Raw genomic sequence first — 57,671 nt, 5'->3', positions numbered from 1 at the left:
CATATGTGTATATCGTTTAGAAATGAATACTTTGTCGTTAAGTAATGCAAAGATACAAGATTATTTTTTTAAATTTGCAGCAATGCCCTTGAAACTGACTACATACCATCGGGGAAGCCGGATACCCGAACTGCCGGGAACCGATACATTCCACTCTACGGAGCTGTTTCACGTTTATGAAGCAACTCCGGGATATGCACCTTTGCTTATTGTGGCGTCGGAAAACGGAATACCCGTAGCCAAGTTGCTTGCCGCCATACGGAAGAGCGTACGACTGTTTCCACCCGCCATCATCAAGCGGTGTGAGGTGTATGGCACCGGAGAGTATTTCGATGAAACGCTCGACCGCGAAGCTGTCTTTAGCGATATGCTGCAACGCCTCACGGACGAAGCCCTGCGGGAAGCCTTCCTTATCGAGTTCCGCAATCTGGACAATTCGTTGTCCGGTTATAAAGTATTCCGCGAGAACCGTTACTTTGCCGTCAACTGGCTGCGCGTACGCAACTCGTTGCATAATGTGGAGCAGGTAGAATCCCGTTTCAGTTCCTCCCGCATCCGCCAAATCAAAAAAGGGCTGAACAACGGAGCAGAAGTAAAAGAAGCGCATACCCCGGAAGAAATCCATGCTTTTGCCAAGATGCTGCATTACAACTACTCTGCCAAGATACGGCGGCATTTCCCAAGCATAGACTTTTTCCAGCTTCTGGAAAAGCAAATGCCCCGGAAAAGCCGTATTTTCATTGTAACCTATAAAGACAAAGTTATCGGCGGAAGCGTCTGTATCTATTCCAATGACAGTGCATACCTATGGTTCTCCGGTGGCATGCGTAAAACATACGCTTTGCAATATCCCGGCATTCTTGCCGTGTGGCAGGCATTGCGCGATGCCAAAGAACGCGGCTACCGCCACCTGGAATTTATGGACGTAGGCCTGCCTTTCCACAAACATGGCTACCGCGAATTCGTACTCCGCTTCGGCGGAAAACAAATCAGCACCCGTCGCTGGTTCCGTTTTCGGTGGGAATGGCTGAACAGGGTGCTGATAAAGATGTATGAGTAAACGGGCTATTGGGCTATTTTATAGACCACTGACGAATATCCTCCCAACCGTATGGAAGTATTATCCCCTTCTTTCACCTGAACAGTTCCCGATACACCGACAGCCTTCTCGATATTATCTGTCAATGACAGTTCAACAGATGCGCTTCCAAAGTTGTGAAGAACAAGCATCTTTTCATTATCTTTTGTCATATACCATGCAGCAATGCTCTTGTATTTTTCATTCGATTCGTTATATACCGCATGTTTTGTCATTGTACCTTGAGCCAAAGCCGGATAGGTATTACGCAAACGGGTAAAAGAGAGATAGGTATTCAGCAACGAATTTGCATTTTCCTTCTGTTCTGCTACAGATTTTATACTCGAAGCCACGGTGGCATCAATCTTGTCCGTATAGGCAGTAGTATAATTATCTCCCCACAGCATCGGACTACGTACATATTCATCCGCCTTTTCCTTCGTTCCGTAGATACCCAATTCTTCCCCATAATAAATATAGGGTTCGCCCGGTGCGGTAAGCAATACGGCAGCCGCAAGTTTACACTTTGCCTCTGATTTTCCCAGTTTGGATGCTGTACGGTCTTCATCATGGTTGGATAGTTTGGTAGCTTCTATGTAATCGGCACGGTATCTCGCATATTTCTGTTGGAAAGAAAGTATGTCTTTCGCAAAGTAACAACCAGTGGAGTTGGCAATCGACCAGTCCAGTTTATACCAGAAGTCAAACTCAAACAATGCGGGAAGTCCTTGATAATAAGGCGCCACCTCGTCACTGCCCGAAAGGACTTCACCTACAATATAAATATCATCTGTATGCCCTTTCGATTTATAATATTCGTTCATATCATCATAGAACATTTTCAGAAAACGGGGATTCTCATCCGAAGTGGCACTGTGATAAATATGTTTCACCGCATCCAAACGGAATCCGTCAATTCCCCTGTCTATCCATTCTTTTGCTGCAGCGGATATTGCTTTATATGCCGGAGAGTTGGCAGCATCATCAATAGCACCGTAATTAAGGTCGGCAAACCAGTCTGTTTGGAAATGGGAATGGAAATACCATGCTTCGACCGATGCAAACAATATGTCCTCAGGATTTGCATTACTCAAAGTAAAAGGCTTGCCTAACTGCACTTTACTTGCTTTAGACGGAGCACCATACTTCGTTCCGTTGTCCCATGAAGTATTACTTGTACGGATTAAAAAACCCCAATCCGTATCAAGATCAACCGTTAACTCGTACTTATTATTGCCTCTCGCATAGAATTTCTTGCAAATGCCCTCACCATAATATAAGTACTTGGCATCTTGCGTGGTTACGTCCGGAGTATCCGCGTTCGGAGTATCTTCTTTTGTAACTGTTATGGTGGGACTTGCAGCATTAGACCAGTCGAGTACAAACTTATAATATCCTTTCATGGCATCACCTATACCAGCCGAAAACCATTCGCCTGCATTATATCCCGTAGAGCTTTCCCGCTTTATCATTGGAATTTTACCGGCAGTAATATCGGATTTCGGGTCTTGTGAGAAGATGTAATAGTTACGGTAAACACTTTCCTTGGACGATTTCGCATCTATAAACCAAGGATGATCCTTTCCGGTATGGTTCATCACATAATCCAAATAGACTTTTATACCCAATTCATGGGCTTTGGCAATCAACCGTTCAAAATCATCCATAGTTCCATACCGGGCATTCACTGTTGTATAATCCTTCACATCATATCCGTGATAAGACATTGCCGGATGAATTGGCGACAGCCATATTGCATTCACACCCATTTCATTAAGATAATCCAGCTTATCTGTGAGTCCTCTGAAATCGCCCCACTCGTCATTATTACTATCGGCAAATGAATACACCAATGTCTGATAAGTAATATCGGCACGTTTGGTTCCGTCCCACGTATCGGATGAGGGTTCTAAAGAGACATATCCTTCAGGAGTTTCATCCTGCCCCGGTGCAGGCTCAGAAAAAGCTCCGGGGTCATCACTACAAGCCATCAAAGAGCTTATCAGCAAACCCAATATTAAATATAAAACAGATTTTACGTTCTTCATTTTATCAGATTTTACATACAATTAAAAGAAATGTGTCTGAACTTGCCTTAAACAACGCAGACCGGTATGGAATCCCTTAATACAAAGAGAAGAAATAACACCAAATCCATGTAACTTGTAGCAAGTTCAGACACACTCGCCTGATTTAAAATAAATATTCTTTATATATCGCAGATATTATTCAGCCGTCTGAAATACAACTTCACCTGTAATATCATTAAAGAATACATTATATTTTCCATTGGGAACAACAACATTCTTACCATCTGCAGTAGTCAATGACAAATAGTTTTTATCCGCTATTGTTACGTTATCCGTTGCAGCACCCCAAGAAATGTCCCACTTATGGTCAGCACGCAACTTTAATACACCGTCTTTTCCCGGTTCAAAGCCAGCTATATACCAGTTATGCGGAGTAATCTGTTCCAAATCTTTCTCAGAACCCGCTGTATCCCAATCATTATAGTCACCAATCAAACTTATATGAGTATAAGATTTCGGAGCCTGATCAGTCAGTTCTGTCCAAGCATATTCGTTTGTAGAAAAGTCAACTTCCAGTTTATAAAATTTACCGACTTCCGGACAAGCTATCGCTCCGGCATTTACTGATACCAACTTACCGGAAACAGCATTATCGCCATCGCTCTCAGCACCATAACAATTATCCCAATTTCCAATATCTGCACCTAACCAAATTTTTAGATTACCGGCTGTTTGTACACCATTCTCAGTTTTAGTAAAATCGGTCGTATACGCATATTTCTTATCTCCTTGTGGATAAAGCATACATTTTGCCGACTTGTCTGCCCATGATGTAACGTCGCCTACCAGAAAATACTCCAATGGGGTATTCAGCTTGACTTTCAAAGTAAACGGAGAAGCTTTCTTCTTGGTTATGATGCTACCGTCTTCTGTTTTTACCGTTACATCGGCTGCCACTTCTACAGCAACAGTCCGTTCTTCGGGGCTTTTACCATAAATAGCCGCTACCGCGTTTGCCAAATCGGTTGAAGCAACCATCCCGGCTGCCGTTGCGCTCAGAGCGGCGGTTTTATCCTTACCTTCAGCAGAAAGAGTAAGCGCGTATTCACTTACCTGCCCATCTTGCAGACTGGTAGTAAATAACTGAATATTTTCCGCCGTTTCCACTACAAAATCAATGGCGCTGACTGCCGGTTCTACCGTAAATGCGATTTTATCGACCGGTTCTTTGGAATCATTGCTTTGAGGGCTTGCCCAATCCGTATAGTCATCATTGCAGGAAACAAGTCCTGCAATGATAGCCAAGCCATATACTAATTTCTTTATCATAGTATCTTTCTTTTAAAGTGTGTAATTTATTTCTTAGGAATAATACTGAATTCACCGGTTATATCATTGAACATGATAACCCATGTACCTGCCGCAACACCGATGTTCTTGCCTCCGGCTGCTGCCTTACCGCAAACAGATACCTCGCCGTCTTCCGAACCATATCCCCAATTTGTATCCCAAGAACCGGGAATCTTGAACTTAATCTGCTTCACGGCATCCTCTTCCACTGTCAACATATAACACCATACATGGTTTTCACCGCTCTTGTTCACCGGAGTCATGTTCTGGTCGGCCCAATCGCAGAAATCACCGGTGATACATATCTGACCGTAAACAGCCGGGGTTATTTCCTGATTGACAATAGTACAAGTATTCGCTCCGGTATTAATGGTAACAAGATAATATCCGGCCGGATTACATGTGATATTTCCGCCATCGGCTCCGCCGTTACGATAAACAGCCTCATTGGGAGCGCCTGTACCACAAAATCCATAATCCCAATTGAAATCCGCAGGCTGTATCTTCCACTCCTCAGTTGTAAAATAGTTGAGGTAGGTAATTTCACCGGCACCGGTCACCTTATCATAATTGTAATCGCTTTGCATGAACAGCGGGAAGCTACTTTCGCCCGGCTTATCACTCCAAGCACCGTCACCAAAATTATTTCCGACAAGATACCACATAATAGGAGCGGCATCCGACAATTCCACATAATAAGGAGCCACACTGATTTCTACCACATTCGATGTAATGGCATTCAATCTATTCATACCTTCAAGCACAAATGCATTGATACGAATAAAAGTCTTTTGTTCGGCAGGAACAGCGTCTGCTTTCCACTTCGCTACTTTAGCCAGAGCCTTGTTAAGTTCAGATGCCGCCAAATCAGCAAAACAGGTTGTAGAAGTCTTGTCGATAACTGCATAATCGGCAACAAGAGCATTTTCCTCATCCGCATCCGCTTCGTCCGTAGACACAGTGAATGAGTTTGTCGGAGAAACCTGTATTTCATATGTCGCATTAATCGGAGCATTGCCTGTTGTATATTCCGGTTGTGACCATGTCAACCGAAGAGCTTCCGTATTCTCCAAATCAACCGTTTCGTTCACGTAAGCCGGAGTGTTCAAGACGAACTCCGTGGGTTGTATCAGCGTAGGGTTCGAATCATTATCATCCGAACATGCTGCAAATATGCCGGCAGTACCGACAAGCACAGCACCAAGCAATAATTTATTCTTCATATTACTTTTCTAAATTTACTGTTTTAACTTTACTCTTCTGTCTCATTATAACCATCAATCTGGATAAGGCTTCTGTTTGCCTGTATTTCCGATGTCGGGAGAGGGAAAAGATTTCTTGTCTTATCGAATGTCACTCCATTGATATTGCCGCCTTTATACGACCAGTTATAGGTAGTTTGCGTACCACCGAACTGATTAAAACGTATAAGGTCGGTACGACGGAGACCCTCGAAATAGAATTCGCGCGAACGCTCGTCAAGAATATAGTTCAGGTTGTAAGAATCGCTTGTAGCCGTGTGAGCACGCTTACGCAAGATATCGATATAACCTTTTGCCTTTGTTGAACTCTCGCCATTGAGATGCATTTCTGCTTCCGCAGCATTGAGATAAGCTTCAGCCACACGGAAAAGGAAGAAATCCGTATCCACATCGAACACATCGTACGGGCTTCCGCCGTTGGAATAGTTGTTATTCCATTTCGTAGTTACCAAGCCTTGATAGAAACTGGAGTTATCTCCCAAGTCAAGCGTACGTTCATCGCCGTCCGAACCTTTTCCCCAGAAAAGCGCACGGTCATCGATTTGCAAAGCACGGATTTCCTTCGTCGACTTGCCTACAAAAGATTCAGGATTATTAGTAAACTTCTCAATCAGTTGAGGACGGCATCGCATACCGGACCACGTATTACCCGTAGTACCGGCAGTTAGGTCGGTTACGGTTTGCATCTTATCGTTCCACATAGCGGCAATAAAGAAAAGCGAACCTCCATAGCCTTTCGTCACCTTTCCATCCTGAAGAAGCGGAAGTATGGCTTCACAACTGGCACCATTCGATCCGTTATCACCCATAAAGAGCAAATCGTACGGACGATAGCCTCTCTGCGTAGCTTCTGTCGGAATCCTGGTATCATCAAAGATTGCGTAATTTGAATTGATAACCATTTCAGCATATTCCAACGCTTTATCCCAATGAGGATTGTTCTGCCCGTCATTATTAAGATAAGTACCGGCATTAAGATATAAACGGCTCAGCAAAATCCAGGCTGCCGCTTTGTCAGCGCGGCCATAGTTTGCATCACTGTCCGTTTCCGGTTCGGCAGGCAACATATCCGCTTCGGCATTTTCCAATTCCTTTTTCACCCAATTAAAGAGGAATTCACGTCCCAATTGCAGAAGTTCCGCACGGGTATATGTGGCACTCTCGTCAAATTTCTCATTATAGGCATGGGCTTGTTTAGGCACTTCCGAGGTAATTGTCTCTATAAAAGAGGGGTCTCCAAAGAAATCGAGCATTAAGAAATAGTTGTATGCACGGATAAAACGCACCTCTGCAAGCATCGTCTTATCGGCTTGTGCCGCTTCAAGGCTCAAATAATGGTTGCAGTACGTAATATTGGACATCAGACGATAATAAAGAAATCTGAGAGTCGCAGTACCCGGCATACATTGGTTATAACCGATATCGGTAATACCACCGTCGCTCCACCAGCAGATAGCCTCATCGGTAGAAAGTTCATTAAAATTAAACACGTTACGCAATAACGTCGATTTACCGGCATCGTCTATGGTAAAATCCGCATTACCGTCATTACCTTCCATGATGAGTCCGGCATAACATTTGCTATACAGCCCCAACAGATTCGGATTAGGCTCTACGGTAGGGTCTATATTCCCTTTCTCAAGATCATCCATACAGGAAGTCATGCTTGCTGTCAGAAAAAGAGCAATGGCAGGAAATATTGCTTTTATTTTATTTAGTTTCATAATTGTCCTCAGTTATTAAATTAGAAATTAAGATTCAATCCAAGAAGGAAAGTACGGCTGCGCGGATAGAGGCTGCTCTCCTTTCCGGAAGTCTGTTCCGGGTCAAGCCCTTTGTACTTCGTAATGGTAAAGACATTTGAGCATGAAGCATAGATACGTCCTGACACGCCTTTGTACTTGCCGGCTTTAAAAAGATTATCGAAATTATATCCAAGCGTAATATTGTCACACTTCAGGAAACTTGCATTCTGTACAAAATAATCAGTAAGCGCATAATTGTAAGAACTCCAGCCAAGGCTTACGATATCTGCCGTGCTATTCTCGTAATATCCTTTGGAATTATAAAGCATTGCAGAATTTGCCTTGCCCGATTCGATGCCATTGTATACATAATTACCGAAGCTGGCTCTGAAGTTGGTTCCGAGGTCCCAGTTCTTATAAGCTACTTTAAAATTAAATCCGCCTGTCCAAGGCGCTATAATGTTTTTATAATAATAGCGGTCGTTTTCGTCTATGCTGCCGTCAGCATTCCGGTCTACATAACATCCCATGATAGGACGTCCGCTTTCGTCATACACCTGCTGATACACCCAGAAGGAGTTGGCGGGAAGTCCCACTTTATGATAGGTGATTTGCTGGTCGGTACCCACTTTCATACCTGCTTCAATAACGTCACGTCCGCCATAAAGACCAGTTATCTCATTCTTATTGTATGCTATGTTCATTCCAAGTTCCACAAACCAGTCTTTTGTTTGAACAGGTTTGCCCGACAGAGCTATTTCAACACCGGTATTCTTCAAAGAACCGGCATTAAGCATAAGGGCATTATCAAAGTTCTGTCCTGCCGGAATTGTAGGTGTGGAAAGCAAGTCCGTGGTTTCGCGGTAATAAGCATCAAGGTTCAAAGTCAGTCTCTGGTCAAACATTCCATAATCCAACCCTAAGTTCCATGTGGTCGTAGTTTCCCAAGTAAGGTCGTCATTATAAGGCAAAGGCTGATAAAGCGTACCCGGATTGTTAGGACCTACCGGATAACGATGGTTCTCACTGGTGCTTACCTTGTATATGGCTGTGTAGTATTCCTTACCGGTATCCTGCTGACCGGTCTTACCCCAGCCAAGACGAAGTTTCAAGTCACTGACAGCATCTACATCTTTCAGGAAAGCTTCATCCTTCACACGCCAAGCAAAGGCTGCCGAAGGGAAGAAACCCCAGCGTTGTCCGTCTGCAAAACGGCTCGAACCGTCATAACGGGCTGTAAAGGTGAAAAGATAACGGTCAAGAAGCGAATAATTGACACGTCCATACCAGCTGACAAGATAAATCTGGCCTCTCCAATTCTTTGTAGAAGAGCTGTTTATTGTTCCGGCTTTCGGAGTACCATCGTCATAATAACTCTCATTGGTAGAAGGATAATAGTTTTCGAACCATTCTCCACCCCAATATTTCATGTGGTTATATTCGTAACCCACCATCACATCCAGATGATGTGCCTTGTTGAAATCTTTGTTGTACTGGGCGTATGCCGTAGCAATCAGGTTGTATTTCTTTTCCTTATTCTCGCCTACACCTCCATAATAGAAGCCATAAGTCGAATACGGATTGTTGTTAGTATATTCTCCACCATCGGCATATTCACCCGAAAGATTCATATGCAAACGCAAGTCTTCAAATCCATGTATCTTATAATCGGCTTCAAAATTACCGAGAAGTACGGTAGCGCTCTTATCGAATGTATAATGTTCAATCAGTTCCACCGGATTTTTAGGAGCATCATCATTGCGTGCAAACGGGAAAGTGGGGTCGTATTCGGAAGTATTCTTTGTCCACTGCCAATAACCGCCCCAATTCTTGAACTGTTCGTCCTCACTCATTATCGGACGAGTCGGGTCCATAGAGATAGCTGCACCGATAGCATCCGTACCACCCGGATTTGTCTTGGAGTAAGAATACTTGGCATTGATGTTAAAATTAAGATGATCATTCAGCAATGAGGGATTCAGAGTAAACCCTGCTGTAAAACGGTTATAATCGGAACCTTTCAGAATACCTTCCTGATTGGTATATCCTACGCTGACACGATAAGGCATGGACCAACTTTCATTGCCCACTCCACCGGTAACGCTGACATTATGGTCGTGACTGATACCGGCACGGTATATTTCATCCTGCCAATCCGTATTATATGTGCCGGCAGAAAAGTCCGGTGTACCATCTTCATTGTATTTCTGCCATCCGAGTCCTGCATAAGCTGCCGAGCCTTCGCCATACGTATTCTTGATAAATTCAACATATTCGGGAGCGTTCATTACATCGAGCTTGTCGGCAATCGTACTTACCGACAAAGTTCCGTTATATGAAACCTTCGGTGCCTGGTTCTTACGTCCTTTTTTAGTTGTAATGATAATTACTCCATTAGAACCACGGCTACCGTAAATTGCCGTAGCAGAAGCATCTTTCAGCACCGTAAAAGTTTCAATATCATTAGGATTGACAAGTGAAAGCGGATTGTTCACACCTTTGGTATTGTTATTATCCATCGGCATGCCGTCTATCACTATAAGCGGATTGTTGCTGGCATTCAAAGAAGCGCCACCACGAATACGGATTTGAGCACCTTCACCGGGAGCTCCCGAAGTGGTGTTTACATTTACACCGGCAATCTTACCTTGAATCATATCCTGAGCGCTTACGACCAGACCTTTATTTTTCTCATCCGGCTTGATCGCTGTCACCGAACCGGTAAGGTCATTTTTCTTAGCCACACCGTAACCGATGACAACCACTTCATTCAATAATTCCGAATCGTCTTTCAAAGTCACAATCACAGATGAAGTTGCTTCTATTTCCTGTGTTTTGTATCCTATAAAAGATACCTGAAGAATTGCTCCTTTGGGTACAGACAATGTAAAATTTCCGTCCACATCGGTAATGGTGCCATTAGACGGATTACCTTTTTCAATGACATTAGCGCCAATCACACCACCCAAAGCATCTTTCACATGCCCTTTCACCGTGATGTTCTGTGCATAAACGCCAACTGACAAGAATAACCCTAATAACAGGGGAAGAATCGTTCGACAGATTCTAAGATTAACTTGCTTCATGCATTTAAAAATTAAAGTTAACAATATTAATTATCTACAGTATATTCAAAAGACGTTTCAGTATATTAACCTAAATACGGAACGTGCTCCAAATACTTTATTATGATACAACAAATGTATGCTATATTGTCGAGTAAGAGACAAAGATACCGTAAAAAGTTCAATAAGAAGAATGCAAACGATTGCACTATATCCGGCATCATGCGCTATCATCTCATAAACGCATGGGCACACCAATGGAAACGCGTAATAAATAACGGGAAATCAGCAGGGTAATATCTGCAAAAACACACGCTAAATAGTAGTTTAGCTACTGCATTTTCCCCGGAACAGCAGGTCTTTTTTTTCGTTTCGCAGTTGCGGGCTCTACGGTTGCCAGCCGCGGGCTGTCGGGCCCGCAATTGGCAACCGTAGAGCCCGCAGCCGGAAAACAAGGAAAAGGAAGTGATAAAAGGACATTATACATGCGATAAAACAAAGAAAAGAAAGAGGGAATGAGGCATTTATCCCAAACAAATACCTTACTGTCACAGGGCATATTCCGGAAATTACGGGTGCATTTATCTTCAAACAATGCACCGAATCGCATGATAAAGGTCTTTTGGAGTAGTAAATCGTCAAATAAGTCTCTATTATCGGCTGTGTGCCTATTAAGATAACATACTGATTATAAGATATATAATATTTATTCGCGTGACGACCACGAATCAGTCATCACTCTCACCACGCTTGTCGTCACTCCCTGTATCCCTTTGCTGGAAAGGGATACAGAGTGATTGGTGACGAGTGATGACAAATTATGCAAAACTCTGAAACAGAAATAATGCAAATGCTACCTACCGGCAGACAACAAGATTGTCCCAGTCTGCAAGCCTTTGGCTTTGGCTTCAAAAACAATTTCACCGGACTGTTCCGTGCTCTGCACGATAGCCGTCAACTGTCCGCTGAAAGCCGGCATCTTGGGTAAATGGAAAAGGTCGAGGTTGGTGGCATCGCCATTGGCTGCCGCGCGGTAACGGCCGGCTCCTTTTACAGAGAAAGAAACAAGACGATTGTCCGACGGGCAGAGATTGCCGTCTTTATCGACAACGCGGACGGTGATGTAGGCAAGGTCTTTACCGTCGGCAGCAAGCCGGGTGCGGTCGGCAACCAGTTCCAGATGATGAGGTTTGCCGGCGGTACGGACGATTTTCTCTTCTGCCTGTTTGCCGGAAGCATCATAAGCCACGACTTTCAGTTCGCCCGGTTCATAAGGAACATCCATCCACATCAGGCGGTAGCGGCGTTGCAAGGCAAGCGAGTCCTTGCCTTGTAAGGCTTTGCTCTCCGATGCCGTCAGTTTGCGTTGCTTACCGTAGCTCTTGCCATTGACGAAAAGTTCCGCAGCGGGATAGCTGGTATAAACAAAGACGGGAGTATTCTCTCCTTCCCTGCCCGGCCATGTCCAGTGCGGAAGGACGTGCAGGGTATTTGCGGTCTTGTTCCAGATGCTGCGGTACAGATAATAGCGGTCTTTGGGCAGGCTTGCCAAGTCAATGATGCCGAATACGGAACTGTGGCTGGGCCAGGCATCCGTGTCGTACGGAGAGGGTTCGCCCAGATAGTCGAAACCCGTCCAGACAAACTGCCCGATAGTCCAGTCGTAATCATCGGCCAGGGCAAAGTCCTCATCGGGCACATTCGACCAAGAGCAATACTCCACATCATACCCCGAAGACTGGTGGTCGGCATACGTTGCCCCTGCCCGTTTCTCTACCGGGAATTTATAGACTCCGCGGGAACTTACGGTAGAGGCGGTTTCCGAACCAAGAATGATATTCTGCGGAAGTGCGTTGTAAGACTCCACATAGCGGTGGGCGCGGTAGTTGAGACCGGGAACGTCTATCATAGCGGCGAAACCGTTTTCCAGGACGCAAGACACCTGGTCCATACCGCAGGTAACAGGACGTGTGGGATCTTCGCGGTGGCATATATCCTGCAGGAAAGAAGCGACTTTATAGCCCTCGGCACTGCACTGCGTAGGCACTTCGTTGCCAATGCTCCACATGACCACACTCGGATTATTACGGTAATGACGCAACATATTCACCATGTCCCGCTCCGCCCATTCGTCGAAGTAACGGTGATAGCCGTTATCGCATTTGGCAATATCCCATTCATCGAAAGGCTCTATCATCATCATAAAGCCCATTTCGTCGCAAAGTTCCACCAGTTCCGGAGCCGGCATATTGTGCGATGTACGGATGGCATCGCAACCCATATCCTTCAGCAGCGTGAGCTGGCGGCGGAGAGCAGCCACATTGACGGCAGCCCCCAAAGGCCCCAGGTCGTGATGGTTGCAGACGCCCTGAAACTTACGGTGCTTGCCGTTCAGGAAAAAGCCTTTGTCCGCCACAATCTCTATGCTGCGGATGCCGAAACGGGTGGTATATTCGTCCACCAGCCTGCCGTCGGCATATATCTTGGAAGACGCCTTGTAGAGCCGGGGTGTCTCCGGCGACCATAAAGCGGGAGCATCTACCAGGAAGTTCTGCTCGAAAGGCTGCCCGTGGTTTATTTTGCGGGTGTTGTCTTTGGCGGCAACCACCTTACCGTCCGGCGATATAATCTCGGTCACAATCCGGATATGCTTGTTTCCGGCATTGGCAATCTCCGTACGCAAACGCACGGAAGCATACTTGTCCGACACGTGCGGGGTGGTAAGCTGAGTGCCCCACACCGGAACGCATACCGGTTCGGTCGTCAGCAGGCGGACATTCCGGTACAACCCCGCACCGGGATACCAGCGCGAAGACTGCGGTTTGTTCTCCAACCGCACGGCAAGCGTATTGGGTTTTCCGTCCTTATATATATAAGGTGTGACATCGCAATGGAAAGAGTTATAGCCGAAAGGCCAGAAGCAGGCTTCCTGCCCGTTGATATAGACACGGGCTTCGCTCATGGCTCCGTCAAAAACCAGTGTAGCCTGTTTGCGGGCGGGAACGGTAAAGGTGGTGCGATACCAGCCTACGCCTACATAAGGCAATCCGCCCGTGCGTCCGGTCTTTACCGAAGCCTGTTTTTCGAAATTCTGCGTGACGGCTACTTTCTGCAAATCGTTGTCACGGTCGAACGGTCCGTAAATGGCCCAATCGTGAGGCACGGTTACCGCCTGCCATTGCTCATCGTCATATCCCGGATGAGCAGCTCCGGATATATCTCCCCGGAAGAACTTCCAGCCCTTTTCCAATAGCACTTCGGTACGCTGCGCCATAACGGCCGTAAAGAGGAAGAAGCAACAGATGCCCGTTATCAGTCTCTTATTCATAATTATGCTGTTTTACAGGTTATTTAAACGCATCCATAATCACCGTAGGGCGGCCGTCGGCAGTAAACGCTCCCAACCGATACTGGCTCGGCTTGCACTCCGGCTCCCAATAGAACACACCCTTGCAGCGTCCTCCGGTATTCTCTCGGCTTTCCTTGACGATGCGTTCCAACTGCCGTTTGCCTTCGGCAAGGACAGACGCACTTGCCAGATTGCCCTTGTCATCACCGCATTCCATGCCGGTTTCCACTATCATCACATCACAATCATACTTGGCGCCCAACGCCTTGATATTCTCCATGCAGTCGGTGATAATGTCATCGGCGGTATAATCCGACTTCTCCATCCGTGTCCAGTAAGGATAAAGCGACATGCCTATCATATCCCACTTCCCGTTGTGTTTCTTCAGCTCATCGAAAAACCAGTTGAACAGTTCTTTATCCCAACCGTTGTCCAGATGAACAATCACAATCGCATCGCTGAAGACTGACTTCACCGCATTGTAGCCCTCAGTGATGAAATCGGCCAAATTACTCCAGTTTGCGGGATACACGACTTTATCCGACGCCGTTGCCGGAGCGTTTTTCAAGTCACGCTCTTTCACATCATAGGATGCACCGCTCAGCGCCACATTCTTATCCCACAACATACCCGGACGTATTTCGTTGCCCACTTGCACCCATTTGGGAGAAACTCCCGCCGCCTTCAAGGCCTGAAGCACCGCTACCGTATGGTCGCCGATGGCTTTCTTCAGTTCCGGCAGCGTTTTGTCCTTCCATGCGGCAGGCTTGTTTTGCTGGGCGGGGTCTGCCCACCAGTCACTATAATGGAAATCTATCATTACGTCCATTCCCAAATCCTTCGCCCTCTTGGCCTTGGCTACGACATCGGGTGTATTGCACCAGTTGCCGTGCTCTGCCGGGTCTACCCACACACGCAGGCGAACCGCATCCAGTCCGCACTCCTTCATCAGGGCAGTGCATTCAAGCTGCTTGCCGTCGGCATTATAGAAGCGATGTCCGGCCGCTTCCATTTCCGTAACCCAACTGATGTCGGCGCCTTTGGCAAAAGAATCATCTCCGGTGCCGGGAATCTGCTCCGGTGCCGGAGACGTGCCTTCCCTATCGTTGTCGGCCGTGTTCTTGCATGCAATGAAAAGGCATGCGATACTCAAAAAGAAAGTAATAAATTTAATGTGTTTCATGATTCCAAGTATTATAGTAATATAACATTCATTGAAGCAAGGCATCCCGTCTGCCCCATTAAGGCAATTCATACGATGCCGTCCTACCGCAAAATTCCCCCTGCGGCATAGATACTTCTATCGTTTCACCGTTATAAGTAAGCGTTATTTTCTTCAAAGCCGCATTCATGCAGGCATCCGTCACTGTAAAGACGGACTTTCCTGCCACCATCTTTATCATTACGGTACAAGGTTCAGAAGCTGCAAGCGACACACCGCCGGCCTGCAGGCCATGGTTGCCCGGATAGAACACCGCCTGCAACAGTTTTTTATCTGCCGACTGCACCGCCTGTACCAAGGAGTCATTCCTCAGTACACGGAAAGGCAACCGGGCGGACGGAGTGCTCTTTCCCGTATACACGGTATAACCGTACGTATCATCCACGGGCGCTTGTCCGTGGTCAATCCACAAACGGAGAATTTTCACGCTATCCGGCAGATTCTTCTTACCGGCATTTGTTTTGTTGTGCAGCACCCAGTTCGCAGGACGCGTTTCGCAGGCTACGAACGCTTTCCGGCTGTATTCAGGAAGAACGCGGTAAGCAAATTGCCCCTCCTGCACCAGCCAGGGTGTGTTCTTGCCTGAGATTTTCCAAGTATGCACACCGGCTGAAAGAGCCGTTTTCTTGCCTTTCTCCAATAAACAGACATCATTCAGCAAGGCCGTCTGGTCGATAGTGGTACGGATGTGTCCCGGCTGTCCGGACTGCCTGTTCGTTACACCCGCTCCCAAGGCAACCATATAGTCTCCCTGAATAAAATAAGATTTATAAGCCTTTACACCATAAAGCACCTCGTTACAGCCGGCACTGCTGCCCCGGTCGTTCACACCCTCTTTCTCCGAAGCATTCATTTTCTCGAAAATATATCCCGCCACTGCATCGCCGCTACCGTCCGTGGCTGCTGCCGCATAATTATGCTTACTGCAATAGCCGCGCCAGTTAACTACCGGTTCCAGGCGCTCCATGCCTTCGCGTGCGGTTACTCCGGGAGATGCCGTTACGTCCCAGCCACCCATGATGGAGCGATATTCGTTGCCGCTGCGCTGAAACAAAGTCATACCGTCCGTAGGGTAGAAATTATAGGCATCGGCAAAGTTGGGAGCACTCTCCAAGCCGTCACAACGCATAGAAGCCATATTCACCATTATGTGGCAGTCGGGGGTTTTCTTTATCAAATCATCGTTATTAAAGAACCAGCGGGTTCCGGAATACATACCCGGAGCGTACCCCGCCATCCGGATATGCTTTTCTTTCACTTCTTTCCATAACTGCCGTAACTCCGCCTGCTCGGTTTCCGTAAAAGCATCCATCCAGTCCGTCAGCACTTTATTCAGCATCTTTGCGTAAGGAATCTCTTTTTCGGCAGCGGTATAGACATACGAGCCACGGTCCAGACAAGGCAAGGTAAATCCTTTATAGTAGTACCAGTTTCCACCGCGTAGAAAGTTCAGGATAGCTTGGGCATTCTTCCTGCTCAGGCGCTCCGCCCACGGTGTCCCTTTCAGCATACCCAGCATATTCAAGGCATTGAAGGTTCCGTCTATGGGATATCCCCAAATCAGGCATTGCTTACCATGTCCCCACCCTGCACCGTCGGCAGTAAAACCTTCGGTCCAGAAAGAATCGTGCAGAGTAAGTTGGGAAGTCACGCTGATACCTCTCCGGCAAACTTCTGCCAATACATCCACCATAGGCACCGAACTGTACATTGCAGCTACGGGCAATAGCGAACGGTATGCCAACGCGTTGCCGCCCACCCACCATACATGATTGCGGAAACGTTCTATCGAAACAACGTTCTTGTCGGTTTCATCATGACGCAGCGGCTGCGTATAGGCTTGCAGCCCCAATACCTTCAGCATATCGCAAGCGGCCTCCAGCAAAGGAGTTGCACCGCCGCGTTCGGCAAGTTCCATTTTATCCAGCCAGGCGAAATAGATGTTTACCGCAGCCGTAGGAATGGCAAAGCAGGAAGCGTGAAAACGGGAAACGGCGTTCGAGCGTCCGGCTTCCAGCATGCCGTAGTGCACCACCGCTTTCAGCACTTTGTCGCTCAACGACTCGTCTGCCGTCAGCGTACCGCGGCGGTATGCGTCGGCAATGCAGCACAAGCGGTCAAGAGCGTTTCCGATGAAAATACCCACCCGGTCATCGGCTGTTGTATGGAAGCTCTTCCGATAGGCATTGCTACGTTCGAACTCAGCTTCCAAAGCGTCCATATCCGAGAATGTCCCCTCCGGCGTAAGCAACTCCAGACACCTGGCGGGCGGCACGGACATATTCACCTTAGACAGCCTGTAAGGATGCTCATGAAAATAGACACGCAATTTCTTCATTGCCTCCAATTTTACACTATCGGTGCAGAGGCGCGCCTCGCGGTAATAGCGGTGATAGTTATCGAAAGCAAACTTAACTTCCTGCTCTTGGGCAGAGACAGCCAATGCCGGCAAGCATAGGCAACAAAATAAAACAAGTCTCTTTATCATAGTCAGCCAATACATTATAATATTAATTAAAGGATACCACATTTTCCAGAGGATAAAGTTACGGAGATTTATCGTATAGCAAATGATTTTTACCGGGAATTTACCGTGCAGCGGGCAAATACATGGTTGCAAACAGTACATGCAATCGTTTGCACAAACTTATAACCCGATATGTATCAACAGAAAACTTTTATTAGACGCATTCCGCTATTTTTGCAGCAGGATAAATAAGAAGCCCGGCTACGGTCTTCGTATATCTTCCTATTTTTATTACCTTTGGCTGAAAATTGAAATCATACTGATGAACAAACCGCAGATAACCATTAAAGATATTGCCCGGGCATTGAATGTCTCGCCGTCCACCGTGTCGAGAGCGCTCAAGGATAATCCGGACATCAGCCGGGAAACCCGTGACCTCATCCATGCCTACGCCCGCGAACATAACTACAAACCCAATGTGCTTGCCGTGAACCTCCGTTCGAGCCGCAGCAATACGATTGGCGTGATTGTGCCCCAACTGGTGCATCATTTCTTCTCGTGCGTGCTGAGCGGCATCGAGACAGCGGCGGCCAAAGCCGGCTACAACATAATCGTGGCTCAAAGCAACGAGTCTTACGAACAGGAAGTCAAAATCGTCCACTCTTTCCTTGCCGCCCGCGTTTGCGGCGTCATAGCCTCCCTTGCCAAAAACACGGAGCAATACGACCACTATCAGGAGCTGCTGAACAACGACATACCGATTGTATTTTACGACCGCATCTGTACGGAGCTGAAAACGGAACGGGTGGTTGTGGACGACTATGCCGGCTCGTTTGCCGCCGTAGAGTACATGATTCAGACCGGATGCAAACGTATCTTCTTCTACGGCGCATCTCCGCATCTGGAGATTACCAAAAACCGGCGGAACGGCTATCTGGATGCCATGAAGAAATACAAAGTGCCGGTGGACGACAGCATGATAAAGCTGTGCGACAACCGTGAACGCGCCATTGCCATAACGCCCGACCTGCTGGAGAGTGACAATCGTCCCGATGGTTTCTTTGCAATTAATGACGAAACGGCGGCAGGTATATTGTATGCCTGCAAGCTGGTGGGACTGAAAGTGCCGGACGAAGTTTCCATCTGCGGCTTCACCGACGGAGCCATCGCCCAAAGCACCGACCCGAAACTGACCACTGTGGAGCAGCACGGAGAAGAAGTGGGCAAAAGCGCATTCAGCATCCTTACAGACAAGCTGAACGGGCACGAGGGAAAAAGCACCAACAAGATTGTGCGGACAAACCTGGTGGTAAGGGGAACGACCAAATAAAAACACAACCGAATTCATCTATAAACTAATATCATAAAAAACAAGAGAGCAATGAAAGTAAAACCCGATTTAAGTTTCTGGAAACTATGGAATATCAGCTTCGGTTTCTTCGGCGTACAGATTGCGTATGCCTTGCAAAGCGCGAACATCAGCCGTATATTCTCTACTTTAGGAGCCGACCCGCACAGTTTGAGCTATTTCTGGATATTACCGCCGCTGGCAGGTATCATCGTGCAGCCCATCGTAGGAGCTGCCAGCGACAGGACATGGACACGGTTCGGACGTCGCATTCCCTATCTGTTCATCGGCTCGCTGGTTGCGGTACTCGTCATGTGCCTGCTGCCCAATGCCGGCAGTTTCGGTATGGCGGTGAGCACGGCCATGATTTTCGGTCTGGTATCGCTGATGTTTCTGGATACTTCCATTAATATGGCAATGCAGCCGTTCAAGATGATGGTAGGCGACATGGTGAACGAGAAACAGAAAGGACTTGCCTATTCCATCCAGAGTTTCTTATGCAATGCCGGCAGCCTGGTGGGCTATCTGTTCCCGTTCATATTTGCGTGGGTGGGTATCAGCAATACGGCACCCCAAGGGGTTATTCCCGATTCCGTAATCTACTCGTTCTATATCGGGGCCGCCATTCTGATATTCTGCGTTATTTATACAACGGTCAAAGTCAAGGAAATGCCGCCCGCAGAGTATGCCCAATATCACGGTATCACGGAAGAGCAGGAACATGAGAAAATCAATATGCTGAAGCTGCTGGTAAAAGCGCCGAAAGCCTTTTGGACAGTAGGGCTGGTGCAGTTCTTCTGCTGGTTCGCCTTTATGTTCATGTGGACATACACCAACGGAAGCATCGCCGCAAATGTATTTGACGCTCCCACCGTTGAAAATACGGTAAACGGAATCACAAAAATAGTTCTCGACACCAAGAGCCTGCAATATCAGGAAGCTGCCAACTGGGTAGGCGTACTGTTTGCCGTACAGGCTATCGGTTCCGTACTTTGGGCAATCTGCATTCCCATGTTCAAAGACCGCCGCTTCATTTACGCGCTGAGCCTCGTGCTGGGCGGTATCGGATTTATATCCACCTATTTCGTACACAGCCCGTATGTGCTGTTCGTATCTTTCCTGCTGATAGGCTGCGCATGGGCCGCCATGCTGGCACTGCCTTTCACCATCCTGACCAACGCCTTGTCCGGCGGACACATGGGTACGTATCTCGGACTGTTTAACGGAACCATCTGTATTCCGCAAATCGTAGCAGCGGCGTTAGGCGGAAGTATTCTGGCACTGTTTACGCCGGAAGGGATGCTTCCCCCTGAAATAAACATGCTGGTAACGGCGGGTGTGATGCTTATAATCGGAGCTGCCTGCGTATATTTGATAAAAGAGACCAAAGGAGAAAGGGCGTAAACAGCCCCTATCCTCACCGATGAATATATGCTTCCTCACCGGTAAGAGGGTGTAAAATACACTTGATGATTTCTTTTAGGCACGGATTACGCGGATTGACACGGATTTATTTTATCTCTTTTCCGTGAAATCCGCGTAATCCGTGCCTAAAAATAAATAAATAGCAAACGAATTTTAGTTTTGGCACATTCTTCTTTTTTCCGCATCCTATTTGTTTATCCGTTTATTTGTCTATCTTTACACCGATAACACAGAAAAAGAGCGCCATGAAGAAATACCTTAAAACCGATGAATGGAATATTATAGAAGATAGTTTTCAAGCCGACCGCATGCGGTGGTCGGAAAGCATATTCAGTCTTGGAAACGGCCGTTTCGGACAACGGGGACATTTTGAAGAACCATACAGCAGCGACAGCTATCGCGGCGCATTCGTGGCAGGTATCACCTTTCTGGACAAAACGCGTGTAGGCTGGTGGAAGAACGGTTTTCCGCAATTCTACACACGCATCCCCAATGCTCCGGACTGGAGCAGTATCAGCCTGCGCCTCATCGACGAGGAACTAGACCTGGCACAATGGGATGTGGACAGTTTCAACAGACGCCTCGACATGAAAGCGGGTATTTCTTATCGGGACGCGGAAGTAACCTCTTCGCGGGGAAACAAACTCCGCCTGCACGTGGAACATATCGCCAATATGGCTCACCCCAATCTCTGCCTTATAAAGTACAGCGTTACGTCCGTCAACTATACAGGCAAGGTTTCACTTGTGCCTATCCTTGACGGAGACACCGCGAACCCGGTCAGGCATCCGGATGAAAAGATATGGAATATCCTGCGCTCCGGCACCACCAGCGACTGCGCCTATCTGTGGACACAGACCAGGCGGGAGGATGCGCAAATATGCTATGCCATGACCTACCGGTTCTTCAAGAACAATAAAGAGACTTTTGCCAACCCGATACGGATAGAAAAAGAAAAACAGGCCGGATTCAGCGTAGGCACTGAAGTGAAGCCGGGAGATACCGTGACGCTCGTCAAATACATTGCCATAGCATCGTCCCTTTATTATGAACGGCAGGATTTGATAGAAGCCTCCGTAGCAGAAGCCCGCAACGCCCAAAGTACAGGTTGGGATGCTCTGGAACAGGAGCACCGGAATGCCTGGCAGGAGATATGGGACGAAACCGATGTCAGTATCGAAGGCGACCCGGAAGCCCAGCAAGGCATACGCTACAACATCTTCCAGCTCTACCAGACATACCGGGGAGACGACCCCCGCCTGAATATCGGCCCCAAAGGTTTCACCGGCGAGAAGTACGGCGGAAATACTTACTGGAATACCGAATTGTGCTGCGTACCTTTCTTCCTGCTTTCCACCCCGAAGAAGATTGCCGAAAACCTGCTGATATACCGCTATAAGCAACTGCCCAAAGCCATTGAGAATGCCCGTAAGTTGGGATTCGACCATGGAGCCGCCCTCTTCCCGCAGGTCACCAGCAACGGAGAAGAGTGCCACAGCGAATGGGAGATTACTTTTGAAGAGGTTCACCGGAACAATATGATTGTCTATGCCATTCTGCAACATGCCACGCTTACGGGTACGCTGGACTACATCGCCCATTACGGATTGGAAGTAATGATAGCCGTCAGCCGCTTCTGGAGCCAACGGGTGTCTTTCTCGCAACCCAAGCAGAAATACGTCATTCTGGGAGTTACCGGACCCGATGAATACGAAAACAACGTAAACAATAACTGGTATACCAACTACTCCTGCATGCGTTGCCTCGAAACCACTCTCAGTTTCCTTGAAATCATTGCCCGGCAATATCCCGATGAATATGCCCGCATATGCAGCATCACCAACCTGAATTATACGGAAGAGAGTGAACGCTGGCGGGACATTATCGAACGGATGTACCTGCCGGAAGATCCGGAACGCGGTATCTTCGTCCAAAACGACGGCTATATGGACAAGGTTCTGCAAAGCACCGACGCCATTCCCGCCGGCGAACGCCCCATCAACCAGTATTGGTCGTGGGACCGTATCCTGCGTTCGTGCTACATCAAGCAGAGTGATGTCCTGCTCGGCCTGTACCTCTATTATTTCAACTTCGACCGGGAGACCATCCGCCGCAACTTCGAATTCTACGAACCGATGACCGTACACGAGTCTTCCCTCTCCCCGCACATCCACTCCATTCTTGCCGCACGCATCGGGAAAGTGGAAAAGGCATACCAACTATTCTTACACGCTACCCGCCTCGACCTGGACGACTATAACAATGAAGGAGACCAGGGGCTGCATATAACCAGTATGCCGGGCAGTTGGCTGGCTGTTGTACGCGGATTTGCAGGATTGCAGATACAAGGCGGTACGCTTAAGATTGAACCGGTCATACCGGCGAAATGGAGCGGCTATTCGTTCAAAGTGAATTACTTGGGCAATACGCTGCATATACAGATAGGCAAAGAAATAAAAATCAGCCTGACCGCAGGAAAACAATTGAACATACAGGTATATCAAAACGTTTATGAATTAAAACAAGGGTTGGATTTGACTGTCAACCGCAAAGACTTGTCTTAATCAAAAACAAATGAAGAAAATGTATCTGTTCGCCCTGACGGTGACACTTATCGTCACGTCCTGCGGGCAAAAGAAAGGGGAAGATATTCCCCTCGTGCGACCTGTGAAAACTGCCACCGTAAGTTCACAGTCGGTAATACTCAAAGACTTTTCCGGCATGGTGGAAGCGGTGGAATATGTGAAACTGGCATTTCGTGTCAGCGGACAAATCATCGACCTTCCGGTAGTGGAAGGACAAAGGGTCAGGAAAGGACAACTGATTGCCGCCATCGACCCGCGGGATATTTCCCTGCAATATGCCGCCGACAAGGCTGCCTATGAAACCGCTGCCGCCCAGGTGGAGCGCAACAAACGGCTGCTGGGCCGCCAAGCCATCTCCCTGCAGGAGTATGAAATAAGCGTAGCCAATTACCAGAAAGCCAAATCGGCCTACGAGCTGTCCACCAACAATATGCGCGATACGAAACTGCTCGCGCCCTTCGACGGCTCTATCGAAAAGCGCCTGGTAGAGAACTATCAGCGCGTCAATTCGGGAGAAGGGATTGTGCGGCTGGTAAATACGCAGAAACTGCGCATAAAATTTACTGTACCCGATGATTACCTGTACCTGCTTCGTGCCAAAGACGCCACATTCAAGGTGGAGTTCGATACGTACAAAGGCAATATATTCAATGCCAGACTGGAAGAGTATCTTGACATATCGACCGACGGCACGGGTATTCCGGTTACCATCACCATCGACGACCCCGCCTTCGACCGTGCCGTATACGATGTGAAACCCGGATTTACCTGCAACATCCGCCTCGCTTCGGACATCGCTCCCTTTATAGAAGAAAAACTGATGAATGTACCGCTGAGCGCCGTATTCGGTGACAGCGAAAACAAGAATACCTACGTATGGGTGGTGAAAGACAACAGGGTAAGCCGCCGCGAAGTAACCGTGTATTCGCCGACCGGTGAAGCCAATCTTCTTATCTCCAAAGGACTGAAACCGGATGAAACCGTTGTCATTGCCGGAGTGTACCAACTGGTAGAGGGACAGAGGGTAAAAGAGGTGGAATAACCGCTTTCCCTCTATCACTTCATAACTTTATCATCCCATTACCTTTTATATATGAACTTAGCCAAATATTCATTAGATAATACAAAGATTATCTATTTCTTCCTTGCCGTGCTGCTCATCGGCGGCATATTCTCATTCGGCCGTTTGGGGAAGAAAGAAGACGCACCCTTTGTCATCAAGACAGCGGTCATCATGACACGCTATCCCGGAGCCGAACCTGCCGAAGTGGAACGGCTCATTACCGAACCCATCTCCCGCGAAATACAGAGCATGAGCGGAGTGTACAAGATTAAGTCGGAATCCATGTACGGACTTTCCAAAATTACGTTCGAGCTACAGCCGTCGCTTTCCGCAGCATCTATCCCGCAGAAGTGGGACGAACTGCGCCGGAAGGTTCTCAACATACAGCCCCAACTTCCGGCAGGAGCTTCCGTACCGACGGTATCGGACGACTTCGGCGATGTATTCGGCATTTATTACGGACTGGTCGGCGACGACGGCTTCTCTTACGAAGAAATGCGCAACTGGGCGGAGCGTATCAAGACGCAGGTTATCACTGCCGAAGGAGTTATGAAAGTAGCCCTGTTCGGCACACAGACGGAAGTAATCAACATCTTTATCTCCGTAAACAAACTGGCGGGAATGGGCATCGACCCCAAACAGCTGGCAGGCTTGCTGCAATCGCAGAACCAGATTATCAATACGGGTGAAATCGGTGCAGGCGAACAGCAGTTGCGCATTGTGGCCAACGGTACTTATACCACCGTCAACGACATCCGCAACCAGACAATCACCACCCCCGGCGGGCAGGTCAAACTGGGCGATATAGCCGTCGTTGAAAAGGGATACATGGACCCGCCCGGCACCATCATGCACGTAAACGGAAAACGGGCCATCGGCATCGGCGTCTCCACCGACCCGCAGAAGGATGTGGTAAAAACCGGTGAGCTGGTAGACAAGAAGCTCGCCGAACTCTTGCCCCTCATCCCCGTAGGGTTGGAACTGGAAAGCCTTTACCCCGAAAACGTCATTGCCAAAGAAGCGAACAACGGGTTTATTATCAACCTGATAGAATCCATTCTGATTGTAATCGTCATCATCATGCTGGTAATGGGAATGCGCGCCGGCGTACTCATCGGCTCTTCACTGATATTTTCCATTGGCGGCACACTGCTCATCATGTCGTTCCTGGGAGTGGGACTGAACCGTACCTCGCTGGCAGGCTTTATCATCGCCATGGGAATGCTGGTGGATAACGCCATTGTGGTAACCGACAATGCACAGATTGCCATAGCCCGCGGCGTGAACAGACGGAAAGCGCTGATAGACGGCGCCACCGGTCCGCAATGGGGATTGCTGGGAGCAACCTTCATAGCCGTCTGCTCGTTCCTACCGCTTTATCTTGCACCGTCTTCCGTTGCCGAAATTGTAAAGCCGCTATTTATCGTACTGGCTATCTCACTGGGGCTGAGCTGGGTACTGGCATTGACGCAAACCACCACCTTCGGCAATTTCATACTGAAAGCCCAAACCGGCAACAGCGACAAAGACCCTTACGACAAGCCTTTCTACCATAAATTCGCATCCATCCTCAGCCTGCTGATACGCAAGAAAACGCTCACATTGGGAAGCATGGTCGTATTGTTCATCCTCTCCCTCGTCATCATGGGACTGATGCCTCAAAACTTCTTCCCTTCACTGGACAAGCCCTATTTCCGCGCCGATGTATTCTATCCCGACGGATACGGCATCCGCGATGTAGAGAAGGAAATGAAGAAAGTGGAAGCCCACCTGCTGGCACAGCCGGAAGTGAAACGGGTTTCCGTCACCTTCGGCAGCACCCCGCTGCGCTACTATCTGGCATCCACTTCCGTAGGTCCAAAACCCAACTTCGCCAACCTGCTGGTAGAAGTGACAGACAGCAAATACACCAAAGAATATGAAGAGAAGCTGGACAGCTATATGAAGGAGAACTATCCCAATGCCATCACCCGAACCACGCTCTTCAAACTCTCGCCTGCCGTAGACGCCGCCATCGAGATAGGCTTTATCGGCAATAGCACAGATACGCTGGTGGCGCTGACCAACCGGGTTTTAGAGATAATGCACCGCGACAAAGACCTTATCAATGTGCGCAACTCCTGGGGTAACAAGATTCCTGTCTGGAAACCCGTATACAGCCAGGAGCGTGCGCAACCGTTAGGCGTATCCCGCCAAAGCATGGCGCAGAGCATACAAATAGGGACAAACGGAATGACACTGGGCGAATACCGACAAGGCGACCAAGTGCTTCCTATCCTACTGAAAGACAACACAATCGGCGCGTTCCGCATTAACGACCTGCGCACGCTGCCCGTATTCGGAACTACGCGTGAAACCACCACGCTGGAGCAAGTGGTCAGTGAGTTCGACTACCAGTACAAGTTCTCCAACGTGAAGGACTACAACCGCCAGATGGTTATGATGGCGCAAGCCGACCCCCGCCGGGGCGTAAATGCCATTACCGCCTTTAACCGTGTGTGGGAGCAGGTGCAGAAAGAAATCGATGTTCCCGAAGGATATGCCATGAAATACTTCGGCGAACAGGAAAGCCAGGCCGAATCCAATGCCGCACTGGCAGCCAACATGCCGCTGACGTTTTTCCTGATGTTCGTCACCCTGCTGTTCCTGTTCAAAACCTACCGCAAACCCATCGTCATCCTGCTGATGCTTCCGCTTATCTTTATCGGCATCGTACTGGGACTGTTGCTGTTGGGCAAGACATTCGACTTTTTCGCCATCCTGGGCCTGTTGGGATTGATTGGAATGAACATCAAGAACGCCATTGTCCTCGTAGACCAGATTGATACGGAAACGGCCGCCGGAAAGGCACCGCGTGAAGCGGTTATCAGCGCAACGACCACCCGCATTGTTCCCGTAGCCATGGCATCGGGCACAACTATCCTGGGTATGCTGCCGTTACTGTTCGACGCCATGTTCGGTGGTATGGCGGCCACTATCATGGGCGGCCTGCTGGTAGCTTCGATACTCACCCTGTTTGTATTGCCCGTGGCTTACTGTGCGATACACCGGATAAAAGGATAGAAAGATTTGCGACTCGGCTATTTACGATTTACCATTTAATGATTTGACTATTTACGATTTGAATGATGAGAAAGATTATATTTATATTGTCAGTAATCAGCTTCGGTATAAGTGCCGCGGCACAAGAAAGCTATCTCAGCCGCGAGGCTTATCGGGACAAAGTGGAAGCATACAGCCAACTGCTGAAACAGCAACGCCTGAAAGCTACGGCAAGCACCGAAGCCCGCAAGATAGCACAGACTGGCTTCCTGCCCAAAATAGACATTACTGCCGAAGGAACTGCCAATCTGAGCCATCTGGATGCCTGGAACAGTCCGGCAGGACAGTACCGTCCTTACACCTATCAGGCATTGGCAACACTGGGACAGCCTCTTTACACAGGAGGTTCGCTCATGGCCCGGAAAAAGATTGCCAAAGCCGATGAAGAGCTGGACAAACTTGCCACAGAGCTGACCCTCGACCAGATACACTATCAGAGCGATGCGGTTTACTGGAATGCCTCGGCCGCATTGGCAACACTCAAAGCCGCCGCCCGTTTTGAAGGGATTGTCAGCCAACAGTACAACATCATTCAAGACAGGTTTAATGACGGAGCTATCAGCCGTACGGATTTACTGATGATTTCCACCCGTAAAAAAGAGGCCGAATTGCAGTATATCAAAGCCCGCCAGAACTATACCCTTGCCTTGCAGCAACTCAATATCCTGATGGGAGTGAAACCGGATGCCGCAGTAGACAGTCTTTGTGAAATCGGCATGCACTGTCCGCCCGTCGATTTACTGAGTCTTGACGAAGTATTGTCCCGCCGTGCGGACTATGCCGGAACCCATGTCAGTATCGCCAGGAGCGAAGCGCAACGCAAGGCAGCCCTCAGCCAGTATAATCCCCAACTCAGTATGTTCCTGGCAACCGGTTGGGACACCGGTATCGCCTATATGGGACAAGACGTGCCCCATACGCCCATTGCGGGAATCAACCTCAACATCCCCATTTTCCGATGGGGTGCACGCTTCAAGACCAACCGTCAGCAAAAGGCATATATAGGTATTCAAAAACTACAGCAAAGCTATGTGGCAGATACTATTTTAGAAGAGCTGTCCGCCGCTACCACCAAACTGACGGAAACGGAACAGCAGGTAAAGACAGCCTGGGAGAATATGGCGCTTGCCGAAGAGAATCTTGACCTGGTTACGTTCTCCTACAATGAAGGTAAGGCAAGCATGGTCGATGTGCTATCCGCACAGCTTTCGTGGACACAGGCCCAGACCAACCTTATCAACGCGCACCTTGCCGCAAAGATGGCAGTGGCTGAGTACAGGAAAGCTATCAGTGAATAAAGGCGGAAATAAAAAGGAGATGCGCCAAAACACTCGTTATTTGTGTTTTGACGCATTCCCTTTTTATATCTCAACTTTCTTATCCGAGGAACGAAATCAATACGCCCGCCGCCACCGCAGAACCGATGACGCCGGAAATATTACTGGACATACAGTAATTCAGTACGTGGTTCTTAGGGTCGTACTTGGTAGCGATTTCATTGCATACGCGGCTTGCCATAGGCACGGCGCTCAATCCCGTCGCACCAATCAGCGGATTAATCTTCTTCTTGGAGAACAGATTGAACAGTTTCACAAAGAAGATACCACCCGAAATGGACAAGGCAAATGCAAGGAAGCCGCCGACAACGATGCCGATAGTGGTCCAGTTGAGGAATGCCTCGCTCGTCATGGTAGCGCCCACACTCAGTCCGAGGAAGATGGTTGCCGCATTCATAATGCTGTTGGCTGCCGCATCGAACAGACGGCTGGTATCGGAACCGATTTCCTTAATCAGGTTACCGAACATCAGCATACCAATCAAAGGCACTGCCGTCGGCACGAAGAGAGCTACAATGGTAGTAACGGCAATTGGGAAAATAATCTTCAGTACACGCAGATTCTTTATCTCGGTTTTTGACGGATAGAGCTTTTCCTGCTCCTTCATGTTAATCATCAGTTCCTTCTTGCTGCAGAGCAGTTTCACAACCAATGGAATGATAACCGGAACCAATGCCATGTACGAATAAGCCGCAATGGCGATAGGGCCCAGCAGATGCGGAGCGAGCTTAATGGTGGTGAAGATAGCCGTAGGACCGTCCGCACCGCCGATAATACCCAATGCACCGGCTTCCTGCGGCGTGAATCCCATCATTACGGCACACAACAGTACGGTAAAGATACCGAGCTGCGCAGCCGCACCGAATATGGAAAGACGCAGATTGCGGAGCATCGGTCCGAAGTCCGTCAGCGCACCCACCCCCATAAAGATGACAGGCGGCAGAAATCCGGTCTTTATCAGCATATAGTAGATGAAGTTCATCAGTCCGAGGTCGTGTGCAATCTCGTGCAACGGCATTTCCCAGATGTTCTTCAACACTCCGTTCACCATTACCATGCCGTTTTCATCTGCCTGGATAACCCCCATGTCGCCACCGGGGAAATTGGCAATGAGCACACCGAAAGCAATGGGAACCAGCAACAGCGGTTCGTAATGCTTCCTGATGCCCAGATACAGCAAAATAAAGGCAATGGCATACATTATAAGGAACGACGGATCGGCAATGATATTGCTGAACGCCGTCATATCATAGAGTTTCGCAAATATATCTTCCATCATCCAATCTTCATTAATACATCATCTTCAGAAACAGAATCACCCGGATTGACGCAGATAGCGGTCACCGTTCCGCTGAAGTCGGCACGGATGGCATTATAGGTTTTCATGGCCTCGATGTAGCAAAGCAGGTCGCCCTCCTTCACTTTATCTCCTACCTTGAGGGGAGTTTCCTGTGCATTCTTGGTCAGGAAGAACTTGCCTTCGAGCGGAGCAGCCACTTCCTGCCCTTCACCGGCGGGAGCGGTAATCTTGTCGGTGGCGGAAGCCGGCAGGTCGATGTCGCCGTAAGCCACCGTCACGCGATAAGCCTGTCCGTCCACCTGCACGGTGAGCGTCTTGGGTTTGGCATCGTCCAGAGGGGATTTGTCGCGTTCGGCACGGCGTTTCTCTACATCGGCAAGGAAATCCTCTTTCGCCTTGCCACTCTTGTAAGCCTCGTACTGTGCCGGGTGCATGGCGTATTCAAAGAGTTCTTCATCATCTTCGCCAAGTTCCCACTTGTTTTCCTTCATCAGCTTGCGATACTTGTCGAGTGCATCGGGATAGTTGTCCTGCGGATTGCCGTTGAAGAACTTACGTCCTTCGCGTTCCGCCTTTTCAACGAGTTCGGGAGCGAGTTCGCCCGGCAGCTTGCCTGCCTTGCCTAACAGCATGTCCCAAATATCGTCGGCTATCATACCCCAACGCTCTTTTCCTTTCTCCATGGCCATGACGTTCATCATGGAAAGGTTCTTGACGTACTGGCTGAACGGAGTCACCAACGGTGGATAACCCACGCGCGGCCATACGTATGCCACTTCGTTGAAGAGTTTGATAAGCAGTTCGTCCTGCTTCATAAACGGCAGGTTGCGTTTGGCCTTGTACTTGTTGATAGATTCCAGATTGGATTCCAGGTCCGCCATCAGGCTTCCCATCATGCCGCCCGGAAGTCCCGGACCAATCAGCAACGAGTTCATCAGGCGGTTCTTCGGGCTGATGTACAGACCGAGGAAATCATCCATAAACTCCTGGATAAGTGCACGTACTTTCATGTACGCTTCCATATTGATTTCGGGTACCTTGAAACCGGCATCCTTCAGCATAGCCTGCACGCTGAGCAGGTCGGCATGTCCCGTACCCCATGAAAGCGGCTCCATACCCACGTCGATATAGTCGCAGCCGGCCTCACAAACCGCAAGGATGCTTGCCATGTTGAAACCGGGTCCCGCATGGCTGTGATACTGGATGGGAATGTCCGGATGAGCAGCCTTGATGTTTGCCACAATCTTGCCCAAAGATACCGGACGGCCGATACCTGCCATATCCTTGATACAGATTTCGTCTGCACCCAGCTTGATAAGCTTCAATGCCATATCCGTATAATATTCCACAGTATGGATAGGCGAATGGGTGATACAGAGCGAACACTGCGAAATCATTCCCGCCTCGTGCGCATAAGTGATGGAAGGAGCGATGTTACGTATATCGTTCAGTCCGCAGAAAGTACGTGTGATGTCCGTACCCTGCGCCTTCTTCACTTTATAAAACAGCTTGCGCACATCGGCAGGCACGGGGCTCATGCGCAGGCCGTTCAGTGCACGGTCCAACATATGTGTCTGTATACCGGCTTCGTGGAACGGCTTCGTCCACTCGCGCACAGCTTTATTGGGGTTCTCGCCAAACAATAGATTTACCTGTTCAAAACCGCCGCCATTCGTTTCTACACGAGCGAAACATCCCATCTCGACAATGGCAGGCGCTACCTTTACCAGCTGGTCTACACGGGGCACATATTTTCCGGCACTTTGCCACATATCCCTGAATACCAAGCTGAACTTAATTTCTTTTTTCATACCAAATTATTCCTGTGTGTGTTTATATAAGATTAGTTATTTCAGAGTTTCTCCACTTTCGCAACTTTACCCTTGCCTTGCGTCACTACCGTAACCGCCGCACTGATAGCCGCCATGATGTTGCCGGGAACAGCCGCAGGAGCATTTGCCGCCTGTTTGGCAGGAGCGACCTCTTCGGGTGCATATTTATTCACAAGGGCGATAAGTCCCTTTCCCAAGTAGATTACAATCAGCAGGATGGCAAAGACCGTTGCCATACCCACTATCATTAGCAGGAGCGCTATGTTCAAGTTTTCCATATTATAAATTATTAGTTATTCTATCAGATTTGCAAAAAATCGTCCGAAATTAGTAATAATAGACGAGAATATAGAATATTACAATGATAAATTATGCTAAAATAAAAGTAAGAAAAGAGCAAGTAGCCGGTCACTACATATCTTCCAACGACAAACAAACCGTCTCAATCCGGTACTTCGGCAATAGCTTTTTCTTTAAATGTTCCACTTTTCCAGCCAGCAGTTCCGGTTTGAAGTTTTTCTTTTGCCGCTTCACTTCTGCCGCCACAGCTTGATTTTTCTCCAATTTCAGAGCAATAATATCAATTTCATTCTGATTGCCCTTCGGCTCCCACCACGAACCTATAGCCCGATATTGGAAACTTTCGGCAAACTGCTGTTTGAAATATCTTTCCAGCATGATACCTGAATAAGTTGAATAGTCGGATTTGATGATGGTCTGCAAACCGATAAAGTTCTTAATCTCTATCAGAGAACGGTAGCGGTCGAAATAGTTAAACCAAAACCGGATGAAATTATCTTGTATTTCATACCTTACAGTTTGACTTCCTTCTTTTGCCAATAAAGGACGCTGGCGGACAATGATGTTGTAATCCTCAATCAACCGCTTTATTTGACCGCCTATGCTTTTGTCTCCCAAAGCTGCTTCTATTTCGGGTTGCGTATTAATGCCACCGGAAATAGCACTTAAGATAGAAAAATAAGTGGCATAGTTTTTCCCGAACTCTTCCACCAGCAGATTTTTTCCTTCATCGGTAAAAGAAGAGTTCTCCCGAACCATAAATGAAATCATCCCGTCTACACTCAATTCGGTGTTGTCACAAAGCAGTTCAACATATTTCGGAACACCCCCTGTAAAAGAATAGAGGGCAAGCAAATCATCATTGCTGTAATCGGGATTGTAATCAAAGATAATCTCTTTCAATGTAGCCAAATCAAAAGCAGACAGTTTAATGATATTATCAGCTCTACCGAACAAGGGCTCTTTATTGTTCTGAAATATTTTCTGCATCAACGAATAAACGGAACCCGATACAATCAAATTCATCTTAGATTTCTTCCGATAGGTATCCCAAATGTTTTGCATATCGCTATATACCGATTCATTGATGTTATAGAACTCCTGAAACTCATCGATAACCAGGTTGAACGGTTTCTGGGAAGACAGTTCCATCAGATACTGAAATAATGACCGGAAAGTACGTATTTCCATTGGAACAAATACATCAAGCGATTGGCCGATAACCGGAATAAATTCAGAACAAAGCGTTGCTTCACTTTTACGCCCCACAAACAGATAAACGGTTGGCATATCTTCAACTGCTTTCATTATAAGGCTTGTTTTACCAATCCTTCTTCTTCCGGTTACCACTGTTAAGCGTGAATGGTCGCTGAAAGACAAATCGCGTATCCGCCGCAGCTCCGCCAACTCGCTTTTCCTATTATAAAATTTCATATTTCCAATTTTGTTACGGCTGTAACTGTTACAGCGGTTACAAAGATATAAGAAATTATCTATATATACTCTGCTTTTTCATTTTTCCAAAAGATTTATGCGAATTACCGTATTTCATTCTTGGGGTATCTATTTTTAGTATCTCCATTTTTTTACCACATCCATTCACTTTTCCTCTACCATTCATCCCCCCACTTCGGAATACATTCTGAAAGGGTGGCATGTCAAAATTAAAATTCGTTTACTTTTTGTTTCTTTTTAGACACAGAATACGCGGATTTCACGGAAAAAGAATAAAAAAAATCTGTGCCTTCCGTGTAATCCGCGTAATCCTTTAGATTTGCGTACCTAAAAAACATCAAGTGTATTTTAACACCCTTCTGTCATTGCGTAATAGTATCTATTTACTTAGAACTCGCTTGTAAAGTGGAACTTGATATGCTTGAAATCCATCTGCGCCATCTGCAGTACGTAGCCGCTGTCTGCAAGGAACACATCCCTGCCCTCACGGTCTTTCGCCATATACTGGTACTTGCGTTTCTTGAACGCTTCCAGTTCGGCAGGGTCATCACTTTCAATCCAGCAGGCCTTGTAAAGACTCAACGGCTCCCAACGGCATTTGGCACTGTACTCATTTTCCAGACGGTATTGGATTACCTCGAACTGCAACTGCCCTACCGTACCGATAATCTTGCGTCCGTTAAACTGGTTGACAAACAACTGCGCTACACCTTCGTCCATCAACTGGTCGATACCTTTGGCAAGCTGCTTCTGTTTCATCGGGTCGGCATTCTCGATATACTTGAACATCTCGGGCGAGAAGCTCGGCAGTCCGCGGAAGTGAAGCATCTCACCCTCCGTCAGCGTATCGCCGATTTTGAACGTACCGTTGTCCGGCAAACCGATGATATCTCCCGCCCACGCCTCATCGATGGTAGTCTTGCGCTGCGCCATAAACTGCGTAGGCGACGAGAAACGCATAGTCTTGCCATGACGCACATGCAGGTAGGGCGTATTACGGGTGAACTTACCGGAACATATCTTGCAGAATGCGATACATGAGCGGTGGTTCGGGTCGATATTGGCGGTAATCTTAAAGATAAAGCCTGTGAATTTAGGCTCTTCCGGTTCTACTTCGCGTTCTTCCGCCTTCACGGGACGGGGACTGGGAGCAATCTCCACAAAGCAGTCCAGCAACTCCTGCACACCGAAGTTATTCAGGGCGGAGCCGAAGAACACGGGAGCCAATTCACCTTTCAGATACTCCTCTACCTGAAATTCGGGATACACACCGTCTATCAGTTCCAGTTCGCCGCGCAGCTTGTCCGCCAGTGCCGAACCGATCTGATTATCCAGTTCTTCCGTATTTATATCTACTTCCACCTTTTCCGTCACCACCTGCTTGGAAGGCTGGTAAAGATTGAGATTGCGTTCATAGATGTTGTAAACTCCCTTGAAACGGGGACCGCTCTCGATAGGCCACGTCAGCGGGCGGACGTGGATGGAGAGTTCCTCCTCCAGCTCATCCAGCAAGTCGAACGGGTCTTTTGCCTCACGGTCCATCTTATTGATGAAGATAATCACCGGAGTGTTGCGCATGCGGCAGACTTCCATCAGCTTGCGTGTCTGTGTTTCCACACCTTTCGCACCGTCCACCACGATGATAACGCTGTCCACCGCCGTCAGTGTGCGGTAGGTATCTTCGGCAAAGTCCTGGTGACCCGGAGTATCGAGGATATTGATTTTGTAATCGTGATAGTCGAACTCCATTACGGAAGTGGTTACGGAGATACCACGCTGTTTTTCAATATCCATCCAGTCTGACGTTGCCGTCTTCTTTATCTTGTTGCTCTTTACCGCACCCGCCACCTGAATCTGACCGCCAAACAGCAGCAGCTTTTCAGTCAACGATGTCTTACCGGCGTCCGGATGGGCGATAATCGCAAAGGTTCGTCTTCTCGCTATTTCTTGATTACTTGCCATATATATAAGGTATAATATTCAAATAAGTATTATTTTGCTTACTGCGCCAGCCTATCGATGCAGACCTGCAAGCTATCCTCCCAATGGGGAATCTCGATACCGAAAGTCTTTTTAATCTTCGTCTTATCCAATACGGAATACTGAGGACGCGGAGCTTTGGCCGGATACTCGTCCGTATGCAACGGGCTGACTTTACACGAGGTAATGCCCGCCATGCGGTGAATGGCCACCGTAAAATCATACCAGGAGCATACTCCCTCGTTACTGAAATGATAAATACCAGGGACGATGCCCTGATTGACAGCCGCAAAGATGGCACGTGCCAAATCGTTGGCATAAGTCGGCGTACCGATTTGGTCGAAAACAACTCCCAACCGCTCGCGTTCATTACCCAGACGAATCATGGTCTTTACAAAATTATTGCCGTAAATGGAATATAACCATGCCGTACGGATAACCATCGCACGGCTGCACTTCTCCATAACAGCCTGCTCACCTGCCAGTTTTGTAGAGCCGTAAACGGAGTTGGGGCAAGGAGTGACTTCTTCCGTATAAGGAATATGGCCGATTCCGTCGAACACGTAATCCGTAGAGACCTGTATCATGGCAGCACCGCAAGCCTCGGCGGCGGCAGCCAGATAGCCGGGAGCTATATGGTTCAGTTTATTGCAAAGTTCGGGATTGTCTTCTGCCTTGTCCACTGCCGTATAAGCGGCACAATTCACAATAACATCCACCCGATTATCGGTCACGAATGCACGTATGGCCTGTTCATCACATATATCCAGTTCCTGCACATCTGTAAAAAAGTAAGTGTGTTGCTGATTTTCAGCAGAGAGCACCCGCATCTCATTGCCAAGCTGACCGTTGGCACCGGTTACTAATATATTCATCTTAACAGTTACTATTTATTCCCTATGGTTATGATACCTCTTTTATCTTCAACACACAGGTACGTTGACTATTTTCAGTTTTCTATTTATTACCCGACTTATTACCCTGCTTCATGCAGACATTCCGTCAGTCATTATCCAGTTTCAACTCGCCTTTCCTCTCTTTGTCGTAATAATTGGCAAGCAGGGAAAGAAAACTGCTGATGGCTTCTATCGCCTTGGCAGTGCCCTGGCTGATTTCCTTTTTCTGCAAACGCAGCAGCAGTATGCCGTAAAGCGCCTCAAAACAGGTCTCCAATTCGGATTCTTCCGTTTGTCCGCTCTTTTGCCGCAATTCCACAATAAAAGGCAACGCTTTGAAATATGCCGCATTATAAAAGGGATACTTCGTGGAAGCCAGCAAATCGGCATGCAGGTCCGTAAGGTTGCGGATAACGTTGCGGTTAATCTGCAAATGCCCTTTCTCCGTCACCCCCTCGGCACGCATCATATCGGCAAGATTGCCGTACCACTCCTCCAGAGCCGCATGTTCTTCGGCAGGATAACGGGAGATGACGTTGCTGCGAATCAAGTCTATATCGCACTTGTTAGCACGAAGCAAATCCTCTACTTGCCACATATATATAAGGTATTCGGCAATATTCTTCTCTTTCAGTTGCTGTGAAATCTTCACGTTGAGATGATTTATGATTTATAATTTATATTCTTCACCAAGATACCGCGGTCCGCTCCCGTAACTAATAGAGCGATTCGCCCATCAGCGTAAACACCAGTCCGAATGCAGATACTACCATGACAATGCCGCCGATAATACGGTTCAATATCCAAATGCCGCGTAAATTGAATTGCGTACGGACCTTGTTGACAAAAAAGGTAATTCCAAACCACCACGTCAATGCTCCCAAAGCAATGGCAAGATACCCCGTAACGGCCTCAAAGACCAACACGCCTTCGCTTACAAAAGCAAAGCGCGCAAAAAGGCCTACAAAAAGAAATATGATAAGCGGATTGGAGAGAGTGACAGCGAACGCTGTGATAAAATTGTGAAAATAAGACCCCTTGCTGGTAGATACCGGACGAATGGACTGCACCGGATTACTGCGGAATGTATAGATACCGAATATCAGCAGCAGGATACTCCCGAACAGTTGCAGATAGAAGATATTCTTGTTGACATAATCGAATACGAAACTCATTCCGTAGCCTGTCAGCAAAGCATAGGCAATATCACTCAACGAGGCGCCTATACCGGTCACAAAACCATACCAACGCCCTTTGTTCAAAGTACGCTGAATGCACAATACTCCTACGGGGCCCAACGGTGCAGATACGATAACACCTATTATGAACCCTTTCCATAATATGTCAAGTATGGTCTCTATCTGAATCATGCCTGCAAATATCGGACTTTTTTATGAGACAACCGAATAGAGTTAACGTTTTTTCGTCAGAAAAGGAGTTTAGATACAAAGTCAATCATCCGGCGGGGCGGACTTCCCCCGTTCCACTGAAGTTTTTTATTTCCTTTTCTTTCTCCCACCCGACGATTTTCTTTATCTTTGCGCCAAAAGCAAAGGTAAACTGCATCCCGGCATAAAAAAACAGACAAGTTCGTTTTATTCTGCCTCCGGTTTGCACTATCTTTGCACCCAGGAAGAAAAGAGAAGAAGCTAACTGACAGACAATAGAATAGTTTCAATCACAAAGTAGCAAATCGTAAACTCTTAAATAAAAGTATGATTCTTTTTTTCAGAACACCATCCAAGAGCGTGATTGCCGTAGAATGCGACCACGAACTTACCCAGGCAGACAGCGACAAACTCTGCTGGCTTTTTGGAGAAGCCACCCCCGAAAGTGAAGACAACCTGAAAGGACATTTCGTAGGTCCGCGCCGCGAGATGATTACTCCCTGGAGTACCAATGCTGTGGAAATCACCCAGAACATGGGTCTGAACGGTATCACCCGTATCGAAGAATATTTCCCTGTGAAAGATGAAAATGCAGACCACGACCCGATGCTGCAACGTATGTATAAAGGTCTGGACCAAAACGTATTTACGACCAACCGCCAGCCGGAACCGATTATTCACATTGACGATCTGGAAGCATACAACGAAAAAGAAGGTCTGGCGCTCTCCAAAGAAGAGATGGACTACCTCAAGAAAGTGGAGAAAGACCTGGGACGTCCGCTAACCGACTCCGAGGTATTCGGTTTTGCGCAAATCAACTCCGAGCACTGCCGTCACAAAATTTTCGGCGGCACATTCATCATTGACGGAGTGGAGCAGGAATCTTCCCTCTTCCAGATGATTAAAAAGACCACTCAGGAAAATCCGAACAAGATTATATCGGCCTATAAAGATAATGTTGCCTTTGCCGAAGGTCCGGTTATCGAGCAGTTTGCCCCGGCAGACCACTCCAAGCCCGACTTCTTCCAGATAAAGGACATCAAGAGTGTTATCTCCCTGAAAGCCGAAACCCACAACTTCCCTACCACCGTAGAGCCTTTCAACGGTGCATCTACCGGTACGGGCGGTGAAATCCGCGACCGTATGGGCGGCGGTAAAGGCTCATGGCCTATTGCCGGAACAGCCGTATACATGACTTCCTACCCCCGCACGGACGAGGACCGTCCCTGGGAAGAGATACTTCCGGTGCGCAAATGGCTGTACCAGACTCCCGAACAAATCCTGATCAAGGCATCCAACGGCGCCAGCGATTTCGGAAACAAGTTCGGCCAGCCGCTGATTTGCGGTTCCGTACTCACCTTTGAACACAAAGAGAAAGATGAGGTGTACGGTTACGACAAAGTCATCATGCTTGCTGGCGGTGTGGGATACGGTACACAACGCGACTGCCTGAAAGGCGCTCCCGAAGCCGGCAACAAGGTTGTCGTGATCGGTGGCGACAACTACCGCATCGGTTTGGGCGGCGGTTCCGTGTCATCCGTAGATACGGGACGCTACAGCAGCGGCATCGAGCTGAATGCCGTACAGCGTGCCAATGCAGAGATGCAGAAACGTGCTTACAACGTAGTACGTGCGCTTTGCGAAGAAGACACCAACCCGGTGGTTTCCATCCACGACCACGGTTCTGCCGGACATGTAAACTGCCTGTCCGAGCTGGTAGAAGAGTGCGGCGGACTTATCGACATGAGCAAGCTGCCTATCGGCGACAAGACTTTGTCTGCCAAAGAAATCATAGCCAACGAAAGTCAGGAGCGCATGGGTCTGCTGATTCAGGAAGAGGCCATCGAACACGTACGTAAGGTAGCCGAACGCGAACGCGCTCCGATGTATGTAGTCGGTGAAACCACCGGCGACCACCGCTTCGCTTTCCAGCAAGCCGACGGCGTACGCCCGTTCGACCTTGCCGTAGAACAGATGTTCGGCTCTTCACCCAAAACCTATATGGTGGACAAGACCGTAGAACGTCATTATGAAATGCCGGAATACGAATTGTCGCAACTGCACGAATACCTTACCAACGTACTCCAACTGGAAGCCGTTGCCTGCAAAGACTGGTTGACAAACAAGGTAGACCGTTCCGTAACAGGTAAGATTGCCCGCCAGCAATGCCAGGGCGAACTCCAGTTGCCGTTGAGCGACTGCGGTGTCGTAGCTTTGGACTATCGCGGCGAAAAAGGTATCGCAACTTCTTTGGGACATGCTCCGCAGGCAGCCCTTGCCGACCCGGCAGCGGGTTCTATCCTCTCCGTCAGCGAAGCGTTGACCAACCTGATCTGGGCTCCGCTTGCCGAAGGTCTGGACAGCGTGTCCCTGTCAGCCAACTGGATGTGGCCGTGCCGCTCGCAAGAGGGTGAGGACGCACGTCTTTATACGGCAGTAAAGGCATTGAGCGACTTCTGCTGCGCCCTGCAAATCAATGTTCCCACGGGTAAGGACTCTTTGTCCATGACGCAGAAATACCCCGACGGCAGCAAAGTCATCGCTCCGGGTACGGTTATTGTATCTGCAGGCGGCGAGGTTTCAGATGTGAAGAAAGTGGTATCTCCCGTGCTTGTCAACGATGAGAAAACCACGCTGTACCATATCGACTTCAGTTTCGACAAGCTGAAGCTGGGCGGCTCCGCCTTCGCACAGTCATTGGGTAAAGTAGGCGACGAAGTACCTTGCGTACAAGATGCCGAATACTTCCGTGACGCTTTCCTGGCTGTACAGGAATTAATCAACAAGGGACTTGTTCTTGCCGGACACGACATTTCGGCCGGCGGTCTTATCACTACGTTGCTCGAAATGTGCTTCGCCAATGTAGAGGGCGGTATGGAAATCAACCTCGACAAGATGAAAGAGCAGGACCTCGTCAAGATATTGTTTGCCGAGAACCCGGGTATCGTTATCCAGGTGAGCAACAAGCATAAGGAAGAAGTCAAGAAGATACTGGAAGATGCCGGTGTAGGCTATATCAAAATCGGTAAGCCGACCGACGAACGTCATATTCTCGTAAGCAAAGACGGCGCTACCTACCAGTTCGGTGTGGACTACATGCGCGATGTCTGGTACTCTTCATCGTATCTGCTGGACCGCAAACAGTCCATGAACGGGTGCGCTAAGAAGCGTTTCGAGAACTACAAGATGCAACCGTTGGATTTGGTGTTCCGGCCTGAATTCAAGGGTAAACTTTCGCAATACGGCCTCGACCCGAACCGTCGTACCCCGACCGGTATCCATGCCGCCATTATCCGCGAAAAGGGAACCAACGGCGAACGCGAAATGGCCTATTCACTCTATCTTGCCGGCTTCGATGTGAAAGACGTAACCATGACCGACCTCATCAGCGGACGTGAAACGCTGGAAGACGTAAACATGGTGGTTTATTGCGGCGGCTTCTCCAACTCCGACGTATTAGGCTCCGCCAAAGGTTGGGCAGGCGCTTTCCTCTTCAACCCGAAAGCCAAAGAGGCGCTCGACAAGTTCTATGCACGCGAAGACACGCTGTCTCTCGGCGTATGCAACGGTTGCCAGCTTATGATGGAATTAGGCCTCATCACTCCCGACCACGAAAAGAAGGGAAAGATGCTGCATAATGATTCCCATAAATTCGAATCGACCTTTATCGGCCTGACTATCCCTACCAACCGCAGCGTAATGTTCGGCTCTTTGAGTGGCAGCAAGCTCGGTATCTGGGTGGCACACGGAGAAGGAAAATTCTCATTGCCTTACGATGAGGACAAATACAATGTAGTGGCAAAATATACCTACGACGAATATCCGGGCAATCCGAACGGCTCCGACTACTCCGTTGCGGCAATAGCCAGCACCGACGGACGCCACCTGGCCATCATGCCTCACCTGGAACGCTCCATCTTCCCGTGGCAAAACGGCTACTATCCGCAAGACCGCGTTCACAGCGACCAGGTTACCCCATGGATAGAGGCATTTGTCAACGCACGCAAGTGGGTGGAAGAAAAGACTGGGAAATAACCACGTGTAAAACTATAATGCAATAATGGATAATGTGCCAAAGACTCTGCTTTTGCAGGAGCTTTGGCACATTTCTTATATCTCCACACCGCCTTCCATCCTGCCGCTTTACCACTCTGTATTTCCTTTTTTGCATATCTCAAACATTTTCACTACTTTTGTGTTAATATTAAATCCCCCCAACTTTATCAAACTCAAATACCAAAATCGGCTAATATGAAAAAGCATTTCTTTTTCTTTCTTTTCCTTATATCATCCTTTCTGGCTGCCGCTCAGACATATAACTACATCGGCGTAGAGGATGGTTTGAGCAACAGGCGGGTATATGCGATTCAAAAAGGGCCTAAAGGTTACATGTGGTTCCTCACGCACGACGGCATCGACCGTTATAACGGAAAGGAATTCAAGCACTATAAACTCATGGACGGCGAAGATGAAATCAACTCCATGATGAACCTCAACTGGCTGTATTCGGATTCGCAGGGAAGGCTATGGGAAATAGGCAAGCAAGGACGCGTGTTCTGTTATGAAAGCAAGCACGACCGTTTCCAACTGGTATATAAATTGCCCAAAAGCGAGACGGAAGGCCTGCACACTCCCGTCAGCTATGGATTTATCGATGATAATAATATAATATGGCTCTGCAACCAAAGAAACATTTACCTATATAACAGCCTGACAAAAGCAACCGTTGTCATAAAGAATGAAATCAACGAAAGCATTACCGACATCGAGCAGATAGACGAGACCCACTATTTTATAGGCACGGATGTAGGCGTGCATTATGCCGAACTGAAAAACAATGTGCTTGCGCTAAGCCCTTGCGAGAAACTGGATACGCTAAGACTGCAAATCAACGAGCTGTTCTTTCATAAAGGCAGCCGCAAAATCTTTATCGGAACCTTTCAAAGAGGTATCTATGTATACGATCTGAACCTTCATAAGGCGTTCCACATCAAATCCGGCCTGATAGATGTCAGCATCAACCGTATCTGTACTTTCGGTGAAAAAGACATATTGATAGCGACAGACGGTGCAGGTGTCTACAAGATGGATGTGGACACTTACCGGTCCGAACCGTACATCGTGGCCGACTTCAACCGATATAACGCCATGAACGGCAATACAATCTACGACATATACGTGGATAACGAGCAACGCATCTGGATGGCGAACTATCCTATCGGCATTACCGTACGCAACAACCGGTACAGCGATTACAAATGGATAAAGCATTCCATCGGCAACAAACAGTCCCTCATCAACGATCAGGTAAACGCCGTTATGGAAGACGAAGAGGGCGACCTATGGTATGCCACCAACAACGGCATCAGCCTGTATGAGCATCGTACCCAACAATGGCATTCGTTCTTGAGCGTCTACGATAAGGAGCAGAAGAACCAGAGCCATACATTCATGTCTCTGTGCGAGGTCAGTCCCGGCATTATCTGGGTAGGCGGCTACAGTTCCGGCATCTACCAGATAGATAAGAAAAAGCGTTCTGTCAGCTTTTTCACGCCCGCCTTGTTCGGCGGCGCAACGATTCGTCCCGACAAGTACATCCGTTCCATTACCAAAGACAGAGACGGTTATATCTGGTCGGGGGGATACTACAACCTGAAAAGAATAGACCTGAAACATAAAAACATTGAATCGATACCCGGGCTGGAAGTCATAACGGACATCAAGGAGCGGGACGAAAAATACATGTGGATAGGTACAGCCAACGGCTTATACCTGCTGGAGAAAGCAACCGGCAAATACCGGTACATAACGCTGCCGGTAGAGTCCTCCTATATATACTCCCTGTATCAGGCCCCCAACGGACTGCTGTATATCGGCACAAACAATTCCGGTCTGCTGATTTACGACCCTGCCAGGCAGAACTTTGAACACTATCATAAAGATAACTGCGCACTTATCTCCAACAATATCTATACAATTCTGTCAGACGGAAAAGATGATATTCTCTTAAGTACGGAATACGGACTGAGCGGTTTCTACCTCAAAGAAAAAAGATTCCATAACTGGACCAAAGAACAGGGACTGCATTCCGACCATTTCAATGCCAATTCCGGAACACTGCGCAAGAACGGGAATGCCATTTTCGGAAGTACCGACGGAGCCATAGAATTTCCAAGAGACATGGTATTGCCCCGCGAGTACAGTTCGCGCATGATATTCAGCGATTTGCGCGTTTTCTACCAAACAGTATACCCCAAAGACGAAGGTTCTCCTTTGGTTTTGGATATCGACGAAACCAAAAGCCTGAAACTGAAATACAGCCAGAATATATTTTCGCTTCAGGTATCGTCCATCAATTATGACTATCCTTCCCTCATCCTGTATTCGTGGAAACTGGAAGGATTCTATGACGGCTGGAGCCGTCCGGGAGAGGAAAATGTCATCCGGTTCACCAATCTGAATCCCGGCCATTACACCCTGCGTGTCCGCGCCATATCCAGTGAAGACCGGCGTATGGTCTTGGAAGAGCGCAGCATAGATATTATTGTCGAGCAACCCATCTGGCTCAGCATATGGGCATTATTACTGTATGCGCTTATCCTTGTTGCGATTGCAAGCATCGCATTGCGCATAATCGTATTGCGCAAGCAACGAAAGATATCCGATGACAAGATCCGTTTCTTTGTCAACACCGCGCATGACATCCGTACTCCGCTGACGCTCATCAAAGCACCGTTGGAGGAACTCTCCGACCGTGAGAAACTAAGCAAGGAAGGAACGGACAACCTCAGCACGGCGCTTCGCAACGTCAACGCCCTGCTACGTCTCACAACCAACCTCATAAACTTTGAACGCGCGGATACCTATTCGAACAATTTCTACGTATCCGAATACGAACTGGGAGCTTATATGACCGACATTGTTAATGTTTTCCGTTCATACGCTTCCGTAAAGCACATCGACCTGACTTACGAAAGCAACTTCCGCTATCTGAATGTCTGGCTGGATAAGGATAAGATGGACTCCATTTTGAAGAATATCATATCCAATGCACTGAAATACACGCCCGAAGGCGGAAGCGTGCATGTCTATGCTTACGAAACGGAAGATACCTGGAACGTGGAAGTCAGTGACACAGGTATCGGCATTCCACTGGACGAGCAGAAAAAGCTGTTCAAGATGCACTTCCGCGGCAGCAATGCCATCAATTCCAAAGTAACCGGCAGCGGCATCGGACTGCTTCTTGTATGGAAACTCGTGCATATGCATAAAGGAAAGCTCAACTTCACCAGCACCGAAGGAAAAGGCTCCTGCATCAAAGTATCTTTCCCTAAAGGCGAGAAACGCTACCGCAAGGCCATACACCGTCCTGCTCCCACCAAAGAGCAGGAACAGAACAATGAACCGGAACAAATCACCTCTCCGGAAAAGGGAACTCCGGACACCCCCGCCGTCAACACGCCCATAGAGGGTTACGAACATGCCCAACAGCAAACTCAGGATGCCGGTAACCGCCAGAAGATACTGATAGTAGAGGATAACGACGAACTGAGGGAATACCTGCGGCGTACGCTGGCGGAGAACTACCATGTACAAGTATGTTCCAACGGAAAATCGGCGCTTTGTATCGTGAAGGAGTATTTCCCCGACCTGATTATCTCGGACATCATGATGCCCGAAATGCGGGGTGATGAATTGTGCCAGAAAGTGAAGAATGACATTGATACCTCGCACATCCCCGTTATCCTGCTTACGGCCCTCAATACGGACAAAAACATCATCGACGGGCTGCAAACCGGAGCGGATGAATACGTCGTGAAACCGTTTAACATCGGAATCCTGCGCGCCACCATTGCCAATCTGCTTGCCAACCGTGCCTTATTGCGCCACAGATACGGCAATCTGGAGCTGAACGATGATACCCACAACACGGAATGCATCAACTGTTCTACGGATTTGGACTGGAAATTCATTGCCAGCATCAAGAAGAATGTAGAGGACAACATGGACAATCCGAGCTTCACGATTGATGTGCTTTGCACCCTGCTCAACATGAGCCGTACCAGTTTCTACAACAAGTTAAAGGCACTGACCGACCAGGCTCCGGGAGATTATGTACGGTTGATACGCCTGAAACGTGCCATGCAACTGCTGAAGGAACAAAAGTACACCATCACCGAAGTTGCCGAAATGACCGGTTTCAGCGATGCCAAATACTTCCGTGAAGTCTTTAAGAAACACTTTAATATCAGTCCGAGCCAATATGCAAAAGAAGAAGGAAATATTGGAGAGGGCAAACAATAAACCGAATTACAGCATTACACATGATATGACGAATATATATACCGAAGCATTTTCCATTTTCTTTAAAATCGGAGCATTCACCATTGGCGGCGGCTATGCCATGGTTCCATTGATTGAGGACGAAATCGTAACGAAACGCCGGTGGATAGCCAAAGAGGATTTTATAGATCTGCTTGCCATCGCCCAGTCGGCACCGGGCATCCTTGCGGTCAACATATCCATATTCATAGGCTACCGCCTGCGTGGAATACGGGGAAGCATCGTTACCGCCCTGGGAACGATACTGCCCTCTTTCCTCATTATCCTTGCCATAGCCTTGTTTTTCCATAACTTCAAAGACAATGTCTACGTAGAGCGTATCTTCAAGGGTATCCGTCCGGCAGTTGTAGCACTGATAGCCGCTCCGACTTTCAGTATGGCCAAATCCGCCAAAATCAACCGCTACACGATATGGATTCCTGTTGTCTCGGCTCTGCTTATCTGGTTATTGGGCTTCTCCCCCATCTGGATTATCATTGCTGCCGGTATAGGCGGATACCTGTTCGGAAGGCTGCGCTTCCCGAAAACCAACAGTTAAAAATTAAACAAAACCACCCCACTTATCGCTAATCACTAACCACTAATCACTACATCATGCTTTTCCTCCATCTATTCTACACATTCTTTAAAATCGGCCTGTTCGGTTTTGGCGGCGGATACGCCATGCTGTCCATGATACAAGGTGAGGTAGTCACCCGTTACGGCTGGCTCACACCACAGGAGTTTACCGACATCGTAGCAATCAGCCAGATGACTCCCGGTCCTATCGGCATCAATTCGGCAACCTATGTAGGCTATTCCACGATAGCCGAACAATACGGCACGAGCATGGGAGTGCTTGGGTCTTGCATAGCCACTTTCGCCGTAGTGCTGCCTTCGTTCATCCTGATGCTCACCATCAGCAAATTCTTTCTGAAATATCAGAAGCACCCGGCAGTAGAAGCCGTATTCAGCGGACTTCGCCCGGCGGTAGTAGGACTGCTGGCATCGGCTGCGCTGGTGCTGATGAACACGGAGAACTTCAGTTCGCCTCAGGAAGATATGTACTCTTTCATCATCAGTATCATCATCTTCCTTGCAGCTTTCATCGGAACAAGAAAATATAAGGTCAACCCCATACTGATGATTATAGTATGCGGAATAGCAGGGCTGATACTTTATTGATAGTTTGCAGTTGATTCCTACAGCTTCACTTTCTTGCTTACAGACTTGGATTCGTTGTGCAGGCGGTCGAGCGCCGTAACTACATAACGGTACTTCGTCTTGCCATCCTCATAAGGCAACTTATAGAAAGTATTGCGCGTAACAGCCACAATGTGCGAAGGGTCGTCGATGTCCACCTTCTCTTTCGAAGCAAAACGGTAGACAACATACTGTACCGGACGGTTCATTTCATCCTTGAACTTCGGAGCAGTCCAGAAAAGGATGTAACCGTCGGCAGTCCACACCGGTTTTACCTTGCGCACCTTATCCGGGGCTTCATTGTCCATAAAGTCAAATACGGGTGGCAAAGCCGGATACTTATGGTACTCGGCAACCAGCGCATCGCGGTATTTGCCGGCATTCTCCACTACTGCGCTGGCAGGCCATTGGCAACTGCCGCCGATTGTCTGATATGCCCGCTGCAAAGCCATCTTGCGGGGAAGCTGATTGACGGACGGATTCTTCGGGTCGGCATTCTGTACCGTATTCATTACAGACTGTCCGATAAACAAAGGACGGTTCTCCGTATGCTTTGCCCACCACTTCACCAAAGTTTCATAGTCGGCAGCCGGATGTCCTATCTGCCAATACACTTGCGGTATGTTATAATCAATCCAGCCTTTGCGTGCCCACAGAAGTACGTCGGCATACAAATCATCATAATTCTGCAAACCGTTTGTGGCGCTGCCCAGCGGGTCGCTGCTCTGATTGCGGTAGATACCGAAAGGACTCACGCCGAACTTCACCCAGGGTTTCAGTCCGCGAACCGTCTCATGTATTTTCTGAATGAGAATATTCACATTACTGCGGCGCCAGTCCGCCTTATTGCTGAAACCGCCGCCATAGCGTGCAAAGCTGGCATCATCCGGGAAATCCTTTCCCTTGATAGGATAGGGATAGAAATAATCGTCCATGTGAATGGCATCCACATCATAGCGCGACACGATGTCGGTTATCACCTTACAGATATGATTGCGGCTTTCGGGAAGCGCAGGGTCGAAGTAAAGCTGGTCGCCATACGTCACGAACCACTCCGGATGCGAATTATAAATATGGATAGGCGAAAGCTCGTTCTTCAACGAAGTCTTTACCCGATACGGATTAATCCAGGCATGAAACTCCATGCTCCGCTTGTGGCACTCCTCAATCATAAACTGCATAGGGTCCCAATAAGGTTCCGGGGCTTTGCCCTGCACACCTGTCAGGAAACGGCTCCACGGTTCGTACTGCGAAGCATACAACGCATCGGCTTCGGGACGCACCTGAAAAATAATGGCATTGATACCTGCACCTTGCAGGGAGTTCAACTGATTTATCAAGATTTGCTTCAACCGGTCGGTCGGTATGCCACGGAACTGTCCGTTTACCGCCTGAATCCATGCAGCACGAAATTCACGTTTAGGATGTGCAGATGTGGATACGAACTGTGCCTGTACAGCCAGTGAAAGGCAGCAGAAAGCCAGTAACAAGAGGAGATTTCTCACTTTCATTTTATTCTTTTTAAATATTGTGTCGCAAAGATAATGATTATCTTTGCAACTCAATTCATTTTCAATCGTCTTATGGCAAAAAATACATCTATCATCATAAAGGGGGCACGCGTCAATAATCTGAAAAATATTGATGTGGAAATTCCCCGCAACAAACTGGTCGTCATAACCGGACTGTCCGGTTCCGGCAAGTCCTCGCTCGCATTCGATACACTCTATGCCGAGGGGCAACGGCGCTATGTGGAAAGCCTCAGCAGTTACGCCCGCCAGTTTTTGGGACGTATGAGTAAGCCCGAATGCGATTTCATCAAGGGTATCCCCCCTGCCATTGCCATTGAGCAGAAAGTAAGCAGCCGCAATCCCCGTTCCACCGTAGGCACTTCTACCGAAATCTACGAATACCTGCGCCTGCTCTATGCCCGTGTGGGACGGACTTTCAGTCCGGTCAGCGGACAGGAGGTAAAGAAACACTCCACCGAGGACATCGTGAACTGCATGCTCCGGCAACCTGAGGGAACACGCTATACCGTGCTCACCCCGATATTGCTCCGCGAAGGACGTACTTTGCAGCAGCAACTGGAAATAGACTTGAAGCAAGGGTTCAACCGACTGGAAGTGAACGGAGAAATGGTGCGCATTGACGAGTATCAGCCTAAAGACGGTGACACCGTATTCCTATTGGTAGACCGCATGACGGTTTCCGGCGAGAAAGATGCCGTCAGCCGCCTCACCGACTCCGCCGAAACCGCCATGTACGAGGGTGACGGAGCCTGCCTGCTGCGTTTCTACCAACCGGACGGCACTACCAGCCTGTACCGTTTCAGTACCAAGTTCGAGGCGGACGGCATTACGTTTGAAGAGCCCAACGACCAGATGTTCTCGTTCAACTCCCCCATCGGCGCATGTCCGGAATGCGAAGGCTTCGGACGTGTCGTGGGCATCGACGAACATCTCGTCATCCCCAACCGCTCCCTTTCCGTATACGACGGCGCCGTGGTGTGCTGGCGCGGCGAGAAAATGGGCGAATGGAAAGACATGGTGATACGCGGTGCGGAGAAAGCCGGCTTCCCCATTTTCACTCCCTACTACCAGTTGACAGACGAACAGCGCCGCATGCTGTGGGACGGAACCCGCTACTTCGAGGGTATCAATGCTTTCTTTAAAATGTTGCAGGAAAACCAGTACAAGATACAATACCGCGTTATGCTGGCGCGTTATCGCGGCAAAACCCTTTGTCCCAAATGCCACGGTACAAGGCTGAAGCCCGAAGCCGGTTATGTACGGGTGGGCGGACGCAGCATCTCCGAACTGGTAGACCTGCCCATTACCGAACTGAAAGTGTTCTTCGACAACCTGAAGCTGGACAAGCATGATGCCGACATTGCCCGCCGCATCCTTATAGAAATCAACAACCGCATCCGCTTCCTGCTGGATGTAGGTTTGGGATACCTCACCCTGAACCGCCTCAGCAATTCGCTGTCCGGCGGTGAAAGCCAGCGTATCAATCTGGCAACTTCCCTGGGAAGCAGTCTTGTGGGCAGTCTCTACATTCTGGACGAACCGAGTATCGGACTTCACAGCCGCGACACGGACAAGCTGATACACGTCTTGCGCCAACTGCAACAGTTGGGCAATACGGTGGTCGTGGTGGAACATGACGAAGAAATCATCCGGGCCGCCGATTATATCATCGACATCGGTCCCAAGGCCGGACGTCGGGGCGGCGAGGTTGTCTACCAGGGAGACATGAAAGATTTGCAAAAAGACAGCAACAGCTACACCGTGCGTTATCTTCTGGGCGAGGAAACCATTCCCGTGCCCGAAAGCCGTCGCCCGTGGAATCAGTATATTGAAATCACAGGCGCCCGCGAGAACAATCTGAAAGGCGTGGACGTACGCTTTCCGCTCAATGTAATGACCGTAGTCACCGGCGTATCGGGTTCCGGTAAAAGCACACTGGTGCGCGATATCTTCTTCCGCGCCCTCAAACGCGAACTGGACGAATGCACCGACCGACCGGGCGAGTTTGCCTCTATCAGCGGAGACCTGCGAAATCTGCGCAACGTAGAGTTTGTAGACCAGAACCCTATCGGCAAGTCCTCGCGTTCCAACCCCGTAACCTACATAAAGGCCTACGACGAAATACGCAAACTTTGGGCAGAGCAACCCCTCGCCAAACAAATGGGCTATACCGCCGGCCATTTCAGCTTCAACAGTGAAGGCGGCCGTTGCGAGGAGTGCAAGGGCGAAGGAACCATCACCGTAGAGATGCAGTTCATGGCGGACCTTGTGCTGGAGTGCGAATCCTGCCACGGCAAACGCTTCAAGGCAGATACGCTGGAAGTGAAATTCCATGATGTCAATATCTACGATGTACTGGAAATGACCGTTAACCAAGCCATTGAATTCTTCACCGCACACGGACAGAAGAAAATCGTAAAGCGCCTGCAACCGCTGCAAGATGTGGGGCTGGGATATATCAAACTCGGCCAGTCGTCCTCTACCCTCTCCGGCGGTGAGAACCAGCGCGTAAAATTGGCCTACTACCTCAGTATGGAGAAAGCCGACCCTACGCTATTCATCTTCGACGAGCCTACCACCGGCCTGCACTTCCACGACATCCGCAAACTGCTGGAAGCCTTTGATGCACTGATACGCCGCGGCCATTCCATCGTTATCATCGAGCATAATATGGACGTAGTGAAGTGTGCCGACCATGTTATAGACCTTGGCCCCGAAGGCGGAGACAAAGGCGGTTATATCGTGGCAACCGGTACACCGGAAGAAGTGGCGGCATGTGCGGCAAGCTACACAGGGCAGTTCCTAAGAGAAAAACTACAATAACCAAACGTACAATTCCGTCAGAAACATCCCGTAAGATAGATTAATCCGTCTTACGGGATGTTTTTTCATCTCACGAAACAAAAAATCGTCTCCTAAGACGAAACAAACCATCTTAGGAGACGAAATCAGATATTGTGCAAAAAGAGCTTTTTCTTTTTTAGAAGTAGAAACCGAATCCCACTTTCAGACCGAACTCCGAACGGTCTTTATTTATATCCCAATAAACGGCAGGCTCGATAGTGACCGTACGCGACAGGAAGAAAGCATAACCGCCCTCCATGCCGAAGCCGAAACGGGTTTTATCGCCACCGTCCCAGTTGTAACGGTTCAAGTTTACATCAGCTCCCAGAAATACGCCAATTTTGTTGAAATAGTAACGTCCGCCCACACCCAACGTATAGACATCCGTTCCGCCGCCTTGCCATGTAGCGCCGGCATCCAGCAGCAAAGCCACGTTATCGATTAAAAAAGCACCGCCCTTGACCTCAAGACCGAAATGAGCCTTATCCGTTTCCGTATTGTAGGAAAAATTAAGTCCGGTAACGGAAGGGTTGACGAACCACTTTCCTTTTTCAAACTGCGCGTGGGCAGCCACTGTGCCAATAAGCAGGCATACGATCAATGCAAGTCTTCTCATCTTGTTTTCGTTTTTAAGTGAATAATTATTTTCGTTCTATTTTATCTTCTTCACGGCGCTTACGCTGCAACTCCTCTTTTTTGCGCAGCACCAGCCACAACGCCAGTACGATGACATACGAAGCGATTACGGTTACATATTTCTCCGTATTGCTGATTTCCGTATTGCGCGGCAGGAAATACGCCGCAGTGGCAGAAACATAAATAAGCAGGGCTACGGTCAGCCCGGTAGATTTCTTGAGTTTCTTCATCGGTTTAAGAGTTTTTTAGTCTGTTTGTCTTTTCTTCCATAGCACGAACCATACCAAAGCTATCGCCACACCGGCTGCTCCTATGCCGTAGGATGCCGGATGCGACAGGCCGAAACCTTCGGGCGCTATACAGATATACGTTGTACAGACGCAGGTCATGAAAAGGGCAGGTATCAGCGTCAGGAAATACAACTTCCTCGCACGCACCAGATACACTGTGACAGCCCATAGGGTAAAGACAGACAAGGTCTGGTTGGCCCATGCAAAGTAACGCCATATCATATCGAAACCGTCCTTATCGCGCAGGCTATACAGCAACAGTCCGATAGCAGCCAAAAACATCGGAATGCAGATATATAAACGGCGGCGCATCGTTTTTTGTTCCATCCCCAGGAAATCTGCAACGATAAGCCGTGCCGAACGGAAAGCGGTATCGCCGCTGGTAATGGGGGCTGCAATCACACCCAGTATAGCCAGTACGCCTCCGATTGTTCCCAACCAGTCTTTCGTAATGGCATCCACAATGACGGCGGCATTCGTCTCCGCCATTCTGTTTTCATGGAAGAAGCAAGTAGCGGCGGCAGCCCAGATAAGGGCCACGATGCCTTCGGTAATCATGGCTCCGTAGAATATGGGACGTCCATGGCGCTCGCTCGTCATGCAGCGTGCCATCAAGGGGCTTTGCGTGGCATGAAAACCGCTGATAGCCCCGCACGCGATACTGACAAACATAATGGGAAATACAGGCAGCGCCGAAGCGTTGGGATGGGTATTCTGCAATCCGTCCCATACTTCCGGCAATGCCGGATGCTTCACGTAGAGCATAACCAAAATGCCCACCGCCATAAACAGCAGCGCAATGGCAAACAGCGGATATATCTTGCCGATAATCTTATCCACCGGCAGCAAGGTGGCAAGTATATAATAGATAAAGACCACCACAATCCAGAAAACAGTGTCCAGCGTTTCCGGCGTCAGGCTGGCAAGCAGTCCGGCAGGGCCTGCCACAAACACGGCTCCCACAAGTATCATCAGGACAACGGTAAATCCGCGCATCACCTGCTTGGTAGTCACGCCCAGATAACGGCCTATAATCTCCGGCAGGCTCTCGCCCCCGTTGCGCAACGAAAGCATTCCTGCAAAATAGTCGTGCACCGCTCCGGCAAAAATACTTCCGAACACTATCCACAGATAGGATGCCGAACCGAATTTCGCTCCCATGATTGCACCGAAGATAGGTCCCAGGCCTGCGATATTCAGGAACTGTATCATAAAGATTTTCCACGTAGGCAGCGGGATATAGTCCACCCCGTCGGCTTTGGTAATAGCAGGAGTCTTGCGGTCGTCCGGTCCGAATACGTGTTCTATAAAGCGTCCGTAGATGAAATAACCTGCAACCAACGCCAGCAGGCAGAGCGTAAATGTAATCATGGCGTGCTAATGTTTAATATACAGCAAGTGTTAATAATGTATTTTATGTATGCAAATGTAACGGTTTCTAACTAAACTACGCAATTTTATCAGGTGATTTACGTATCTTCGCCGTGAAATATAACAGAAATAAAGAAGTAAAAAGGAATTTGTTTCACCGTAGAGGAGAAATCATCATTTACCGAAAACAAGACAGCAACATGAAGAAATCAAGCCTTATACTATTATATATCTTCTGTCTTCTTCCCCTTGCCGCCCAGCGGCCGCCCAAGCACGAGGTACGTGCCGCATGGGTCACCGCCGTCTACGGACTGGATTGGCCCCGCACCCGCGCCACCACGCCCGAGAGCATCCGCAAGCAGCAGGACGAACTCGTAGAGATACTGGACAAACTGAAAGCCGCCAACTTCAACACCGTACTGTTTCAGACCCGTACGCGGGGCGATGTGCTCTACAAATCGTCCATCGAGCCTTATAACTCCATCCTGACAGGAAAAACCGACGGCAACCCCGGCTACGACCCGCTTGCCTTTGCCGTAGCCGAATGCCACAAACGCGGTATGGAATGCCACGCCTGGATGGTGACCATTCCTTTAGGCAACCGCAAGCATGTCGCCGCCCTCGGCAAGGCATCGGTCACCAAACGCAAACCCGCTATCTGCGTACCTTATAAACGCGAGTATTTCCTCAATCCCGGACATCCGCAGACCAAAGAATACCTGATGAGCCTTGTCCGCGAAGTCGTGGAACGTTACGATGTGGACGGCGTGCATTTCGATTACCTGCGCTACCCCGAACATGCCCTGCGCTTCTCCGACAGCTATACCTATAAGAAGTACGGCAACGGACGCGACCTCGCGCAATGGCGGCGTGACAATATCACGGAAATAGTCCGTTATCTCTATAAAGGCGTCAAGGCGCTGAAGCCCTGGGTAAAGGTGAGCACCTGCCCCGTGGGTAAGTACCGCGACACCGCCCGCTATCCGTCGCGCGGCTGGAATGCGTTCCACACCGTCTATCAGGACGTACAAGGCTGGCTGGGCGAAGGCATACAGGACCAGATATATCCTATGATGTACTTCCGCGGCAACGGCTTCTATCCTTTCGCCCTCGACTGGCAGGAGCAAAGCAACGGCCGGCAGATTATTCCCGGACTGGGCATCTACTTCCTCGACCCCGGCGAAGGCAACTGGACTGTGGACGAAGTGGAACGGCAGATAAACTTCACCCGTGCACACGGCCTGGCGGGCGAAGGCCACTACCGCGTGAAGTACCTTATGGACAATACGCAGGGGTTGTATGACATACTTCAAGAGAACTACTATACCGCCCCCGCCATGCAACCCGCCATGCCGTGGATAGACAATGTGCCGCCAACCGCCCCCACGCAACTCAACGTCGGGAAGCTGGCCGACGGATACTGGAAAATCACCTGGCAAGCCGCCACTGACAACGATAAACGGAATGCGCCGACCTATGTAGTCTACGGTTCCGATACGTATCCCGTAGATACCGCCAACCCGGAAAATATACTGGCGCAACGCATACAGGGAACCGAATACATATATGCCCCTATCCGCCCCTGGAACACCCGGAAATACTTTGCAGTTACCGCCGTAGACCGTTGCGGCAACGAAAGTCCCATCTGCCAATAGGAAACACAAAGGCAATGCGTTTATAGTCAAAAGGATGCATGTACCAAAAGAATTCCTCATTTGGTACGTCTCGTACCTGACTGTGGTACGACGTGTTTCTTACCATGGTAGGACGTGTACCTTAGTAAGGTACTTGACGTACCAAGCGGCAGGTACATCAGGTACCAGCCACTTGAAATATGCATCAACAGCAAGAATCATATCCGGACATACGCTCTGTAACAGCTTTTACCCGTAACGGGCACTAACGGCAAATAACCGGAAGCAAGTCTGCCCTGCTCCACCATTAACGGATAATCGTGCATATCCTGTTCGTGCCGTGCACGCAATGTTTCATTATCGGGAACGTATTCAACAGCAAAACATCCCTTACTGCCGGGAGCCACAAACCTGTCGTAAAACAAGCGGGCTACAACACCCATATTCATACGCATATTTATCTCCACGCAAGGATGTACACGATATCCGTTCTCCTTGTCTGACCGGCAAACCATCATATCCACTCCCAGATAACCGGTATACGTGTTCCCATAGATTGAGGCCAATTCCGCACGCAGCGCTTCGCGTATACCCGTCAACTTCTCAAGGGGCAGACAGCATGCGATACTTTCCTCTATCTGTCCGTCCGATGCAAGCAGATTGCCCGTATAGGCGCCATGCTCATTGGTGGAGAACACGGAATAGCCCGCAAAGCGCACTTCGCCCTGTCCGTCCGAATAGAACTCAAGGGCAAAATCCTTCACCTTATTATATATGGGTTCTGCCGTAAGACACCCCTGCTCTCTCAAAACCCGTTCACACCAATTGGAGACGGGCTTCGTAAACCCATGCAGACACCAGTTCAGCCCCTTTCCGCTACCCGACCAGGGTACTTTGAGCAGGCAGGCGTGCATTGCATTCACCGTGCGTTCACAATCCGCAATATTGTTTAGGAGCGTATGTTCGCCGCAGGTGCATTCGGGATAGCGGTCCGTCATGCGCCGGGTCACCGCCACAGCCTGCAGACGGGAAGAGAGCAGCCTGTATTCCGCAAGAAGCCGGGGAGAAGGCAGTCTGTCTTCACGAACTCCCCCTTTCAGAAAGAACCTGCGGATGGCAGGATTCCAGCCCCACGGCACAATTCGGGCTTCGGCATAATCGGGCAACTCAGGCTCGGTGACCAGTTGCACCTGCAACCCGAAGAGTTCCCGCATCCGCTTCAAGAAATCCGCATTGTAAGCGGAAGGCGCCAGTACCGCACTGCCCGGAGCGGCATACCATATCGGCAGCAAAGCCATGTCCTGCGCCATACGGCGGGCGGAAGCCGGGGCTATGTAGTTCGCTTCGTTATTGGCAAGCGCAAGGTCTGAATCCGGATTGAAAAGATATAGTTCCATCGATTATAGTTCATAATTATTCGGAACTGCAAACTTACAGAGAAAAAGAACAGCATACAAATATATAAAACTTAACTATGAAATAAGATATTTTGCTATCTCTACTTTGCAATTCTATAAAAAAGGCGTATATTTGTCGCCCGATAAACCGAATTTAAAGCATGGAAGCATTTTACCGAACACACGCTTATCTGGTAGAGCATACAAATGCCCCCGTTCGCCGCGACCTCATGGATGAGATTGACTGGAACGACCGTCTTATCGGTATCAAAGGCACCCGAGGCGTAGGCAAGACCACATTCCTGCTGCAATATGCCAAAGAGAAATTCGGTACCGACCGCTCCTGCCTCTTTATCAACATGAACAACTTTTACTTCTCCGGTCACAGCCTGGTGGACTTCGCTTACGAATTCCAGCGCCGCGGCGGAAAGGTATTGTTGATAGACCAGGTGTTCAAGCACCCCGACTGGAGCAAGGAGCTGCGCCTGTGCTACGACCGTTTTCCCAATCTGAAGATTGTATTCACCGGCTCGTCCGTGATGCGCCTGAAAGAGGAAAATCTGGAGTTGCGCGACATTGCGAAAAGTTATAACCTGCGCGGTTTCTCCTTCCGTGAGTATCTGAACCTGCAGACCGACATGAAGTTCCACGCCTACTCACTGGAAGAAATCCTGAGCAACCACGAACAGATAGCCAAAGGCATTCTGTCCAAAGTACGCCCGCTGGACTATTTTCAAGACTATATGCACCACGGCTTCTACCCCTTTTTCCTCGAGAAGCGCAATTTCTCGGAGAATCTGCTGAAGACGATGAACATGATGGTGGAAGTGGACATCCTGCTCATCAAACAAATAGAGCTGAAA

At 48.7% G+C, this 57,671-nt stretch carries 36 protein-coding genes (1 of these 36 running past the window's edge); 14 read left to right on the top strand and 22 right to left on the bottom strand.

Annotated features, from left to right (window positions below; all coding sequences use genetic code 11):
• Positions 1 to 3, bottom strand: the 5' portion of a protein-coding gene (locus AB5903_RS07265) for a nitroreductase family protein (RefSeq protein ID WP_117954466.1). Its footprint begins 534 nt before the window's first position; only the first 3 of its 537 coding nucleotides appear in the window; its start codon is at positions 1 to 3; the stop codon falls past the left edge of the window.
• 79 nt (positions 4 to 82) lie between these two features.
• On the opposite strand from AB5903_RS07265, the gene AB5903_RS07260 reads away from it, so the two are divergent.
• The gene (locus tag AB5903_RS07260) at positions 83 to 1,060 is read left to right on the top strand and encodes a GNAT family N-acetyltransferase (protein WP_117741108.1); all 978 of its coding nucleotides are present in this window, start codon (positions 83 to 85) and stop codon (positions 1,058 to 1,060) included.
• A 5-nt stretch (positions 1,061 to 1,065) separates the two neighbouring features.
• Here the strand turns inward: AB5903_RS07260 and AB5903_RS07255 are convergent, their stop codons facing one another.
• The 8 genes from AB5903_RS07255 to AB5903_RS07220 all read right to left on the bottom strand — a co-directional run bounded on the left by AB5903_RS07255 (position 1,066) and on the right by AB5903_RS07220 (position 17,589).
• Positions 1,066 to 3,126 (bottom strand): alpha-amylase family glycosyl hydrolase, encoded by a 2,061-nt coding sequence (locus AB5903_RS07255; RefSeq protein ID WP_368117722.1) that lies wholly within the window; start codon positions 3,124 to 3,126, stop codon positions 1,066 to 1,068.
• Between the two features lie 177 nt (positions 3,127 to 3,303).
• Positions 3,304 to 4,437 (bottom strand): DUF5115 domain-containing protein, encoded by a 1,134-nt coding sequence (locus AB5903_RS07250; protein ID WP_005654649.1) that lies wholly within the window; start codon positions 4,435 to 4,437, stop codon positions 3,304 to 3,306.
• A gap of 26 nt (positions 4,438 to 4,463) precedes the next feature.
• On the bottom strand, positions 4,464 to 5,681 hold the full coding sequence (locus AB5903_RS07245; protein WP_005654648.1) for a SusE domain-containing protein: 1,218 nt from the start codon (positions 5,679 to 5,681) through the stop codon (positions 4,464 to 4,466).
• 29 nt (positions 5,682 to 5,710) lie between these two features.
• The gene (locus AB5903_RS07240) at positions 5,711 to 7,444 is read right to left on the bottom strand and encodes a RagB/SusD family nutrient uptake outer membrane protein (protein WP_368117721.1); all 1,734 of its coding nucleotides are present in this window, start codon (positions 7,442 to 7,444) and stop codon (positions 5,711 to 5,713) included.
• A 20-nt stretch (positions 7,445 to 7,464) separates the two neighbouring features.
• Positions 7,465 to 10,551, bottom strand: a complete 3,087-nt coding sequence (locus AB5903_RS07235) for a TonB-dependent receptor (RefSeq protein WP_258998012.1) — start codon at positions 10,549 to 10,551, stop codon at positions 7,465 to 7,467.
• A gap of 832 nt (positions 10,552 to 11,383) precedes the next feature.
• Complete coding sequence (locus AB5903_RS07230) at positions 11,384 to 13,858, bottom strand: glycoside hydrolase family 2 TIM barrel-domain containing protein (protein WP_368117720.1); 2,475 nt, start codon at positions 13,856 to 13,858, stop codon at positions 11,384 to 11,386.
• 19 nt (positions 13,859 to 13,877) lie between these two features.
• On the bottom strand, positions 13,878 to 15,062 hold the full coding sequence (locus AB5903_RS07225) for a glycosyl hydrolase 53 family protein (protein ID WP_118399422.1): 1,185 nt from the start codon (positions 15,060 to 15,062) through the stop codon (positions 13,878 to 13,880).
• A gap of 58 nt (positions 15,063 to 15,120) precedes the next feature.
• A complete protein-coding gene (locus AB5903_RS07220; protein WP_368117719.1) occupies positions 15,121 to 17,589 on the bottom strand; it encodes a polysaccharide lyase family 8 super-sandwich domain-containing protein in 2,469 nt (822 codons plus the stop codon).
• Between the two features lie 298 nt (positions 17,590 to 17,887).
• Here AB5903_RS07220 and AB5903_RS07215 point away from each other — a divergent pair, with 298 nt between their 5' ends.
• The 6 genes from AB5903_RS07215 (at position 17,888) to AB5903_RS07190 (ending at position 28,389) form a co-directional block, all read left to right on the top strand.
• Entirely contained in the window at positions 17,888 to 18,898 is a 1,011-nt protein-coding gene (locus tag AB5903_RS07215; protein WP_326977964.1) for a LacI family DNA-binding transcriptional regulator, read from the top strand.
• A gap of 51 nt (positions 18,899 to 18,949) precedes the next feature.
• Positions 18,950 to 20,320, top strand: a complete 1,371-nt coding sequence (locus AB5903_RS07210; RefSeq protein ID WP_005654631.1) for an SLC45 family MFS transporter — start codon at positions 18,950 to 18,952, stop codon at positions 20,318 to 20,320.
• Positions 20,321 to 20,586: 266 nt separating this feature from the next.
• Complete coding sequence (locus AB5903_RS07205; RefSeq protein WP_368117718.1) at positions 20,587 to 22,905, top strand: family 65 glycosyl hydrolase domain-containing protein; 2,319 nt, start codon at positions 20,587 to 20,589, stop codon at positions 22,903 to 22,905.
• A gap of 10 nt (positions 22,906 to 22,915) precedes the next feature.
• Positions 22,916 to 23,968, top strand: coding sequence for an efflux RND transporter periplasmic adaptor subunit (locus AB5903_RS07200; protein ID WP_005654627.1), 1,053 nt, complete (start codon positions 22,916 to 22,918; stop codon positions 23,966 to 23,968).
• A 51-nt stretch (positions 23,969 to 24,019) separates the two neighbouring features.
• Positions 24,020 to 27,052 (top strand): efflux RND transporter permease subunit, encoded by a 3,033-nt coding sequence (locus AB5903_RS07195; protein ID WP_368117717.1) that lies wholly within the window; start codon positions 24,020 to 24,022, stop codon positions 27,050 to 27,052.
• 62 nt (positions 27,053 to 27,114) lie between these two features.
• Entirely contained in the window at positions 27,115 to 28,389 is a 1,275-nt protein-coding gene (locus tag AB5903_RS07190) for a TolC family protein (protein WP_034535888.1), read from the top strand.
• 79 nt (positions 28,390 to 28,468) lie between these two features.
• Here AB5903_RS07190 and AB5903_RS07185 read toward each other — a convergent pair whose 3' ends face one another.
• The 8 genes from AB5903_RS07185 to AB5903_RS07150 form a co-directional block, all read right to left on the bottom strand.
• On the bottom strand, positions 28,469 to 29,704 hold the full coding sequence (locus AB5903_RS07185; protein ID WP_016661442.1) for a sodium ion-translocating decarboxylase subunit beta: 1,236 nt from the start codon (positions 29,702 to 29,704) through the stop codon (positions 28,469 to 28,471).
• Entirely contained in the window at positions 29,704 to 31,539 is a 1,836-nt protein-coding gene (locus AB5903_RS07180; protein WP_016661443.1) for a biotin/lipoyl-containing protein, read from the bottom strand. The genes AB5903_RS07185 and AB5903_RS07180 overlap by 1 nt, the downstream gene beginning before the upstream one ends.
• 41 nt (positions 31,540 to 31,580) lie before the next feature.
• A complete protein-coding gene (locus AB5903_RS07175; protein WP_016661444.1) occupies positions 31,581 to 31,838 on the bottom strand; it encodes an OadG family protein in 258 nt (85 codons plus the stop codon).
• Between the two features lie 133 nt (positions 31,839 to 31,971).
• The gene (locus AB5903_RS07170; protein ID WP_005654612.1) at positions 31,972 to 33,294 is read right to left on the bottom strand and encodes an ATP-binding protein; all 1,323 of its coding nucleotides are present in this window, start codon (positions 33,292 to 33,294) and stop codon (positions 31,972 to 31,974) included.
• A 408-nt stretch (positions 33,295 to 33,702) separates the two neighbouring features.
• Positions 33,703 to 35,277 (bottom strand): peptide chain release factor 3, encoded by a 1,575-nt coding sequence (locus AB5903_RS07165; protein ID WP_005657707.1) that lies wholly within the window; start codon positions 35,275 to 35,277, stop codon positions 33,703 to 33,705.
• A gap of 38 nt (positions 35,278 to 35,315) precedes the next feature.
• The gene (rfbD, locus tag AB5903_RS07160) at positions 35,316 to 36,170 is read right to left on the bottom strand and encodes a dTDP-4-dehydrorhamnose reductase (RefSeq protein WP_005657709.1); all 855 of its coding nucleotides are present in this window, start codon (positions 36,168 to 36,170) and stop codon (positions 35,316 to 35,318) included.
• Between the two features lie 127 nt (positions 36,171 to 36,297).
• Entirely contained in the window at positions 36,298 to 36,843 is a 546-nt protein-coding gene (locus AB5903_RS07155) for a DUF4924 family protein (RefSeq protein ID WP_005657711.1), read from the bottom strand.
• Positions 36,844 to 36,907: 64 nt separating this feature from the next.
• Positions 36,908 to 37,561 carry a LysE family translocator gene (locus AB5903_RS07150; protein ID WP_005657713.1) on the bottom strand — a complete coding sequence of 218 codons (654 nt, stop codon included), beginning with the start codon at positions 37,559 to 37,561 and terminating at the stop codon, positions 36,908 to 36,910.
• 345 nt (positions 37,562 to 37,906) lie between these two features.
• On the opposite strand from AB5903_RS07150, the gene purL reads away from it, so the two are divergent.
• The 4 genes from purL to AB5903_RS07130 all read left to right on the top strand — a co-directional run bounded on the left by purL (position 37,907) and on the right by AB5903_RS07130 (position 47,086).
• A complete protein-coding gene (gene purL / locus AB5903_RS07145; protein ID WP_368117716.1) occupies positions 37,907 to 41,614 on the top strand; it encodes a phosphoribosylformylglycinamidine synthase in 3,708 nt (1,235 codons plus the stop codon).
• Between the two features lie 216 nt (positions 41,615 to 41,830).
• A complete protein-coding gene (locus AB5903_RS07140; RefSeq protein ID WP_005657720.1) occupies positions 41,831 to 45,883 on the top strand; it encodes a response regulator in 4,053 nt (1,350 codons plus the stop codon).
• A 25-nt stretch (positions 45,884 to 45,908) separates the two neighbouring features.
• Entirely contained in the window at positions 45,909 to 46,460 is a 552-nt protein-coding gene (locus AB5903_RS07135) for a chromate transporter (RefSeq protein ID WP_034535926.1), read from the top strand.
• 56 nt (positions 46,461 to 46,516) lie between these two features.
• A complete protein-coding gene (locus AB5903_RS07130) occupies positions 46,517 to 47,086 on the top strand; it encodes a chromate transporter (protein WP_005657727.1) in 570 nt (189 codons plus the stop codon).
• Positions 47,087 to 47,103: 17 nt separating this feature from the next.
• Here the strand turns inward: AB5903_RS07130 and AB5903_RS07125 are convergent, their stop codons facing one another.
• Complete coding sequence (locus tag AB5903_RS07125; protein ID WP_016661450.1) at positions 47,104 to 48,615, bottom strand: glycoside hydrolase family 10 protein; 1,512 nt, start codon at positions 48,613 to 48,615, stop codon at positions 47,104 to 47,106.
• A 72-nt stretch (positions 48,616 to 48,687) separates the two neighbouring features.
• Between AB5903_RS07125 and uvrA the strand changes: the two genes are divergently transcribed.
• On the top strand, positions 48,688 to 51,459 hold the full coding sequence (gene uvrA, locus AB5903_RS07120; protein ID WP_368117715.1) for an excinuclease ABC subunit UvrA: 2,772 nt from the start codon (positions 48,688 to 48,690) through the stop codon (positions 51,457 to 51,459).
• Between the two features lie 157 nt (positions 51,460 to 51,616).
• On the opposite strand, the gene AB5903_RS07115 is transcribed toward uvrA, so the two are convergent.
• Genes AB5903_RS07115 through AB5903_RS07105 form a run of 3 tightly spaced genes read right to left on the bottom strand, consistent with a single transcriptional unit; the run spans position 51,617 to position 53,777 of the window.
• Positions 51,617 to 52,096, bottom strand: a complete 480-nt coding sequence (locus tag AB5903_RS07115) for a hypothetical protein (RefSeq protein ID WP_005657737.1) — start codon at positions 52,094 to 52,096, stop codon at positions 51,617 to 51,619.
• Positions 52,097 to 52,121: 25 nt separating this feature from the next.
• Positions 52,122 to 52,346: a hypothetical protein gene (locus AB5903_RS07110; RefSeq protein ID WP_005657740.1), complete on the bottom strand. Its 225-nt coding sequence runs from the start codon at positions 52,344 to 52,346 to the stop codon at positions 52,122 to 52,124.
• A 15-nt stretch (positions 52,347 to 52,361) separates the two neighbouring features.
• The gene (locus tag AB5903_RS07105; RefSeq protein ID WP_368117714.1) at positions 52,362 to 53,777 is read right to left on the bottom strand and encodes a carbon starvation protein A; all 1,416 of its coding nucleotides are present in this window, start codon (positions 53,775 to 53,777) and stop codon (positions 52,362 to 52,364) included.
• Positions 53,778 to 53,977: 200 nt separating this feature from the next.
• Between AB5903_RS07105 and AB5903_RS07100 the strand changes: the two genes are divergently transcribed.
• Complete coding sequence (locus AB5903_RS07100) at positions 53,978 to 55,432, top strand: glycoside hydrolase family 10 protein (RefSeq protein WP_050759570.1); 1,455 nt, start codon at positions 53,978 to 53,980, stop codon at positions 55,430 to 55,432.
• A gap of 197 nt (positions 55,433 to 55,629) precedes the next feature.
• Here AB5903_RS07100 and AB5903_RS07095 read toward each other — a convergent pair whose 3' ends face one another.
• The gene (locus AB5903_RS07095) at positions 55,630 to 56,808 is read right to left on the bottom strand and encodes a hypothetical protein (protein ID WP_005657745.1); all 1,179 of its coding nucleotides are present in this window, start codon (positions 56,806 to 56,808) and stop codon (positions 55,630 to 55,632) included.
• Between the two features lie 161 nt (positions 56,809 to 56,969).
• Between AB5903_RS07095 and AB5903_RS07090 the strand changes: the two genes are divergently transcribed.
• Positions 56,970 to 57,671, top strand: a 702-nt coding sequence (locus tag AB5903_RS07090; RefSeq protein WP_368117713.1) for an AAA family ATPase, incomplete at its 3' end; no start/stop codon positions are given.

Source organism: Bacteroides sp. 2201st1_D9_2201SCRN_220225, assembly GCF_040928965.1.
GTDB classification, from domain to species: Bacteria; Bacteroidota; Bacteroidia; order Bacteroidales; family Bacteroidaceae; genus Bacteroides; species Bacteroides stercoris.
The sequence above is the reverse complement of the archived record's forward strand: the minus strand, read 5'-3'. Positions and strand labels throughout refer to the sequence as shown.

What these genes read in the sequence shown, in the direction of transcription:
- AB5903_RS07260 (WP_117741108.1), top strand. Translation starts at nt 83, where the DNA reads ATGCCCTTGAAACTGACTACATACCATCGGGGAAGCCGGATACCCGAA.
- AB5903_RS07255 (WP_368117722.1), bottom strand. Translation starts at nt 3,126, where the DNA reads ATGAAGAACGTAAAATCTGTTTTATATTTAATATTGGGTTTGCTGATA.
- AB5903_RS07250 (WP_005654649.1), bottom strand. Translation starts at nt 4,437, where the DNA reads ATGATAAAGAAATTAGTATATGGCTTGGCTATCATTGCAGGACTTGTT.
- AB5903_RS07245 (WP_005654648.1), bottom strand. Translation starts at nt 5,681, where the DNA reads ATGAAGAATAAATTATTGCTTGGTGCTGTGCTTGTCGGTACTGCCGGC.
- AB5903_RS07240 (WP_368117721.1), bottom strand. Translation starts at nt 7,444, where the DNA reads ATGAAACTAAATAAAATAAAAGCAATATTTCCTGCCATTGCTCTTTTT.
- AB5903_RS07235 (WP_258998012.1), bottom strand. Translation starts at nt 10,551, where the DNA reads ATGAAGCAAGTTAATCTTAGAATCTGTCGAACGATTCTTCCCCTGTTA.
- AB5903_RS07230 (WP_368117720.1), bottom strand. Translation starts at nt 13,858, where the DNA reads ATGAATAAGAGACTGATAACGGGCATCTGTTGCTTCTTCCTCTTTACG.
- AB5903_RS07225 (WP_118399422.1), bottom strand. Translation starts at nt 15,062, where the DNA reads ATGAAACACATTAAATTTATTACTTTCTTTTTGAGTATCGCATGCCTT.
- AB5903_RS07220 (WP_368117719.1), bottom strand. Translation starts at nt 17,589, where the DNA reads ATGATAAAGAGACTTGTTTTATTTTGTTGCCTATGCTTGCCGGCATTG.
- AB5903_RS07210 (WP_005654631.1), top strand. Translation starts at nt 18,950, where the DNA reads ATGAAAGTAAAACCCGATTTAAGTTTCTGGAAACTATGGAATATCAGC.
- AB5903_RS07205 (WP_368117718.1), top strand. Translation starts at nt 20,587, where the DNA reads ATGAAGAAATACCTTAAAACCGATGAATGGAATATTATAGAAGATAGT.
- AB5903_RS07200 (WP_005654627.1), top strand. Translation starts at nt 22,916, where the DNA reads ATGAAGAAAATGTATCTGTTCGCCCTGACGGTGACACTTATCGTCACG.
- AB5903_RS07195 (WP_368117717.1), top strand. Translation starts at nt 24,020, where the DNA reads ATGAACTTAGCCAAATATTCATTAGATAATACAAAGATTATCTATTTC.
- AB5903_RS07190 (WP_034535888.1), top strand. Translation starts at nt 27,115, where the DNA reads ATGATGAGAAAGATTATATTTATATTGTCAGTAATCAGCTTCGGTATA.
- AB5903_RS07185 (WP_016661442.1), bottom strand. Translation starts at nt 29,704, where the DNA reads ATGGAAGATATATTTGCGAAACTCTATGATATGACGGCGTTCAGCAAT.
- AB5903_RS07180 (WP_016661443.1), bottom strand. Translation starts at nt 31,539, where the DNA reads ATGAAAAAAGAAATTAAGTTCAGCTTGGTATTCAGGGATATGTGGCAA.
- AB5903_RS07175 (WP_016661444.1), bottom strand. Translation starts at nt 31,838, where the DNA reads ATGGAAAACTTGAACATAGCGCTCCTGCTAATGATAGTGGGTATGGCA.
- AB5903_RS07170 (WP_005654612.1), bottom strand. Translation starts at nt 33,294, where the DNA reads ATGAAATTTTATAATAGGAAAAGCGAGTTGGCGGAGCTGCGGCGGATA.
- AB5903_RS07165 (WP_005657707.1), bottom strand. Translation starts at nt 35,277, where the DNA reads ATGGCAAGTAATCAAGAAATAGCGAGAAGACGAACCTTTGCGATTATC.
- rfbD (WP_005657709.1), bottom strand. Translation starts at nt 36,170, where the DNA reads ATGAATATATTAGTAACCGGTGCCAACGGTCAGCTTGGCAATGAGATG.
- AB5903_RS07150 (WP_005657713.1), bottom strand. Translation starts at nt 37,561, where the DNA reads ATGATTCAGATAGAGACCATACTTGACATATTATGGAAAGGGTTCATA.
- purL (WP_368117716.1), top strand. Translation starts at nt 37,907, where the DNA reads ATGATTCTTTTTTTCAGAACACCATCCAAGAGCGTGATTGCCGTAGAA.
- AB5903_RS07140 (WP_005657720.1), top strand. Translation starts at nt 41,831, where the DNA reads ATGAAAAAGCATTTCTTTTTCTTTCTTTTCCTTATATCATCCTTTCTG.
- AB5903_RS07135 (WP_034535926.1), top strand. Translation starts at nt 45,909, where the DNA reads ATGACGAATATATATACCGAAGCATTTTCCATTTTCTTTAAAATCGGA.
- AB5903_RS07130 (WP_005657727.1), top strand. Translation starts at nt 46,517, where the DNA reads ATGCTTTTCCTCCATCTATTCTACACATTCTTTAAAATCGGCCTGTTC.
- AB5903_RS07125 (WP_016661450.1), bottom strand. Translation starts at nt 48,615, where the DNA reads ATGAAAGTGAGAAATCTCCTCTTGTTACTGGCTTTCTGCTGCCTTTCA.
- uvrA (WP_368117715.1), top strand. Translation starts at nt 48,688, where the DNA reads ATGGCAAAAAATACATCTATCATCATAAAGGGGGCACGCGTCAATAAT.
- AB5903_RS07115 (WP_005657737.1), bottom strand. Translation starts at nt 52,096, where the DNA reads ATGAGAAGACTTGCATTGATCGTATGCCTGCTTATTGGCACAGTGGCT.
- AB5903_RS07110 (WP_005657740.1), bottom strand. Translation starts at nt 52,346, where the DNA reads ATGAAGAAACTCAAGAAATCTACCGGGCTGACCGTAGCCCTGCTTATT.
- AB5903_RS07105 (WP_368117714.1), bottom strand. Translation starts at nt 53,777, where the DNA reads ATGATTACATTTACGCTCTGCCTGCTGGCGTTGGTTGCAGGTTATTTC.
- AB5903_RS07100 (WP_050759570.1), top strand. Translation starts at nt 53,978, where the DNA reads ATGAAGAAATCAAGCCTTATACTATTATATATCTTCTGTCTTCTTCCC.
- AB5903_RS07095 (WP_005657745.1), bottom strand. Translation starts at nt 56,808, where the DNA reads ATGGAACTATATCTTTTCAATCCGGATTCAGACCTTGCGCTTGCCAAT.